General features: G+C 42.2%; 54 protein-coding genes, 1 pseudogene and 1 riboswitch (2 of these 56 running past the window's edge). Of the genes and pseudogenes, 21 read left to right on the forward strand and 34 right to left on the reverse strand.

Annotated features, from left to right (window positions below; all coding sequences use genetic code 11):
* Window positions 1-407, forward strand: the 3' portion of a protein-coding gene (locus tag ABFY09_RS01075) for an alpha/beta fold hydrolase (RefSeq protein WP_347982441.1). 373 nt of this gene lie to the left of the window's left edge; the window shows 407 of its 780 coding nt (coding positions 374-780); its start codon lies beyond the left edge, outside the window; it ends in the stop codon at window positions 405-407.
* On the opposite strand, the gene ABFY09_RS01080 is transcribed toward ABFY09_RS01075, so the two are convergent.
* Both ABFY09_RS01080 and ABFY09_RS01085 read right to left on the reverse strand, forming a co-directional pair.
* Entirely contained in the window at window positions 404-1,306 is a 903-nt protein-coding gene (locus tag ABFY09_RS01080; protein WP_347982442.1) for a hypothetical protein, read from the reverse strand. The two genes, ABFY09_RS01075 and ABFY09_RS01080, sit on opposite strands and share 4 nt — an antisense overlap.
* Window positions 1,307-1,485: 179 nt before the next feature.
* Window positions 1,486-2,352 (reverse strand): prephenate dehydratase, encoded by an 867-nt coding sequence (locus ABFY09_RS01085; protein WP_347982443.1) that lies wholly within the window; start codon window positions 2,350-2,352, stop codon window positions 1,486-1,488.
* Between the two features lie 137 nt (window positions 2,353-2,489).
* On the opposite strand from ABFY09_RS01085, the gene yidD reads away from it, so the two are divergent.
* Entirely contained in the window at window positions 2,490-2,738 is a 249-nt protein-coding gene (gene yidD / locus ABFY09_RS01090) for a membrane protein insertion efficiency factor YidD (RefSeq protein ID WP_347982444.1), read from the forward strand.
* On the opposite strand, the gene ABFY09_RS01095 is transcribed toward yidD, so the two are convergent.
* The 4 genes from ABFY09_RS01095 to ABFY09_RS01110 form a co-directional block, all read right to left on the reverse strand.
* On the reverse strand, window positions 2,735-3,388 hold the full coding sequence (locus ABFY09_RS01095) for a response regulator transcription factor (RefSeq protein ID WP_347982445.1): 654 nt from the start codon (window positions 3,386-3,388) through the stop codon (window positions 2,735-2,737). The genes yidD and ABFY09_RS01095 overlap by 4 nt on opposite strands.
* 27 nt (window positions 3,389-3,415) lie before the next feature.
* Window positions 3,416-5,374, reverse strand: a complete 1,959-nt coding sequence (gene acs / locus ABFY09_RS01100; RefSeq protein ID WP_347982446.1) for an acetate--CoA ligase — start codon at window positions 5,372-5,374, stop codon at window positions 3,416-3,418.
* A gap of 110 nt (window positions 5,375-5,484) precedes the next feature.
* The gene (locus tag ABFY09_RS01105; RefSeq protein ID WP_347982447.1) at window positions 5,485-6,225 is read right to left on the reverse strand and encodes a class I SAM-dependent methyltransferase; all 741 of its coding nucleotides are present in this window, start codon (window positions 6,223-6,225) and stop codon (window positions 5,485-5,487) included.
* Between the two features lie 48 nt (window positions 6,226-6,273).
* Window positions 6,274-6,894, reverse strand: a complete 621-nt coding sequence (locus tag ABFY09_RS01110) for an HAD-IA family hydrolase (protein ID WP_347982448.1) — start codon at window positions 6,892-6,894, stop codon at window positions 6,274-6,276.
* A gap of 274 nt (window positions 6,895-7,168) precedes the next feature.
* Between ABFY09_RS01110 and ABFY09_RS01115 the strand changes: the two genes are divergently transcribed.
* Together ABFY09_RS01115 and ABFY09_RS01120 are read left to right on the forward strand one after the other, a co-directional pair.
* Complete coding sequence (locus tag ABFY09_RS01115) at window positions 7,169-8,197, forward strand: TAXI family TRAP transporter solute-binding subunit (protein WP_347982449.1); 1,029 nt, start codon at window positions 7,169-7,171, stop codon at window positions 8,195-8,197.
* An 84-nt stretch (window positions 8,198-8,281) separates the two neighbouring features.
* Window positions 8,282-10,405 (forward strand): TRAP transporter permease, encoded by a 2,124-nt coding sequence (locus tag ABFY09_RS01120; protein ID WP_347982450.1) that lies wholly within the window; start codon window positions 8,282-8,284, stop codon window positions 10,403-10,405.
* Between the two features lie 99 nt (window positions 10,406-10,504).
* Here ABFY09_RS01120 and ABFY09_RS01125 read toward each other — a convergent pair whose 3' ends face one another.
* Window positions 10,505-11,863: a peptidoglycan DD-metalloendopeptidase family protein gene (locus ABFY09_RS01125; protein WP_347982451.1), complete on the reverse strand. Its 1,359-nt coding sequence runs from the start codon at window positions 11,861-11,863 to the stop codon at window positions 10,505-10,507.
* Window positions 11,864-12,262: 399 nt separating this feature from the next.
* On the opposite strand from ABFY09_RS01125, the gene fdhD reads away from it, so the two are divergent.
* Both fdhD and ABFY09_RS01135 read left to right on the forward strand, forming a co-directional pair.
* Window positions 12,263-13,090 (forward strand): formate dehydrogenase accessory sulfurtransferase FdhD, encoded by an 828-nt coding sequence (fdhD, locus tag ABFY09_RS01130; protein ID WP_347982452.1) that lies wholly within the window; start codon window positions 12,263-12,265, stop codon window positions 13,088-13,090.
* Window positions 13,083-15,422: an FdhF/YdeP family oxidoreductase gene (locus ABFY09_RS01135; RefSeq protein ID WP_347982453.1), complete on the forward strand. Its 2,340-nt coding sequence runs from the start codon at window positions 13,083-13,085 to the stop codon at window positions 15,420-15,422. Before fdhD ends, ABFY09_RS01135 begins: the two co-directional genes overlap by 8 nt.
* A gap of 58 nt (window positions 15,423-15,480) precedes the next feature.
* Here the strand turns inward: ABFY09_RS01135 and ABFY09_RS01140 are convergent, their stop codons facing one another.
* On the reverse strand, window positions 15,481-16,797 hold the full coding sequence (locus ABFY09_RS01140; protein WP_347982454.1) for a methyl-accepting chemotaxis protein: 1,317 nt from the start codon (window positions 16,795-16,797) through the stop codon (window positions 15,481-15,483).
* Window positions 16,798-17,123: 326 nt separating this feature from the next.
* On the opposite strand from ABFY09_RS01140, the gene ABFY09_RS01145 reads away from it, so the two are divergent.
* The 3 genes from ABFY09_RS01145 to ABFY09_RS01155 all read left to right on the forward strand — a co-directional run bounded on the left by ABFY09_RS01145 (window position 17,124) and on the right by ABFY09_RS01155 (window position 20,063).
* Entirely contained in the window at window positions 17,124-18,113 is a 990-nt protein-coding gene (locus ABFY09_RS01145) for a 2-hydroxyacid dehydrogenase (RefSeq protein ID WP_347982455.1), read from the forward strand.
* Window positions 18,114-18,271: 158 nt separating this feature from the next.
* Window positions 18,272-19,126: an inositol monophosphatase gene (locus ABFY09_RS01150; RefSeq protein ID WP_347982456.1), complete on the forward strand. Its 855-nt coding sequence runs from the start codon at window positions 18,272-18,274 to the stop codon at window positions 19,124-19,126.
* A gap of 592 nt (window positions 19,127-19,718) precedes the next feature.
* Complete coding sequence (locus ABFY09_RS01155) at window positions 19,719-20,063, forward strand: metalloregulator ArsR/SmtB family transcription factor (RefSeq protein WP_347982457.1); 345 nt, start codon at window positions 19,719-19,721, stop codon at window positions 20,061-20,063.
* Window positions 20,064-20,165: 102 nt separating this feature from the next.
* On the opposite strand, the gene phnE (ABFY09_RS01160) is transcribed toward ABFY09_RS01155, so the two are convergent.
* From phnE (ABFY09_RS01160) to ABFY09_RS01195, 8 genes are all read right to left on the reverse strand, one after another.
* Window positions 20,166-20,975 (reverse strand): phosphonate ABC transporter, permease protein PhnE, encoded by an 810-nt coding sequence (gene phnE, locus ABFY09_RS01160; RefSeq protein WP_347982458.1) that lies wholly within the window; start codon window positions 20,973-20,975, stop codon window positions 20,166-20,168.
* Complete coding sequence (gene phnE / locus ABFY09_RS01165; RefSeq protein ID WP_347982459.1) at window positions 20,963-21,751, reverse strand: phosphonate ABC transporter, permease protein PhnE; 789 nt, start codon at window positions 21,749-21,751, stop codon at window positions 20,963-20,965. Before phnE (ABFY09_RS01165) ends, phnE (ABFY09_RS01160) begins: the two co-directional genes overlap by 13 nt.
* Complete coding sequence (phnC, locus tag ABFY09_RS01170; protein ID WP_347982460.1) at window positions 21,751-22,548, reverse strand: phosphonate ABC transporter ATP-binding protein; 798 nt, start codon at window positions 22,546-22,548, stop codon at window positions 21,751-21,753. The genes phnE (ABFY09_RS01165) and phnC overlap by 1 nt, the downstream gene beginning before the upstream one ends.
* A gap of 9 nt (window positions 22,549-22,557) precedes the next feature.
* The gene (gene phnD, locus ABFY09_RS01175; protein ID WP_347982461.1) at window positions 22,558-23,499 is read right to left on the reverse strand and encodes a phosphate/phosphite/phosphonate ABC transporter substrate-binding protein; all 942 of its coding nucleotides are present in this window, start codon (window positions 23,497-23,499) and stop codon (window positions 22,558-22,560) included.
* 148 nt (window positions 23,500-23,647) lie between these two features.
* The gene (locus ABFY09_RS01180; protein WP_347982462.1) at window positions 23,648-24,628 is read right to left on the reverse strand and encodes a lipid A deacylase LpxR family protein; all 981 of its coding nucleotides are present in this window, start codon (window positions 24,626-24,628) and stop codon (window positions 23,648-23,650) included.
* Between the two features lie 314 nt (window positions 24,629-24,942).
* Complete coding sequence (locus ABFY09_RS01185) at window positions 24,943-26,118, reverse strand: acetyl-CoA C-acetyltransferase (protein ID WP_347982463.1); 1,176 nt, start codon at window positions 26,116-26,118, stop codon at window positions 24,943-24,945.
* A 61-nt stretch (window positions 26,119-26,179) separates the two neighbouring features.
* Window positions 26,180-26,839 carry a CoA transferase subunit B gene (locus ABFY09_RS01190; RefSeq protein ID WP_347982464.1) on the reverse strand — a complete coding sequence of 220 codons (660 nt, stop codon included), beginning with the start codon at window positions 26,837-26,839 and terminating at the stop codon, window positions 26,180-26,182.
* 14 nt (window positions 26,840-26,853) lie between these two features.
* A complete protein-coding gene (locus tag ABFY09_RS01195) occupies window positions 26,854-27,558 on the reverse strand; it encodes a CoA transferase subunit A (protein ID WP_347982465.1) in 705 nt (234 codons plus the stop codon).
* A gap of 127 nt (window positions 27,559-27,685) precedes the next feature.
* Here ABFY09_RS01195 and ABFY09_RS01200 point away from each other — a divergent pair, with 127 nt between their 5' ends.
* On the forward strand, window positions 27,686-28,582 hold the full coding sequence (locus ABFY09_RS01200; RefSeq protein WP_347982466.1) for a LysR family transcriptional regulator: 897 nt from the start codon (window positions 27,686-27,688) through the stop codon (window positions 28,580-28,582).
* Between the two features lie 71 nt (window positions 28,583-28,653).
* Here the strand turns inward: ABFY09_RS01200 and ABFY09_RS01205 are convergent, their stop codons facing one another.
* The 7 genes from ABFY09_RS01205 to ABFY09_RS01235 form a co-directional block, all read right to left on the reverse strand.
* Window positions 28,654-30,381 carry an ABC transporter ATP-binding protein gene (locus ABFY09_RS01205; protein ID WP_347982467.1) on the reverse strand — a complete coding sequence of 576 codons (1,728 nt, stop codon included), beginning with the start codon at window positions 30,379-30,381 and terminating at the stop codon, window positions 28,654-28,656.
* Window positions 30,381-31,286 (reverse strand): ABC transporter permease, encoded by a 906-nt coding sequence (locus ABFY09_RS01210; RefSeq protein ID WP_347982468.1) that lies wholly within the window; start codon window positions 31,284-31,286, stop codon window positions 30,381-30,383. Before ABFY09_RS01210 ends, ABFY09_RS01205 begins: the two co-directional genes overlap by 1 nt.
* Window positions 31,287-31,299: 13 nt before the next feature.
* Entirely contained in the window at window positions 31,300-32,262 is a 963-nt protein-coding gene (locus tag ABFY09_RS01215) for an ABC transporter permease (RefSeq protein ID WP_347982469.1), read from the reverse strand.
* A 32-nt stretch (window positions 32,263-32,294) separates the two neighbouring features.
* On the reverse strand, window positions 32,295-33,875 hold the full coding sequence (locus tag ABFY09_RS01220) for an ABC transporter substrate-binding protein (protein ID WP_347982470.1): 1,581 nt from the start codon (window positions 33,873-33,875) through the stop codon (window positions 32,295-32,297).
* 150 nt (window positions 33,876-34,025) lie between these two features.
* On the reverse strand, window positions 34,026-34,616 hold the full coding sequence (locus ABFY09_RS01225) for a 3'-5' exonuclease (protein ID WP_347982471.1): 591 nt from the start codon (window positions 34,614-34,616) through the stop codon (window positions 34,026-34,028).
* A 23-nt stretch (window positions 34,617-34,639) separates the two neighbouring features.
* On the reverse strand, window positions 34,640-35,059 hold the full coding sequence (locus ABFY09_RS01230) for a tetratricopeptide repeat protein (protein WP_347982472.1): 420 nt from the start codon (window positions 35,057-35,059) through the stop codon (window positions 34,640-34,642).
* Between the two features lie 173 nt (window positions 35,060-35,232).
* A complete protein-coding gene (locus ABFY09_RS01235; protein WP_347982473.1) occupies window positions 35,233-35,877 on the reverse strand; it encodes a peroxiredoxin-like family protein in 645 nt (214 codons plus the stop codon).
* Window positions 35,878-36,051: 174 nt separating this feature from the next.
* On the opposite strand from ABFY09_RS01235, the gene ABFY09_RS01240 reads away from it, so the two are divergent.
* Window positions 36,052-36,624 carry a TetR/AcrR family transcriptional regulator gene (locus ABFY09_RS01240; RefSeq protein ID WP_347982474.1) on the forward strand — a complete coding sequence of 191 codons (573 nt, stop codon included), beginning with the start codon at window positions 36,052-36,054 and terminating at the stop codon, window positions 36,622-36,624.
* A 43-nt stretch (window positions 36,625-36,667) separates the two neighbouring features.
* Here ABFY09_RS01240 and ABFY09_RS01245 read toward each other — a convergent pair whose 3' ends face one another.
* Entirely contained in the window at window positions 36,668-37,318 is a 651-nt protein-coding gene (locus ABFY09_RS01245; RefSeq protein WP_347982475.1) for a peroxiredoxin-like family protein, read from the reverse strand.
* 176 nt (window positions 37,319-37,494) lie between these two features.
* Here ABFY09_RS01245 and aguA point away from each other — a divergent pair, with 176 nt between their 5' ends.
* Window positions 37,495-38,589, forward strand: a complete 1,095-nt coding sequence (gene aguA, locus ABFY09_RS01250; RefSeq protein ID WP_347982476.1) for an agmatine deiminase — start codon at window positions 37,495-37,497, stop codon at window positions 38,587-38,589.
* Window positions 38,590-38,637: 48 nt separating this feature from the next.
* Here aguA and ABFY09_RS01255 read toward each other — a convergent pair whose 3' ends face one another.
* The 3 genes and pseudogenes from ABFY09_RS01255 to ABFY09_RS01265 form a co-directional block, all read right to left on the reverse strand.
* Window positions 38,638-40,041: an 8-oxoguanine deaminase gene (locus ABFY09_RS01255; RefSeq protein WP_347982477.1), complete on the reverse strand. Its 1,404-nt coding sequence runs from the start codon at window positions 40,039-40,041 to the stop codon at window positions 38,638-38,640.
* A gap of 107 nt (window positions 40,042-40,148) precedes the next feature.
* Window positions 40,149-40,331 (reverse strand): annotated as a pseudogene (locus ABFY09_RS01260) (MFS transporter); the annotation flags it as partial.
* Window positions 40,332-40,382: 51 nt separating this feature from the next.
* Window positions 40,383-41,054 (reverse strand): energy-coupling factor ABC transporter permease, encoded by a 672-nt coding sequence (locus tag ABFY09_RS01265; RefSeq protein ID WP_347982478.1) that lies wholly within the window; start codon window positions 41,052-41,054, stop codon window positions 40,383-40,385.
* Between the two features lie 77 nt (window positions 41,055-41,131).
* Window positions 41,132-41,338: riboswitch (cobalamin riboswitch) on the reverse strand.
* Window positions 41,339-41,537: 199 nt separating this feature from the next.
* Between ABFY09_RS01265 and ABFY09_RS01270 the strand changes: the two genes are divergently transcribed.
* Entirely contained in the window at window positions 41,538-42,986 is a 1,449-nt protein-coding gene (locus tag ABFY09_RS01270) for an EAL domain-containing protein (RefSeq protein ID WP_347982479.1), read from the forward strand.
* A 13-nt stretch (window positions 42,987-42,999) separates the two neighbouring features.
* Here the strand turns inward: ABFY09_RS01270 and yegD are convergent, their stop codons facing one another.
* Window positions 43,000-44,364 carry a molecular chaperone gene (gene yegD, locus ABFY09_RS01275; protein ID WP_347982480.1) on the reverse strand — a complete coding sequence of 455 codons (1,365 nt, stop codon included), beginning with the start codon at window positions 44,362-44,364 and terminating at the stop codon, window positions 43,000-43,002.
* 248 nt (window positions 44,365-44,612) lie between these two features.
* Here yegD and ABFY09_RS01280 point away from each other — a divergent pair, with 248 nt between their 5' ends.
* Both ABFY09_RS01280 and ABFY09_RS01285 read left to right on the forward strand, forming a co-directional pair.
* Complete coding sequence (locus ABFY09_RS01280) at window positions 44,613-46,478, forward strand: DUF294 nucleotidyltransferase-like domain-containing protein (RefSeq protein WP_347982481.1); 1,866 nt, start codon at window positions 44,613-44,615, stop codon at window positions 46,476-46,478.
* 5 nt (window positions 46,479-46,483) lie between these two features.
* On the forward strand, window positions 46,484-47,200 hold the full coding sequence (locus tag ABFY09_RS01285; protein WP_347982482.1) for a 3'-5' exonuclease: 717 nt from the start codon (window positions 46,484-46,486) through the stop codon (window positions 47,198-47,200).
* Window positions 47,201-47,276: 76 nt separating this feature from the next.
* Here ABFY09_RS01285 and ABFY09_RS01290 read toward each other — a convergent pair whose 3' ends face one another.
* The 3 genes from ABFY09_RS01290 to ABFY09_RS01300 form a co-directional block, all read right to left on the reverse strand.
* Window positions 47,277-47,612 (reverse strand): zinc ribbon domain-containing protein YjdM, encoded by a 336-nt coding sequence (locus ABFY09_RS01290; RefSeq protein ID WP_347982483.1) that lies wholly within the window; start codon window positions 47,610-47,612, stop codon window positions 47,277-47,279.
* Window positions 47,613-47,658: 46 nt separating this feature from the next.
* Window positions 47,659-48,237 carry an NnrU family protein gene (locus tag ABFY09_RS01295; protein ID WP_347982484.1) on the reverse strand — a complete coding sequence of 193 codons (579 nt, stop codon included), beginning with the start codon at window positions 48,235-48,237 and terminating at the stop codon, window positions 47,659-47,661.
* Window positions 48,238-48,402: 165 nt separating this feature from the next.
* On the reverse strand, window positions 48,403-49,332 hold the full coding sequence (locus ABFY09_RS01300) for a LysR family transcriptional regulator (RefSeq protein ID WP_347982485.1): 930 nt from the start codon (window positions 49,330-49,332) through the stop codon (window positions 48,403-48,405).
* Between the two features lie 415 nt (window positions 49,333-49,747).
* On the opposite strand from ABFY09_RS01300, the gene ABFY09_RS01305 reads away from it, so the two are divergent.
* The 4 genes from ABFY09_RS01305 to ABFY09_RS01320 all read left to right on the forward strand — a co-directional run bounded on the left by ABFY09_RS01305 (window position 49,748) and on the right by ABFY09_RS01320 (window position 53,525).
* Window positions 49,748-50,728: a TRAP transporter substrate-binding protein gene (locus tag ABFY09_RS01305; protein ID WP_347982486.1), complete on the forward strand. Its 981-nt coding sequence runs from the start codon at window positions 49,748-49,750 to the stop codon at window positions 50,726-50,728.
* A gap of 81 nt (window positions 50,729-50,809) precedes the next feature.
* Entirely contained in the window at window positions 50,810-51,307 is a 498-nt protein-coding gene (locus ABFY09_RS01310) for a TRAP transporter small permease (RefSeq protein WP_347982487.1), read from the forward strand.
* A gap of 38 nt (window positions 51,308-51,345) precedes the next feature.
* Window positions 51,346-52,620 (forward strand): TRAP transporter large permease, encoded by a 1,275-nt coding sequence (locus tag ABFY09_RS01315; protein WP_347982488.1) that lies wholly within the window; start codon window positions 51,346-51,348, stop codon window positions 52,618-52,620.
* 68 nt (window positions 52,621-52,688) lie between these two features.
* On the forward strand, window positions 52,689-53,525 hold the full coding sequence (locus ABFY09_RS01320) for an aspartate dehydrogenase (RefSeq protein ID WP_347982489.1): 837 nt from the start codon (window positions 52,689-52,691) through the stop codon (window positions 53,523-53,525).
* Window positions 53,526-53,632: 107 nt separating this feature from the next.
* On the opposite strand, the gene ABFY09_RS01325 is transcribed toward ABFY09_RS01320, so the two are convergent.
* Complete coding sequence (locus tag ABFY09_RS01325) at window positions 53,633-54,544, reverse strand: LysR family transcriptional regulator (protein WP_347982490.1); 912 nt, start codon at window positions 54,542-54,544, stop codon at window positions 53,633-53,635.
* A gap of 187 nt (window positions 54,545-54,731) precedes the next feature.
* Between ABFY09_RS01325 and ABFY09_RS01330 the strand changes: the two genes are divergently transcribed.
* Together ABFY09_RS01330 and ABFY09_RS01335 are read left to right on the forward strand one after the other, a co-directional pair.
* On the forward strand, window positions 54,732-55,169 hold the full coding sequence (locus ABFY09_RS01330) for a DoxX family protein (RefSeq protein WP_347982491.1): 438 nt from the start codon (window positions 54,732-54,734) through the stop codon (window positions 55,167-55,169).
* A gap of 64 nt (window positions 55,170-55,233) precedes the next feature.
* Window positions 55,234-56,037, forward strand: coding sequence for a class III extradiol ring-cleavage dioxygenase (locus ABFY09_RS01335; RefSeq protein WP_347982492.1), 804 nt, complete (start codon window positions 55,234-55,236; stop codon window positions 56,035-56,037).
* 124 nt (window positions 56,038-56,161) lie between these two features.
* On the opposite strand, the gene ABFY09_RS01340 is transcribed toward ABFY09_RS01335, so the two are convergent.
* Together ABFY09_RS01340 and ABFY09_RS01345 are read right to left on the reverse strand one after the other, a co-directional pair.
* On the reverse strand, window positions 56,162-56,584 hold the full coding sequence (locus ABFY09_RS01340) for a GNAT family N-acetyltransferase (RefSeq protein ID WP_347982493.1): 423 nt from the start codon (window positions 56,582-56,584) through the stop codon (window positions 56,162-56,164).
* 613 nt (window positions 56,585-57,197) lie between these two features.
* A protein-coding gene (locus ABFY09_RS01345; protein ID WP_347982494.1) for a methyl-accepting chemotaxis protein crosses the window boundary here: on the reverse strand, window positions 57,198-57,671 show its 3' end. 1,518 nt of this gene lie beyond the right edge of the window; only the last 474 of its 1,992 coding nucleotides appear in the window; its start codon lies beyond the right edge, outside the window; its stop codon occupies window positions 57,198-57,200.

Consider the following 57,671-nt stretch of genomic DNA (forward strand, 5'->3'; position numbering starts at 1 on the left):
TTTTGAAAGGCTTAAAAGCGGTCCAATCTAGTGACGTAAGCTCCCGTAAAGCCGCTGATGATATTTTAAGTCAGTATGAACCAAGTCTGGCAATTCGACAGTTTTTATTGAAAAACTTGGTTAGAACAGAAGACAAACTGTATCAACTTGCCTTATCCGTCAACAACATTGCCGACAGCTATAGCACAATATTGAAAAAGCCTAAAATAAGCCAAGCGATTAGCACACCTACGTTATTCATCAAAGGCGAACATTCGGACTATATCATTTCGGATTATCAACAAGACATTATGGCAGCCTTTCCGAACGCTTCTTTTAAAATACTGTCCGGAACTGGACATTGGCTTCATGCAGAAAAGCCCATGCCATTTAGTAGCTTAGTGAAGCGCTTTTTACAGCAAGATTAACATTGCGTGTCGGCACAAAGTCCGTATTTGTCTTTTAAATAAGATGCGGACGGCAAAACAACGCCATGAGATCGAATTAGATATGGATTAAACGTCACTCTCAACATGTCTGGATAATCGGCTTCTATCAAAAGTTCACTGTCGTTCCACGCTCGAATCCTTTCCACCAAAGCTGTTAGTTTGGAGCGACTATCGGAATGAATAGCAAAGAGCGAACCAGCTCTAACAAAAGCAAATGAAGAGCCAATCATTATGCGTTGTTTATGGAATAAGAGCTTTAGAATATCTTGCGCGACTCCATCCTGATAAAGCCGTGTATCTACCAAAGATAGAATCACTTCAGACTCTTCCAACAAAAAATTGACCGACTTCAAGACAGATAAACGATCTGTGTCTGTTTTTAAAAAGCGTAATTCAAAACCATACTCTGCGGCTTCTTTTTCCATTTTTTGTCGATCAATAAAAAGTGCATCACTATAAAGTACAGCCAATGGTTTTCGGTCAAACCAAACAGCATTAAGCAACGCAAAATGCTTATCCAAAGGCGCACCAGAAAACACACCACTACTCGGTATTAAGCAGTCTTTTTGAATATTCAAATACTCTTCTTGCCCAATGAAAGTGGCAATCACAATACCTGCGTTAACAGTTGAGCAAATTTGGGAATAACTGTCTCTGCCTATTGTCACCAGAATATCGTCGTTTTGAAGCGCAGCTATATTCTGATCAAAAGCGGAACTTCGAACAGGTTTCGCTTGAAGAGAAGAAGGTAAAAGAGCGGATAGTTGAAACGTCAAAGAACGTACTGAACTTTCAGTAGCATCATGTATGACATACACGGAAGCAAAGACCTTAGCGGACAGCAGCATTACGATGAAAGTTACAAAAATCCTTTTCACTTAATAATCCAGATTAAAAAGTAATATTGGTGAAGGCATAACTGCCTTCGTCGTAATTATTATGTCTTGAAATAAGAGAGCTATTATCTAAACTGAACATATCTGTTTGAACTAATACACTAACAAATAAGCTCATACAAGGCTGAAATGCTGTCACCACAATTTTTGTCTCATCCTACTTACTTCAGCCTATAATCATCCGCAAGATAGGTTCCCAAGATACGAACTTCCTCTGAGAAGAAACCAAGTTCTTCTAAGGCTGCTTGCATAGCAGATGATTGAAAATGCGCTTCAACATCTATATAAAACTGAGTTGCGGTAAAGTTCCCGTTTACCATATAGCTTTCTAGCTTCAACATATTAATTCCTTGCGTCGCAAAACCGCCCATTGCCTTATAAAGCGCAGCTGGAATGTTACGAACTCGAAACATAAAGGAAGTAATGTAAGTTTGACCCTCTTCGAACACAGGCATTTTTTGTTGACGGGAAAAGACTAAGAAGCGAGTCGTATTCCCAACCGTGTCATTGAAGTGAGTTTTCAGGATATTCAAGCCATACAATTCAGCAGCCAACTCAGACGAAATCACAGCAAGCCCAAGTTCTTCATTCTCTGCGATATGCTTTGCAGCACCTGCCGTGTCATACATCGCCTGATTTTTTGCGTTTAGCGCCTTGATGTTTGCATCACATTGCGCCAAAGCTTGAGGGTGACTGCCTATGCGATTTATTTGCTCAAGCGTTACACCATGACAAGCCATTAAACAATGATTCACTGGCTCAAAGTGCTCTTTTACAACATAAAGCTGAGTCCGTTTGAGTTCTCGATAAATCTCTTCAACTCGACCTGCTGTGGAGTTCTCAACAGGGATCATGGCGTAATACGCGTCACCTCGTTCAACCATCTTTAAGGCATCAGCAAAGGTCGCGCAGTGGACACTGGCCCAGTCAGGGAAGGTGTGTTTGCAAGCAAGATGCGAATAAGCACCTGGCTCGCCTTGATAAGCAACGATTTTAGTTGCATCAAGAGTAAGATGTTGCTCTGGCATATTAAAAAGAATTCTGTGATATATTTCTTTTACAGTAACAAATAGGCGTGGCGAGATATATAAAAATGCACAAATTTTGGCATTATATTGTAAGTATCTTCCCCTAAAAGTGGCTAATTAAACAAACGAACTCTGTGATGAAAAGCATATTTATATTATTAGTAAAAGCTTACCAAGTTACCATTAGCCCGTATTTAGGAAGTAACTGCCGTTTTTACCCAAGTTGCTCTCATTACATGATTGAAGCAATTGAAAAAAAAGGCGTAATAAAAGGTGTGTACCTTGGCGTGAAGCGCTTATCAAAATGCCACCCTTGGGGTGAAAGCGGCCTAGACCCAGTTCCACCCTGCAAATGTGATAACGAAAAGCAAAACAAAGAGAGTTAGCTGTCGATCCTTCCAATCTGCAGCTTTAAATCACTGGCAATCAACACAGCTTGTGTTCGATTATTAATTTCCAATTTACGAAAAATCGCTGTGATATGAGCTTTTACCGTCGCCTCAGAAATGGATAGTTCAAAAGCAATTTGCTTGTTCAATAAGCCTTCATGAAGGTAACACAGCACTTTATATTGTTGAGGGGTGAGTTCTGCGACTTTATTTTGCACAGATAAGTCGGGCTTGGGTTGGCTTTCAACGGCTTGCTTCAAGTTCTCAGGTAGCCAAATATCACCCGCTAGAATCGCGTTAATTGCTTGTGCGTAAGTGACAGGTTCACTGGTTTTAGGAATGAACCCCAAAGCACCAGCATCAATCACTTTTGCCACCATGGCACTGTCTTCACTACCAGAAATAATGGCGACAGGCACATCAGGGAAGTCTTTTCGGATTCTAATCAATCCATATAATTCACCACTGCCTGGCATATTTAAATCCAGCAAGAGTAAATCTAAATCATCTGTCTTCTCTAAACATTGAAGTGTGGAGTCTAAATCTTGGGATTCCGCTATCTCAACGCCCTGTATTTCTGCCCGTAGTGCACTACTTAGTGCGCTACGGAACAGAGGATGATCATCCGCGATAATAAGTGATATCACTGCCTACCCTTTTAAATGTATAAAGTGTTACACATTTAAGCGGTTTTCAATCAAATCATCAACCACACTTGGATCGGCTAGCGTACTTGTATCGCCCAACTGATCATGTTCACTCGCTGCAATTTTTCTCAAAATACGGCGCATGATTTTTCCAGAGCGTGTTTTTGGCAAACCTTTACTCGCCCACTGAATCAAATCAGGCGTAGCAATTGGACCAATCTCTTGACGCACAAACTGCTTCAGAGACTTAGTCAGTTCTTCGTCAGGCGTAACATCAGCTACAGCACTGACATACACATAAATGCCCTGCCCTTTAATATCATGAGGGTAACCAACGATCGCCGCTTCAGCAACGGCTGGGTGAGCAACCAATGCACTTTCAATCTCAGCCGTACCAAGACGATGACCTGATACATTCAGCACGTCATCCATACGACCCGTTATCCAATAATGGCCGTCTGCATCTCTTGATGCACCATCACCGGTAAAGTACATACCATCAAAAGTGCTGAAGTAAGTTTGCTCAAAACGTTCGTGATCACCATAAACCGTACGAGCTTGCCCCGGCCAAGAGTCCGTAATGACCAAACCGCCGTCGACTTGCACACCTTGTTCATTAAGCTCAACGCCTTGCGCATCGACCAATGCAGGCTGCACGCCAAATAAAGGTCCAGTACAAGAGCCCGGCTTAGCGTCGCCTTGTACAACACGCGGCGTCATCATGATGCCACCGGTCTCTGTTTGCCACCAAGTATCAACAATTGGGCAAGAAGCATTACCAATTTCAGAATAATACCAAGACCAAGCTTCTGGATTAATTGGCTCGCCAACACTTCCCAAGACACGCAATGAATCACGCTTACTAGAGCGAGTCGCTTCATCGCCTTTTGACATCAAAGCTCGGATCGCAGTCGGTGCTGTGTACAAAAGAGACACATTATATTTATCGACAACACGACCAATTCGGCCAGAATCAGGGTAAGTCGGCACGCCTTCAAACAGAATACTCGTTGTTGCATTGGCTAGAGGCCCGTACACCATATAACTGTGTCCAGTGATCCACCCCACATCAGCAGCACACCAATAAATATCATCTGGTTTTAGGTCAAACACCAATTCATGGGTTAAAGAGGCGTACACCAAATAGCCGCCAGTAGTATGAACAACCCCTTTTGGCTTACCTGTAGAACCTGAAGTGTATAGAATAAACAGAGGATCTTCGGCGTCCATCGGCTCAACAGAGCATTCTGTGTTTTCGTCTTTTGCTTCAACAGCCCAATCTAAGTCTCGGCCATTAAACCAAGGCACATCTTTCTGCGTGTATCGATAAACCAAAACTTTCTCAACAGAAGGACACGCATTGTTATCCAATGCCATATCAACGTTGTGTTTCAGTGGAATAGTATTACCCGCGCGACGGCCTTCATCAGCTGTAATCACCAGTTTCACTTCACAGTCATTTAGACGATCTGCGATAGCGTGAGCAGAAAAGCCACCAAATATAACGGAATGAATCGCACCAATTCGAGCACAAGCCAACATACTGTAAACCGCTTGTGGAATCATGGGCATGTAGATAGCGACGCGATCGCCTTTTTTAACGCCTTGTCGCTTAAGAAGATTTGCTAAACGACCCACTTCATCGTGTAGGTTTTGGTAGGTAACGGCTACTTTATCATCGGTTTCGGCATCGCCTTCACAATAATAAGCAACTTTGTTTGCGTGTTTCGCTAAATGGCGGTCAATACAGTTGTAAGCGACGTTCAGTTCACCATCTTCAAACCACTTAATATTGACATTACCACGTTGAAACGAGGTATTTTTTACCTTGCTGTAAGGTGTAATCCAGTCTAAACGCTTCCCTTCTTCACCCCAAAATTCGTTTGGGTTTTCAATCGATTCTTGATAGCGTTTTTCAAATTCTGCCTGACTTACGTTGGCGTTTTTTGCCGCCTCATTTGAGGTTGCGCTATATAATGACTTCATAACCCGCTCCATTGTTAAATTTGTTATTCGGATGCGAGACCACTATAACTCGCTCTATTTGCGAATCTATTCCACTTTAGTCTTATTAGCTCTTTACTACGCATCAACACTCACCAGACTCTTCCGGCCTTAACAAAAAAGGGCAAACGCACGTCTTGCTTATGATGTGGGTCCGACCAAGCATCACGAATAATAGGTTCTGCATTTAGCAAAAACTCATCCCCATGTTCTTGAATATATGACTGAGAAGCCGACCAAGTACGGATAAAATTCAGTGTTTGAGAAACCGACCAATGGCAATTAAGCTCAAAATTCGGCACGTTCATAAGCTCAAAAGGAAACCGAATATCATTGTATTGATTCCATAACACTCGGCTCTGAGAAGGCCAGTAATTACTAAGGTGTGGTAAGATATTCTCAGAAATCACCTTGTCTTCTACTTCCCCTATTTGCAACCAGTTATATCCCCAACACACAAACAATCCACCAGGCTTAAGCACTCGGCGCAGCTCTTGCCAAAATTGATCCAAATCAAACCAATGTAGGGCATGAGCGACACAGACAAGATCAAAAGAATGATCAGGATAGGCTGAGCTTTCAGCCGAACCAATTTGATAATTTACTTTACGATGAGGCGTTGCCGCATTGACTTGAGAAGCACTAATATCAGAGGCTTCGACCCTTTCAAAATACACTGCGAGATCTAAAGATGCTTGGCCTGTTCCACAAGCACAATCCCACACGACACTGTTTGAAGGCGCTTGTTGAGATAACCAATAATAAAGCTCAGCCGGATACATAGGGCGAGTTTTTGAGTAAATATTAGAAGACTGTCCATCAAACGTGCGCATAAAAACCTCAAAATTAAAGGACGTTACTCCCTGTTAAAATGATCTCTTTTATTGGGATAACACCCCATATTCGTTGAGTACAGAACGAGCTTCCTCAACTCCTTTTACTCGATACGCCTGCATTCCCATGTCATTTGCCGTATCAATATTGACCTGATTATCGTCTATAAAGAGTATCTCTTTTGGTGCGACCCGTAATTGACCTAAGACGTGCTGATAAATGGTTTCATCAGGTTTCGTTGCTCCCACTAAATGGGACGCATAATAGCTATGAAATTTACCAGCCAAGCCCATTTCATCCATTAAACGTGGCCAATGTGCGGCATTCGTATTGGACAAAATCGCTCTATGGTATTCAGGCTTAACCGAATCCACCAGCGACAAAGCACCATCAAACAAGCCTCTTGGCCATGCTTTAAAGGCCGTTTTAAATATTTCTTTATCAACATGACTGCAGACTTCTTTCAGTAAAGCCTCAGCAAAATGATCAAACGACACTCTACCGGAATCAAATGCGGCAACCGCTGGTGATTTCAACCATTTCAACCACACTTCCGCTTCTTCACCTTGGGTATTCAGCATGGCATGCATTTCCGAAACATCGCCCAGGTCAACTAACACATTCCCTAAATCAAACAATACAACGCGAACATTACGATTCTGTTCCATACACCCTTCCTATCAAATTTCGGCCCTAACCTTAAATCATTGATCACCTTTTAGAAAACAATCCAATCAAAAATAAAAAGTGTTATTCACTCGAATTCTCACAAAAAGACACAAAACAAAACAAACATAGACTATGGTCTATCTAGGAAGAAAACATCTCAATGCATACTATAAGCTTGGACTAAATACACAGGAAAAGCATAAAAATAGAAGTACAACAAAATAAATTCAGCAACACTTACCTGCGCACCCCCAACTATAGGAGAAAAATAATATGAAATTGGGATTTGTGTCTAAAGCAATACTGTCCAGTGCAACCGCCGTTGCCCTTACTCTGTCTGCAAGCAACTCATTCGCTGCTGACAATCGAGACTACATTCTAGCGACCGCTTCAACAGGTGGAACCTATTACCCCGTGGGTGTTGCTATTGCGACTTTGAGCAAAGTAAAACTTACCCCTAAATTTGGTTTCTCTGTTTCTGCAATCAGTTCTGCAGGCTCAGGTGAAAACATCAAATTAATCCGAGAAAACCAAGCGCAATTTGCTATTTTGCAAGGTCTTTATGGTGCATGGGCTTGGAATGGCGAAGGCCCATTTGAAAGTTCCGGCAAGCAGACAGACCTACGTTCTGTTTCCATGCTTTGGCAAAACGTAGAACATCTTGTTTTACACACAGACCTCGTAAAAACAGGCACAGTTTCTGATTTAAAAGCCCTTGAAGGAACCAGTAATAAATTCTCAATAGGCAGCAAAAATTCAGGCACAGAAGGCTCTGGCCGCCAACAACTTAAAGGCTTAGACATTGACCCAGATAAATTCAACCTTGCTTACATGGGCTATGGTGCCAGTGCAGATGCGATGCAAAATGGCAATATTGAAGGCATGAACACACCAGCTGGTGTACCAGTTAGCGCCGTTACTCGCCTTTATGCTTCTATGAATGGCAAAGCAAAAGTACTGGATTACACAGACGAGCAAATGAAAGCGGCCAACGGAAGTTATGATTTATGGACGCGCTACGTTATTCCTGCTGATACTTACCCAGGCCAAACGAAAGCAATCAATACCGTTGCTCAACCGAACTTCCTAGCGACTCATAAAAACATGTCAGAAGAGGATGTTTATGAGTTAACTAAGTCCCTTTATGAAAACCTAGCGTACTTAAGCGCAATCCATAAAGCGACCTCTGTTATGTCTATTAAAAAAGCCATTGCTGGACTTCCTGTCCCATTGCATCCTGGTGCAGCACGTTACTACCGAGAACGCGGTATTAATATTCCTGCTCGTCTAATCGCAGAATAAGTCCTACCCATAAAACAACACCGTAGCGCTTACGGTGTTGTTTTTGTGCTAATCGTTTTTTGTACATAATAAGGTCGCTTGTCTATGACTGCTTCATCGCAACCCAATGAGTCTCAAGAAATCAATCTAAGTGATTTTGAAACAACACACCGTTCAGGGCCTTGGTTGAATCGTTTTGTTTTTACCCTTTCTGTTTTATTAGCAGTTGCCCATATTTATATAAATACTTTGGGAACATTGCCCGAGTTATGGGTTTCCGCTTTTCACTTTGCCGGATTTGGTGCCTTATGCGCCTTACTAATACCCGCAAATCCCAAATGGCGAAACAGCAAAATTGCCATGGTATTTGACAGCGTCATTGTATTGGCACTGGTTGCGATGGTGTTCTATATCATCCTATTTGAAGACGCTCTGTATAATCGAGGCGTCACCTTTAACACTGGAGACTGGATTGTTTCCTTCGTCAGTGTGGCTCTGGCGCTTGAGCTTATTCGTCGAACCAGTGGTTGGTTTATCCCCTTTTTGATTCTGATTGCCTTAACCTATGTGGTGGTTTGGGGACAATGGCTTGGAGGCATGTTCACCTTTCCCGGTTTAAGCCTCGAAACACTCATGTATCGCAGCTTCTTTAGCACAGATGGCATGTTTGGCTCTATCTCCCGAATCTCATGGAGCTTCGTCTTCATGTTCATTCTTTTTGGTGCATTTTTAGTCAAATCTGGCGCTGGGGATTTCATCATAGATTTGTCCCGCTCCCTAGCCAGTAAAATGATTGGCGGTCCAGGTTTTGTCGCGGTATTAGGGTCAGGTTTGATGGGTTCTGTTTCTGGTTCTTCTGTAGCCAATACAGTTTCTACTGGTGTCATCACTATCCCCTTAATGCGCAAGGCGGGCTTTCCCGCTCGATTTGCTGCTGGTATAGAAGCGGCCGCATCAACAGGTGGTCAATTAATGCCTCCTGTTATGGGTGCTGGTGCATTTATCATGGCTTCTTATACGCAAGTATCTTATGTCAACATAATCAGTGTCGCGGCGATTCCTGCCTTACTTTATTTTCTCTCTGTTGGTTTCTTTGTTCGTGTGGAAGCAAAACGAAGTAAGGTAATTGCCACCCAAAGCGATGATGAGATTGTGGTTTCAGAAGTCTTAAAAAGTGGATGGCATCATATTCTTCCCCTTGGTGTTCTTGTCACTCTACTTGTTCAAGGGTTTACTCCTACTTATGCAGCTGGCATTAGTATTCTTGCCGTCATTGCAGCTTCTTTTTTATCTAAAAAGCATCGTATGGGGCCTGTTGAAATTTTAGATGCCATGGCTCAAGGCGCTAAAAACATGTCTACAACGGCGGTTTTGCTTGTTGGAATTGGGTTGGTTGTCAATGTTATCAGTACCACTGGCGTAGGAAACACCTTCTCGCTATTGATTACTGATTGGGCCGGTGGAAGCCTTTTCTTCACCATTATCTTAATCGCTATTGCTTCCTTGATTCTTGGAATGGGGTTGCCTGTTACAGCGTCTTATATTGTTTTGGGAACGCTATCTGCACCTGCTTTGTATAACTTGATTGCAGAAAGTCAGCTTATTGAGATGATGACATCGGGCACGCTACCAGAAGCGGCAAATGCTATTTTTATGCTGGTTGATCCTGCGGCTCTTGCGACATTGGTACAAGGCATGCCGATCGAACAAGCTGAAGCATTATTGGCTCAAGTACCAAGTGACTTCAAAGGTATGTTAATGGATCAAGCGTTAGGCGCTCAAACAGTCGCTATGATCTTGGTGACAGCTCACATGATCATCTTTTGGCTCTCTCAAGATAGTAATGTCACGCCGCCTGTTTGCCTAACCGCCTTTGCTGCCGCTGCCATCGCCAAAACGCCACCTATGTTAACAGGCATGACTGCTTGGAAATTGGCCAAAGGCTTGTATATAGTTCCTCTATTGATGGCTTACACTCCATTAATTGGCGGCGATGGTGATGAGTTATTGCGACTTACTTTTTTTGCTATTTTTGGAATGTATGCCTTGGTATCGGCAATGGAAGGGTATTTAGAAGATAAGCTTTCTATTGTCACAAGAGCGCTAATGTTAGCAGCGTCATTTATGATGTTATGGCCAAATTTAGACTTATGGATTCAAGTGGTTGGCTTGGTTCTATTTCTAGTTGTTTTCGTACTGGGAAATATTACTTATAAGAAAAAGGCGTAAGCTCACTTTTGAAGAAAGTGAAACCGTATTTAGTAAAGCAAAACAAGCGCGCAGGATAAGCGCACTTGTTTCTTTCTCTGTGACAAAAAAGTATTGAGTTTAACTTTCCCTAGCCATCATCTTCACCCAACTCGCAACATGCTGTTCATCTTTCGCTTTCGCCTCAGGTGAAATAGATTGAGTCGTTGGAATCTTGGTCGTCATTGGGTTCACTGGATGACCTTTCACATGCAATTCATAATGTAAATGCGCCCCTGTCGAACGTCCTGTGTTGCCAGACAAAGCAATAACTTGCCCTCGCTTAACTTTCTGGCCTTTTTTCACCAACACCTTACTTAAATGCAAAAACCGAGCACCGTAGGGGCCATTGTAATCCAGTACTAGATATTTACCAGCGTACTTATGGGTTGCAACACGGGTCACAACGCCATCACCTGTAGCCAATACTTTCGTACCAATTGGAGTTGCTAAATCTACCCCGTTATGTGGTGCAATATGGCCTGTAATTGGGTGTAATCTATTCGGATTAAAAGGAGAGCTAATTCTGTATTTCTGGGCAGTAGGCCAGCGTCTTAAGGATGGTGTCAGGCTGTTGCCTTCCTCATCATAAAATCGACCATCCGAGTGTAGAAAAGCTCGATAAGTTTCGCCTTTTACCGTCAGCTGCAATGCTTCTAGCTGAGTTGTGCCAACCTGAATACCATCAATACTTCCCGTTTTCAGAACCAGAACAAATGCATCGTTTGCTCTTAAGTCTTTACGAAAATCCACTCGACCTTCTAACACATCATGAATAATGAGTATGTTACTGTCCGACAAACCTATTTTTTTAGCTGACTCATAGAAACTGCCTTCAATTTGGCTGTGTACCACCTGTTGCGAGTAATTCACAGGTGTAATGTGTTCCTCATACGAATAACCACCGCTCTCATGACGCACATAAGACACACCTTTACTGATATCAATACGTCGAGTTAAAGAAACTAAACCGCCAGTTTCATCCAGTGTGAAGGTGTATTTTTCTTTGGGTAATAAAGGTTCAAGCACTAGATATTCTTGATCCGCGTCTAAAATGGCGTACATAGATTTTCTCGATAAACCAAGACGAGAGAAAATACGAGCCAATGAATCACCAGACTTAATCACATAATCAATGGAGGTATAGGTAGAAGCAGGCGTTTCTTCAACAGATGATTGTAGTATAGGAGTCAGTATACTTTGTAATGTCGAGTCGATTATTTCCTGCAATGGGTCAATAAAAACCGAGTCATCGTTGTGTTCACTTACGTTTGATTGCTGGCTGTTTCCATTAGGCAAAACGTATTCGTCAAGGTTATCAGCTGGCACAACTAAGGCTTTATAAACCAGAAAAAAAATGAAGAAGAGACTGGTATTGATGGTTAACCAAACTTTAGGTGCAGAAAAGCTCCAATCGGTAAGGCGTCTTATAAATTGCATAAACTAGCTCGTTAAACAAAAAGTGGCTCAAGAGGAAATAAGCTCCATGTCGATACCATCGACCACACTTATTCCAATAAATAATAAGAAGTAGAACCACACTTTGTAGTATTGGCATTTGCCTTACTACCGTTGGGAAGTAAATAATCCCACTCTATGCTTGATTCCTATAGAGTTTTACAAAACCCGCACAAAACATTATTGACATTAATAATCGGGGTAGAATACGGCATTTCCCCTTTTAAGGAAATACCCACTCTAACGAGAAAGCCACACTTGCCCATTAGCTCCTTATTGAGGAGTTCATAAATGCTACTTATACACTCGAAAAATATTGGACGCCCTCTTTCCTGCTGAGTAGTATAAAGTTTAAGTTCCCTATCAGTAACACACTCATTTATGTCAGACTTTTCCGGTTACCAGATACGTTCATTTCATTATGGAACAGAATCAACAAGCCTAGAATCAGCCATTTTGGTGGAGGAAACCCCTCTCGCCATTAGTGTTGGTGGCATTGCCTACGCCGTCATGATGGTAACGCCTATTCATTTGGAAGAATTTGTCATTGGCTTTGCTTTAAGTAAAGGCATTATTGAAGACTTATCCGACATCCGTGATATCTGTATTGAAGCCGTTAACGTTCAATTGGATATTGATAGTATTTCGATCAATTTAGACATCAGTCCGCGCAGGTTTAATCACTTTAAACAAAAACAAAAAACACATCTTGGAGTAACTGGGTGCGGTTTATGTGGTGTCGAATCCTTAGCTCAAGCCATTCCAGAGTTGTCCAAGTTAGCACCAAGCAAAACCATCGAACCCGACACACTCGCCGCACTAAGACAGCAATTAACAGAACATCAAAAGCTTGGCCAACTCACAGGAGCAATTCATGCGGCTTTACTTCTTTCTCCTGACAACAAACCAATCTGTTGCATGGAAGATATTGGACGCCATAATTCCTTAGATAAGGTTATTGGTTTCGCTAAAAAAAACGCCATAAGCTTACATAATCATAATGTGCTAATGTCGAGTCGATGTAGTACAGAATTGGTGCAAAAAGCAGTCCGTGTTGGATTATCTCAACTCACACATTTAGCATCACCTAGCACCCTTGCCGTCAAACTTGCCAAGCACTATGGGCTTACATTGATTCATTTACCTAAACAAGATGCGCCTCGTATATTCGCGCCTTGTATGCAGTCAGAGGACACAGTCAATGAGTAAAAACTCAACCAATGAGACAAAGAATTTTTACAAACCTTATAAAGGGCCAGCAGGTGGTTGGGGCGCATTAAAAAGCACCACAGAGCATTGGTTTAAAAGTGAGAACACAGTGCGAAATATCCACACGCTTTTAAAAACTAACCAACCGCATGGCTTTGACTGTCCCGGCTGCGCTTGGGGTGAAAAGCATGACCCTGCCAAAATACGTTTTTGTGAAAATGGTGCTAAAGCCGTTAACTGGGAGGCAACATCCCGCAAGGTAGACGCTGCTTTTATGGCAAAACACAGCGTGTCTTGGTTAAACACGCAAAGCGATTACTTTCTTGAATTTCAAGGCCGCCTTACAGAACCACTCAGCTACAACCGAGAAACAGACCATTACGAACCGATTTCTTGGGAGCAAGCCTTTCAAAAAATAGGCGAGACACTTAAAGCTCAATCAAATCCAAACAAGGTCGCTTTTTACACCTCTGGCCGCGCGAGTAATGAAGCCGCGTTCCTCTATCAACTCTTTGCTCGCGCCTACGGAACAAACAACTTTCCAGATTGTTCGAACATGTGCCACGAAGCAAGCGGCTATGGACTAACAAGCAGTATCGGCATAGGCAAAGGCACAGTAGAAATAGACGATTTTGAAAAGGCCGATGCTGTATTTGTTTTTGGGCAAAACCCCGGCACCAACCACCCTCGTATGCTAGAAACACTCAAAGAAGTCGTACAGCGTGGCGGTCAACTGATAAGCTTTAATACCTTGCACGAAAGAGGGTTAGAGCGCTTCCAAAACCCACAAAGCCCAATTGAAATGCTCACAAATGGCTCAAAGCCAACCAGCACAAATTATTTCTGCCCTAAGATTGGCGGTGACATGGCAGTGGTTCGAGGCGTTGTGAAAGTATTAATTGAAATGGAAGAAGTCGCTCAAAAAGAAGGCAAAGCCATTTTTGATCATGACTTCATTAACCAACATACCCTAGGTCTAGAAGACTACCTAGAACAGGTGAAACAAACCTCTTGGTCTAATATTCTTCAACAATCTGGTTTAACCAAAGAAGACATTATTCATACCGCCAATGTCTACGCCAAAGCAGAGAGTGTCATCATCACATGGGCGATGGGTATCACTCAGCATCACCATTCTGTGGCAACCATTCATGAAATAGTAAACTTGCTTGCCTTGCGAGGAAACCTAGGCAAACCAGGAGCTGGCGCCTGCCCAGTGCGAGGACACAGTAACGTACAAGGTGACAGAACCATGGGCATTAATGAGTGCCCTTCTCCAGCCTTCCTAGAAGCATTGGAAAAACGCTTTCAATTTACGCCTCCCAAAGAGCACGGTTTAGCCGTTGTAGACACCATTCGTGCCATGCGAGATGGAAAAATCGGTGTATTTATTGCTCTCGGCGGTAACTTTGCTGCCGCAACGCCTGATACACAAGCAACAGAAAGCGCCCTCAAACAATGTGAACTGACTGTTCAAGTCAGCACCAAGCTCAATCGCTCTCATCTGATTACTGGTAAAGACGCCATTATTTTACCTTGCCTCGGTCGTACCGATATCGACCATCAAGAAAAAGGTCAACAAAAAGTAACAGTAGAAGACTCTTTTAGTATGATCCATGCCTCTGGTGGTGTACTGGAACCTCTAAGCGAGCAGCAAAAATCCGAACCAGCCATTATTGCTGGCATAGCAGAAGCCACCTTAGGGAAGTTCCCAATCAATTGGGCTGAAGCAATCGGTGATTACGGTATTATTCGAGATCATATTGCGGCGGTCGTTCCAGGCTTTCATCATTTTAATCAACGTATATTGGAAGATGGCGGTTTTTATCTTGGCAATAGTGCAAGAAAGAGAAACTGGAAAACGCCATCTGGAAAAGCAATTATTCACAATCATCCATTACCAGAATCCATTCTGCCAAAACGTGCTCAAGATTTGTCTTCCGAGAAAACGCTTGTTTTGCAGACCTTGCGATCACACGATCAATACAACACAACTATCTATGGTATGAATGACAGATATCGAGGCATAAAAGGTGAACGTAATGTCGTCTTTATTAATCCTGCGGATATACAACGCCTAGGCTTCAAAGAAGGCCAAAGTGTAACATTGCGGTCAATCTGGGATGACAAGGTAGAACGAAAAGTACAGGGATTCAAGTTGGTTCCCTACAGCATTCCTGCTGGCAATATTGCTGCGTATTATCCTGAGACCAACCCATTAGTGCCACTCGATAGTCTAGGGGAATTCAGCAATACTCCAACATCAAAAAGTATTGCTATTGAATTAGAAGATTATGAAACAAACAGTAAAATCGATTTACAAGCAACATAAAACCCAAGAAACAAACCGAGCTTAAGCTCGGTTTGTTTCTTTTAGCTTTACTTCCTTATTAAGAAAACTGATTAGAGAATTGACTAACTGCATCCACAACGCGCTGTGCACCATCTTGAATTTCGACAATCACATCACCTGCTTCATTAGATAACGCCAAACCTTGCTCTGCCTGCTGCTTACCTTCATTAATTAAGGCAACCGCTTTCTCTGCTAGCTCTTGATTCTGCATCACCACAGCGACAATCTCTTCCGTCGCTTCACTGGTGCGTGAAGCCAACTGTCTTACTTCATCCGCAACGACAGCAAAGCCTCGCCCTTGCTCACCAGCTCGAGCCGCTTCAATCGCGGCATTCAAAGCCAACAAGTTAGTTTGATCCGCAATTCCTTGAATACTCTGAATGATACTGCCAACTAATTGAGACTGTTTATCTAGCTCAGAAATACCTTCAGCTGCTTGCGCCATCTGGTCAGATAATTGATGCATAACCTTCACAGTTTCTTTTACTACTTCACTGCCTTTTTGAGCGCTGCTGTCTGTTTGTTTGGACGTAGTAAAAGCAATATCAGCCGCTTCAGAAACCGCTATTTCTTGCATGACCTGATCTGTGATAATGGTGGCAAATTTCACAACTTTATAGAAATGACCATGAACATTTGAAATAGGGTTGTATGACGCTTCTAGCCATACTATATTGCCTCGGCTATCAACTCGCTTGAATCGCTCCGCAACAAATTCACCTTTATTCAAACGCTCCCAAAACTGCTTGTAGACTTCAGAAGAAGACTCTTCAGACGTACAAAAAATTCTATGATGCTCACCTTTAATCTGCTCTAAACTGTACCCCATTCCTTGTAGGAAACGGTCATTCGCGGTCAAGATATGCCCCGTCATATCAAACTCAATAACAGCAGTAGACCTTTGCAAGGCCGCAATGATGTTCTCATCTTCTCGCGAGTTACTGATAGTTCTTGTTAAATCATTACAATGTAACGAGAGCTCTTTTACTTGACCTGTTTTACTATCAAAAATCGGCTGAAAAATCCCTCGTAGCCAAAACACACTATCAGCACTTTTCTCAACTTCTATGGCGCCAACCCAATGTTTTTTATCCTTTATAGCATTTACAAATGCCTTGTAATGTCCAGTATTTCGCGCATAAGTGGGTGCTAAATCAGTCAGTTTTTTTCCAACCAACTCTTTTTCTGAAAAGCCTAAATCATCAATAATTTTTTGATTAATATGAAAGATAGTTCCATCTTCCGCCATTCTTATGACCAACATTTCCAGCTTTAAACTTTCTCTCACCTGACTCAGTGAATGTAGCTGTTCCTTAACTGACTCGAGTTCTTTCTTCAAATTTCCATTAAACATCCCAGTCTCCAAAGCGATTCAATATAAAATATAGGCAATAACCAAACAGTAATAGGAACAGTATAGCCCAGACCAAATTTCTTTCCGGTTTTAATACAAGAATTCAGATTAAACATTCTCTCACAAGACCAAATAAAGTCTGTACAAAAGAACTCTTTTTTACAATATTTATAGCACCGTCTACATGCACAGCAACATAAATAAAAAAGTATGTCTTACCATTCTTTTATTGCTCTACATCAAACGACTTACCAAAAGCAAAGCAACGACAACGGTTTTGCGCTATAAATAAACCTTCTCTTTTCCAAAACGACAGGATTACGTTTATGAAAATCGCCGTTTTTTCTTGCAAGCCTTATGACAAGCGCACACTTTCTACTTATACACAAAATACAAATTTATCTATGAGCTATTTTGAAAGTCGCTTAAGTATGGAAACCATCGACTTAGTAAAAGGTTTTGATGCCGTGTCTTGCTTCGTCAACGACGATGTGAACGCAGATGTCATTAAGCGCCTTAAACAACAAGGCGTGAACACCATTGCATTGCGTTGTGCAGGTTTTAACAATGTTGATTTAGAAGCAGCAAAACAAGAAGGTATCAAAGTTTTTCATGTGCCAGATTACAGTCCAACGTCTGTGGCGGAACATGCTGTTGCTCTGATCATGACACTGAACAGAAAAACTCACAGAGCTTATCATCGAGTAAAAGAAGGAAACTTTGCGCTAGAAGGCTTAATGGGATTCAACCTAGAAGGCAGAACAGTCGGTTGCGTTGGAACAGGCCGAATTGGTGCGGCTTTTTGTCGTATCATGAAAGGGTTTGGTTGCAATGTTTTATGTTTCGACCTTTACCCTTCAGATGAACTGATCGGCATGGGTTGCAAATACGTGTCTCTCGACGAACTATACAACCAAAGTGACATCATCAGTTTGCATTGCCCATTGAATGAATCAACACACCACCTAATCGACAATCAAAGTCTGAGCAAGATGAAAGATGGCGTGATGATTATTAACACAAGCCGTGGTGCACTTGTTCATGCTCAAGAAGCCATTGATGCACTTTACAACAAAAAAATTGGTTATTTAGGTCTTGATGTTTATGAGCAAGAGAACGAAATGTTTTTTGAAGACATGTCTTCTCACATCATTCAGGACAGTGTTTTCCAGCTCATGCTGACTTTCCCAAATGTTGTGGTGACTGGCCACCAAGGTTATTTCACCGACGAAGCACTAAGCCATATAGCGGAAACAACCGTTGATAACCTACTGCATGATCAAAATGAAGAAAGCCATCAGCGTAAATTAGCTTAGTCTAACATTGGCATCTAAAGATTTAGGTGCCAATTCTCTTCCTCAGCGATAGCCCCAAGCTCACCTGTTAGTTGAAATGATTTATCAAAAGTGCCAACAAACTGTCACCTTGATCACGTATAATTCATAAAGTTTGAATAAAAAAGGATGGCAAGATAATGAATTTCAACGAAAGCGCTCAAAACCAACTTATAGAAATCGTTCGTTGCGCAGGACAAGAAATTGTCATGACTAACTTTCGACAGTTGAGTTCTGCTGATGTTGAAACCAAAAGCAGCTTTAGCGATCTGGTAACCATTGCAGACAAAGCCTGTGAAGATTTCATTACGCAACAAATACAGCAACACTTCCCTGATTGGGCGATTGTAGGCGAAGAAGCCACCGCTGAAGACACCTCTACAACAGATAAGATCAGCCAGTCAGACATTTGCGTGATTATCGACCCAATCGATGGCACTTGGAATTACGCCCACGGCATTGCTGACTTCGGTATTATTCTCGCCGTCTTAGTAAAAGGAGAAACACGTTTCGGTTTACTTTATGACCCAGTGAATGACGACTGGATCTATGCTAACAAAGGCGAAGGTGCTTTCTTTCAGCGTACTTCTTTGAAAGAAAGAGGCACAGGACAAATTCCAAGCCAAGCACCATTGGCATTAAACATAACAGCCGAAGCAGAACTTGAAAGGCTTGCAGGCATTATGTCGATACACTCTTACATTGGCGAGAAACAAAAAGACTTCGCCATCAAAGCAACCCGCTTTGCTCGAATCAACAATCTGCCTTCTTGTCCTGCCTATCGCCAATTGTCTCTTGGGCATTTTCACTTCAGCCTCACCTACAAAATGCTTCCTTGGGATCATGCAGCAGGCGTGCTTATTTACACAGAAGCTGGCGGTGTTTGCCGACTGTTGAATGGCACAGAATACAATCCAGCCATGTTAGAAGGCGAACTACTTGCCGCTCAATCTGAAGCACAATGGCAAACCATCGCAGAACACTTCAGAAAATAATAAACCTAATAACAAAAAAACCGTTACTCTGATTCAACCAAAGTAACGGTTTTTTTTGGTTCTGAACCTATTTCTAGGACATTTTTTCATCGCTTTAATATGAAGACTCCAGCGTTTCTTAGCTTGTTGCTTTTAATGTCATGCCGTTTGGACCTACACCAATATTGCTAGATTTTTTCGCTGGCTCACCGTATTTTTTAAAGAATGCTAAGTTTTCGAAACTTGCGTCCAAACCTCATAAACAGCCACCTTCGATCTTTGCTGTAAAGCTATCTAAATCAACTCTGATGCCCCCAAAAATACAGACATAATCACTTTAGATTTATTCATAACACACCTCATTTACTTGGGTTGATAAAATTGATGGGGCTATTTTGCGATACTTTTATCTCAGAAGGATTACAAAAATAGAGAAATATACATTCTCCTGCATATATCTTATTTCACATATTTAAACCACTAAAAAATCTCATGTTTTCCTTTGAAACCGATCAGCACCCTTTCCAAACTATCTGTTAAACTAGCCAATATTGATCAGTAAACTACATAGAATAAACACGGTTGGTTTCCCCAAACAAACCTAAGGAAAACAATGGACCCGATTCAATTTTATAAGTGCTTATCCGACGAAACCCGCTTGCGCAGCATGCTACTGATTTATTTAGAAAATGAATTATGCGTATGTGAGCTAATGGCCGCACTAGAAGAAAGCCAGCCTAAAATATCCCGTCACCTCGCACAACTAAGAAACTGTGGCTTATTAACCGATCGACGCCAAGGCCAATGGGTTTACTACAGCCTCAATACAGAATTACCGAAATGGGCGAAAACCGTATTGTCAGAAACCGCCGCAGAAAACACGCACTTCATAGACATTAATCAACAGCGCCTACAAAAAATGGGGGATCGCCCCGAACGAACGGTTGCTTGTTGCTAATCACAAACCAGCGTAAACACCTGCAAAAAAAGAGCCGCCAACGAACACACTGAGTATTCATTGACGGCTCTTTTCATTTTATCTGACAAGCATTCACTGACGTTAAATCAGCAAGCTTCTCACCTTGGCTGAAATGTATTCAGACACCACAACCGTCGCCAAAATCACTAGAATAATCAGCGTCACTTGAGGCCATGCCAACACATTCAACGAGGATGACAAGAACAAGCCTATACCGCCTGCGCCAACTAAGCCCAATATGGTGGATTCTCGAATATTAATGTCCCACCGGAAAATCGTGATGCTTAAAAAAGCAGGCAAAATTTGCGGGATAATCGCGTAAGCAATGGTTTGAAAACGAGACGCACCCGTCGACTCAATCGCCTCTACACTGGTGCTGTTGATCTCTTCAATGCTCTCATACAGCAACTTGGCCACAAACCCGATCGACCTTAAACCGATCGCAATAATACCGGCTAAAATCCCCGGCCCTAAAATCGTCACCAATAACAAAGCCCAAATCAACGAATTGATAGAACGCGATGAGGCAATGATAAACAAGGCAATCGGACGCACGAACTTTGTGGACGGCGTGGTATTTCGTGCCGCTAAGAAAGCAACAGGAAACGCCAAAATCACACCAAGAAGCGTACCTAATGTGGCGATATTCAACGTATCCCAAAGGGCTTTATACAGCTTATTGATGTACAACCATTCTGGTGGAAACATGCGATCGATTAAATCCGCCGCTTGCACAGGTGCGTCATAAACAAAAAACCAAATCGTGTCTTCCGTCATTTCCAACCAGCAAAACACAGTCAGCAATACAATGGAAAACCAAAAACCCCAAACGATCCATGCTTTACGTCTAGTATGACTTTCCCATACTAATTTTTGTTCTAACTCACCCATTTTCTTATCCATCCAGAAAGGTATTCACACGCCAACACAATAAGAATAATTAAAATGAGAATGGCACCAGCAGAATCGTATTCATAGCGATCAATCGAGGTATTCAAGGTCGCGCCTATACCGCCTGCGCCAACAATGCCAATGACCGCCGATTCACGAAAGTTAATATCGAATCGATAAAACGACAAACCAATCATACGCGGCATCACCTGTGGCCAAATCGCGATGTGCATACGCTGTAACCAAGATGCGCCCGTTGAAGCAATGGCTTCCAATTGTTTTTTATCAATTTCTTCAATTTCTTCAGCTAATAACTTACCTAGGAAACCAATTGTCGCGTAGGTCAGCGTTAAGAAACCCGCAAAGGCTCCGAAGCCAAAAAGCGCCACTAAAAAGATGGCCACAATCACTTCTTGCATAGAGCGAGAAACCGCAATAAAAGATCGACAAAACAAATAGATAGGTTTTGGAGAAATGTTACGCGCCGCGCCCATTCCAAATGGAATAGACAGCAGAATTCCAACCACCGTTGACGTCACTGTCATGGTTAAGCTTTCATAAATCCCAGAATAAATGTCCGCCGCTCGACGAGTAAAATTAGGGTTCAAAAAGCCTTCGATAAAACGACCACCGCGCTCCAAACCTTCGTAAACCCGTTGCCAATTCACCTCAATGCTGCCAATACCGACAATCAAATACAGAAAAAAGGCGATCCAAAGCGCGATGCGCCAGCGTTTATCTGGCACAAGATAATGAGGCCTTTGCCAAGTTCGCATTAAGCGGCCTCCTCACTTTCCTGTTCATCATCTTCGTCTTCTGGCTTAACGTCCGTCCAATCTTCGTCGCCATAAATGCGCGTCAGTACGTCTTCTGTTAATTCATCAGGCTTGCCGTCAAACACCACTTCGCCACCTTGCAGACCAATAATGCGATCCACAAACTGCATCGCCAGCGGCACATCGTGAATATTGATAATCGCTGACAAGGCTTTTTCACGGCAAATAGACTGAATCAAACGCATGATTTGACGAGACGTTTTTGGGTCCAAACTTGCTGTTGGCTCATCCACCAATAACAAACGAGGATCTTGCGCCAAGGCTCTGGCAATCCCCACGCGTTGACGCTGGCCACCAGACAATTCATCAGCACGTTTATTAGCGTGATCAATTAAGCCAACACGGTCTAAATACTCAAAAGCATTATCAATGTCTTCTTGTGGATAACGACGTAAGAAAGAACGCCAAAAAGACAAATACCCCAATCGACCAGACAAGACGTTTTCCATCACGCTCAGCCTTTCAACTAGGGCGTATTCTTGGAAAATCATCCCAATGTGACGACGTTGCTCGCGAATTTTGCTGGAAGACAAACTGCTCAAGCTCACATCGTCCAACTGGATATTGCCTTCACTTGGATCGATTAGTCGGTTTACACAACGAATCATGGTGGATTTACCGGCCCCACTCGGGCCGATAAGTCCAACAATTTCACCGTCAGGAACCTCAAAACTAATGTCTTTTAAAACCCAAGGACCAGACTTATAACGCTTTTTTAAGTGTTCAATTTTAAGCACTGAGAGATCCTATCGGCAGTTGTATGAAACGCCGTTTGCGTCATCAATTTTACGAATCACATTCCAGTGTTGCTTAAAGGTAATTGGTAAGAACTGACCTTCTTTCGAGAACTCTTCTTTCAGCTTGCTACCTTCCCATTTGTAAGAGAAAAACGCTTCTTTGATTTTTTCTTGAAGCTCAGGCTTAAGGTTGTAAGCCACGCCGTAGCTTGTTGTTGGGAAAGTTTCAGATTTATAAATGGATTTTATTTGGCTGGCTTTCACAACATCACGATCAACCATTCGATTCAATACAGAGTTTGCAACGGCCGCCGCTGGGTAATCTTTGTTTGCGACACCCAAAATAGAGTTGTCATGCTTACCAGAGAACAGTGGCTCGAAATCACGCTCAGGAATCAAATTAAAATCCGCTTTTAGAATCGCAGAAGGCGCTTTAAAACCAGAGTTAGAGGTTTGAGACGTAAAGGCCAACTTGCTGCCTTTAATGTCTTTAGGAGAATTGATACCAGAATTTGGGTAAGTGATGATTTCCATCTCATAACCAAAAGAACCATCTTCTGCTGCCATCATAGTAAATGGACGATAACCCGCACAAGCAACCGCTAATGGGTTAGAACCTGTGTTGAAACCGGCAATGTGAAGACGACCAGCACGCATTGCTTCGATTTGCGCTGCGTTAGACTGTACAGGGAAGAAACGCACTTTTTTGCCTGTTACGTCTTCCATGTGTTCTAGGAACTCAGACCAAACATCCGCATAAACGGCAGGATCTTCTACTGGCGTATAGGCAAAAATCAACGTACTAGGATCGATTAACTTAGATTCATCAGTTGGGATATCAGCGATTAAATCTTTATCTTTATCCGCGTAACGGCTGTCCAAAGAAAATTCTGCATTAGCTGCACCTGCGGCAAACATTGACGCCAAAAGTACTGGGTATAATAGTTTCATAGTGTCGCTCCTGATTAAGTAATCACGAAACTTTACACCCGCTTTGTGACAGTTTAGTTAAAACATATAAATAAACATATATAAGAAATGATTCTCTTTTAAAACAAAATTTATCTCTGATTTAGACAGCACACAGTTTTTAAAACAACTAAAGCTGCCACGCAAATGTCAGCGTGCCATAGCTATTAAAGTCGTCTAAGCTGTGATCATTACTGCCGTTATATTGCAATGAGAAAGGCGTATTGATAGCAAAGGCGAGGGAGGAATTCCCCCAAGAGTAAGTCACACCTAATGCTAAAATATTAATATTATGGTCATAGTCGATGGATCGGCTATCGCTAAAAGTATTACCGTCAGTGTAAATTTGGTTAAAGTAGTATTTTAGCGCTAACCCGGAATATAAAAACCACCCACCATTTACGGCAATAGGATTCGATGTTCTTGAGTCTGCAAATAAAGCGGTAGCATAAGAATCTTCTAAGTTTTTACCATAACGAAAAACAGCCGCAGTACTAACGCTACTACTTAACGTACCAAGGCCTATATTTCCTCCTAGCAAGATATCCGCATGACCGCTGTCCGATATCCACTCTCGCCATATTCGTCCACGAGAAAGTTCAAATACCAATTCATTATTTAATTGTGTGTCCCAACCTTTCGGTTCTTGTGCAGAAATAATGGAATGGATGGTCTTCTGGCTTTCCTCTCCTAACGCAAATGGGCCGACAATGCCTAGTGTTGTACTGATTCTATCCGCATAACTTGGACCTGCAGAAATATAGGTATTGGTAAAGCTAATCACTGCCGAATAAGGCAAATCTGACTCGGATGGAATGGCTTGAGAAATATCATAAGGCGTCGTTAATGTTTGACCAAAGCTGTACACATTTACAGCTCTATCAATCGAGCGATTTGGCATACTCCACATTAAAGGTTTTACCCAAATATCCGCCTCATGCTGTGAATAGGAGCCATCATAAACATTGTACTTGGATACATAAATTCCATTGGTGTAACCGTTATCTTCGCCAACAAAAAAGTCATTATCCAATGTAGCAGACATCCAACTAACATCACTATAAGCCTGTACACCATACAAAAGAAATACAATGGATACGAAGGCTTTCAAGAGTCTTTCCGCTTTTCTATTATTGTGACTTTTTCTGTCTCTCGTTTTGTTCACTTGATTTCAGCTCGCTGATTTTTCTTATGTTATATAACTAAGGAGATATCATTATAAAATTTACAAAGCGGAGCATAGACCAAGAAATATTGAATAATCATGAACTTATCAAGGATAAATTTTTCTTTCTATCAAAAAACACCATCTAAGAAAAGCCTAGATGATGTTCTGAACTGTGTATTTCCTTCTGAATGAAAAGCAACTGTTAGAAAACAGTAAGAGAGGTATTCGAGTCATGCACTTTTTGATCAATGCATTTTTTAACGCGACACTAGCATGGCTACCCCCATACCGCCGCCGATACACAAAGTAGCAAGCCCTTTTTCAAGATCTTGCCGTTGCATTTCATGAAGCAACGTCACCAAAATTCGACAACCTGATGCTCCGATTGGATGACCTAGAGCAACAGCACCACCATTAACATTGACTTTATTAGCATCCAAACCAAGTTCTTTGTTGACGCACAACGCTTGCACAGCAAAGGCTTCATTGGCTTCAACAAGGTCTAAATCAACTACTTGCCAATTGGCTTTTTTAAGTGCCTTATTGGTTGCCGCGATTGGTCCCGTTCCCATAATGTCAGGATCAACACCAGCAGAACTCGTCGCTTCGATAATGGCTAAAATCGGCAAACCTAAGCGCTTTGCTTCTTCATCCGTTGTCACAACCACCATCGCCGCACCATCATTTAATGTGGATGCATTCCCTGCCGTCACACTGCCTTCTTTGGCAAAAGCGGGACGCAGTTTCGCCAGTGATTCTGCGTTGGTATTCGGACGAATTTGTTCGTCAGCGTCGACAATCACTGGATCGCCTTTGCGTTGAGGAATTGAAACAGGAAGAATTTCTTCGACAAAGCGTCCCGAAGACTGAGCTTGTGCCGCTTTATGTTGTGATCGCTCTGCGAATTGGTCTTGCTCGGCACGGCTAATATTCCAACGATTGGCAATATTTTCTGCAGTCTGTCCCATATGGTAGTTATTAAACGCATCCCATAGACCATCGCTTACCATGGAATCAACCAGCTCCCAGTTGCCCATTTTTTTACCAGAACGGCTGTTTGGTAAAACATGTGCCGCTTGACTCATGCTTTCTTGCCCGCCAGCAACCACCATATTGGCATCGCCATTTAGAACCGCTTGCGCCGCCAGTTGTACGGCTTTTAAGCCCGAACCACATACTTTGTTTATTGTCATAGCAGAAACATGATTCGCCAATCCAGCGTGAATAGCCGTTTGGCGTGCCGGATTTTGCCCACAGCCTGCCGCCAAAACTTGCCCCAAAATGACGTCATCAATGTGCCCTTTCAAAATAGGTTGTTTGGCCAACATACCAGACAAGAGCTGAGTGCCGATTTGCACGGCACTTAACGAAGATAAGGCACCATTAAAGGCACCAATTGGTGTTCTCGCCGCTGCAACGATAACCGCTTTCATATGATCTGCTCCTTAATAAAATTCTGTTTATTCTTCTAATTTCGAATAATAAGGCTTTATCTTAAGCAAAGACCATCTCGGGAACATGGTCTGGAACAATAAGCTTACCTTGCGTCTTTTCAATGATTTCTTCTGTGGAAACACCTGGCGCTCTCTCTTTAAGAACAAAGGCACCATTTTCAATTTCTAACCAAGCAAGGTCTGTCAGCACTTTTCTGATACAGCCCTTACCAGTCAAAGGCAAAGAGCAGCTTTCTAGCAACTTGGACTCACCCGATTTAGAAGCATGTGTCATGGTGACAATGATGTTGTCTGCGCCGGCAACCAAGTCCATTGCTCCACCCATGCCTTTCACTAATTTGTTAGGAATCATCCACGAAGCAATATTGCCGTTTACGTCCACTTCAAATGCACCTAATACGGTTAAATCAACGTGACCACCACGAATCATGGCAAAAGATTCTGCCGACGAAAAAATAGAAGCGCCTTTGACTGCGGTGACAGTTTGCTTACCCGCATTTATCATGTCTGCATCTATGGTGTCTTCTGTTGGAAACTCGCCCATACCAAGCAAACCATTTTCAGATTGCAGCATGACATCCATATTTTCCGGAACGTAATTCGCCACCAAGGTTGGAATACCTATTCCCAGATTAACGTAAAAGCCATCTTGTAATTCTTGAGCAACACGTTGTGCCATTTGTTCTCTTGTTAATGCCATGTCAAACCTCATTATTATTTTGCTGCTTTTACGGTTCTTTGTTCGATACGTTTCTCAAATGTGCCCAACACAACACGATCCACGTAAATACCAGGAGTATGAATCTGCGTTGGATCAAGTTCTCCCACTTCAACAATCTCTTCTACTTCAACAACCGTGATTTTGCCTGCTGTCGCAGCGAGTGGATTGAAGTTTTGTGCGGTATGGCGATATACAACATTGCCGTAACGGTCTGCTTTCCAACCTTTAACAATGGCGAAATCCCCTGTAATAGCTTCTTCGAGTAAGTATTCTCTGCCATTGAATAATTTGGTTTCTTTGCCTTCAGCGACCGGAGTACCAACACCTGTGGCAGTATAAAAAGCAGGAATGCCAGCACCGCCTGCGCGCATTTTTTCGGCTAAGGTGCCTTGGGGAGTGAGCTCGACTTCTAATTCACCATCGAGTAACTGCTTTTCAAATAAAGCGTTTTCGCCGACATAAGACGAAATCATTTTTCGAACTTGTTTGTCTTCTAGCAAGATACCTAACCCAAAGCCGTCAACGCCACAGTTATTCGACACCACTGTCAGACCTTTTGTACCTTTGCGTTGGATCTCTGCTATCAGGTTCTCTGGAATGCCACACAAGCCAAAACCACCAGCTAGAACAATCATATCGTCTTCTAAACCAGCCATGGCTTCTTCGTATGAGGTAACCACTTTGTCAAAACCTGCCATTCCCTTTCTCCTGATTATTATTGTGAAGGAAGTTCAGTTTGACCCAAGAAGATAAATTAATTAAATTTGTTTTATATATTTATTAATAAGTTTTACAAATCAATAAAAGCCAACAAAGTGACTCACAATGAATATTAAACAAGTTCGTGCTTTTCTTGCTGTGGCTCAATCCATGAGCTTCGCAAACGCAGCCAACCAACTGCACCTGTCTCAGCCGGCATTGAGCTTGTCGATCAAAAGTTTAGAAGATAGCCTAGGCGGGAAATTACTTACTCGAACCACTCGCAGCATCGCCCTCACTCCAGAAGGTGAAGCATTAGTGCCGATTGCTAGACGCTTGCTGGCTCAATGGGAAGATGCTGAAGATGAGATGAAACAACGCTTTGCTTTGCAGCTTGGTAAAATCACCATCGCTTCTATGCCTTCATTTGCTGCGTCCTTACTGCCAAAAGCCATTCGCAATTATCATGCCTCGTATCCAGATATTCAGGTCGCTATTGATGATGTGTTATCAGATGTGGTGGTTGAAATGGTGCGAAATAATCAAGTAGAACTGGGGATTTCATTTGAGCCTGTAGGCTTGCTTGAATTGGCGTTTTATCCATTATACGACGATCGTTTTATTGCAATACTACCAAAAGATCACCCTTTAGAAGTGCATGAAAACATCACATGGGAAGCCTTACTAGAATACGATTTCATCACGTTGCAGCGCCCTTCTAGCGTGCGAACCATGATAGAAAAAACACTCAGTGACGCCAACATAGAATTGAATGTCGCCTTTGACGCACATCAGCTTGCAACAGTCGGGCGAATGGTCAGTGATGGAATGGGCGTTGCCGTTGTTCCTGCTCTTTGTCGCCAACAAGCTAAAGAACAAGGCGCTATTTGTCGACCTATCGTAGAACCAGAAATACATCGTCGCGTTGGTGTTATTTGTCAGCCAAGATCCAGCTTATCTATCGCTGCGGCCGCTATGCTGGATATTTTGATAGAAACCTACGCAGGAGAAAATGCACTATAAATAATGCTCTCTCCTGCAAGGTTAAGTAAAAATGTTTGTCAATATACAACTCAAATCAGCACCAGAAAAGATCAAAATCTGGCCGGATTAAAACCCCATTCTTTCGGCATGACAGGGGTTAAAGAAAGCAGTTTTTTGGTGTACTCAGCTTGAGGGCTCTCAAATAAGTCTTCCGTTTTACCTGCCTCTTCAATCACTCCATTACGAAGAACCACCATTTCATTCGCCATTTGTCGCACCACTGAGAGGTTGTGACTGATAAACAAAATGGTCAGCCCAAACTTTGACTGCAGATCTTTTAAAAGGTTAAGAATCTCGGCTTGAATCGACACATCTAAAGCCGAAGTTGGTTCATCACATATCAAGAATCTTGGTCGGGCTAACAAAGCACGGGCCACAGCAATACGCTGACGCTGTCCACCAGAAAATTGATGAGGGTATTTATTAATAGCATCAGGCGCCATGCCGACCAACGCAAGCATAGAAGCCACTAATTCTTGGCGTTTAACGGGGTCTTTTTCTAAGCCATAAAACCAAAGTGGTTCCATTAAAATAGAGCCAATTTTGTGACGTGAGTTGAGGCTTGAATATGGGTCTTGAAACACCATTTGAATCAGTCGGCGTGAAGGATGTTTTCGACTACGAGCCCTTCCTCCTGGCAAGAGTTCATCACCAAGTTTCATGGTTCCACCATTTGGCGAAATCAAACCTGTAATGGTTTTAGCAACTGTCGATTTCCCTGAACCACTCTCACCAACCAACCCCATAATGCTACCGGGTTTGACGTTAAAGCTGACTTTATCGAGCGCAATAAAATCATCTGGTTTGCGCCATATCGACTTACGAGTACCAGCAAAGCGAACATCTAACTCGGAAATAGAAAGACCAATTGAAAACTCTTTATTTTTACCTTCTGGCAGCGTTTTTTCTTCAAGTAACCACTGCTCAGCAAGGTCGCCTGTCGCTGCACCTTTGGCTTCAGCCTCTTTCTCCATTGGCACACGAAATCGATCAATCTTATGATCCATCGGCGGAACAGCGTCCATCAATGCTCGTGTATAAGCATTTTTTGGTCGCCCAAGCACCTGAGGCGTTTCACCGAACTCAACTACTCGCCCCTTACGCATGACAGTGACGCAATCAGCAATTTGTGCAATAACACCAATGTCATGAGTAATCAGAATGAAGCCAATCTTGCGTTTATCAGCCAATGAGCGAATTAGTTCCAACACTTGGCTTTGTACAGCCACATCCAGTGCCGTTGTAGGTTCATCTGCGATAATAAGTTCAGGATTAGTACAAAGAGCTAAAGCGATAACAACCCGTTGACGCATACCACCAGAAAATTGATGTGGCCAAGATTTGACGCGCTCTGCCGCATTCTTGATACCAATCTCTTCTAGTAAATGAATGGCACGAACACGAGCCTCTTCTGCAGTAATATCTTCATGGGCCAAGATAGTTTCGATTAACTGATCTTCCACCGTCATTAGAGGATTTAGACTGGTTTGTGGGTCCTGAAAGATCATTGAAATACGCTTACCACGCAAAGCATGAGCTTGATTGACGTCCAAAGCCCGCAGGTCTGTATCGCCCAACATAATCTTGCCATCAGCGATATAACCCGGCGTTTGCAGTAAACCAATCACGGCCGCGCCGACAGTGGATTTACCAGCGCCACTCTCCCCAACGAGACCATGTATTTCACCTGCTTGAACCTGCAAGTTGATGTTTTCAATAGCCGTCGTATCACCAAATCGTGTCGGGAAGCGTACGGTTAAATTTTCCACTCTGAGCATTAGCGTAACCCCGGATTAAAAACATCACGCATGAAATCACCAAGCGTATTAATAGAGACAACTAATGCCACAAGAAACAAAGTCGGTATCCATAAAATCCACCATTCACCAGACAACATAAACTGCATGCCAATGCGAATTAGCGTGCCTAATGATGGGCTGTCTGCCGCAAGGCCAATTCCCAGAAACGACAAAGTGGCTTCCAACAAAATAGCGGAAGCGAGATCCACCGTCATAATGACCAAAAGCGGCCCTAAAATATTCGGTAAGATATGGATAAACATAATACGAATTGGGCGTTGCCCCATAATAATCGCCGCTTGCACATATTCTTTATTCATCTCTACGAAAGTAGAAGCACGAGCAGTACGAGCAAAATTCACCCAAAGAGACAGAGCAATTGCCAGTGTTAATACCACAACTCGTAAGTCCTGTTGCACTTCTGGTGGTAAAATTCCGCGAGCAATCCCATCAATCAATAAAGCGGTTAGAATAGCAGGTAAGGCAAGCTGAACGTCGGCAATTCGCATAACAATCGCATCAAAACGGCCACCGTAAAACCCCGCCGCAAGACCAAGCCCGACACCTAATACAGTCGCAATTACCATTGCGGACAAACCAATCAATAAAGACAAACGAGCGCCGTATAAAATCGACGAAATCATGTCTCGGCCTTGATCGTCTGTACCCAACATAAACTGCGAGATTCCGCCTTCCTGCCAAACCGGAGGAAGCAGTCCGTCCATCAAACTAAAGGAACTCAGGTCGTAAGGATTTACAGATGCAATCCAAGGCGCAAAGGCAGCACCAATAAAAATCATCATGGCGATAACAGCAGCGACCATAACCGCAGGACTACGAGTAAACAGCCAAAGGCCTTCTGAGCGTTTTATAAACTCTTTCATATTCATCTCCTGCCTACACTCGAAGACGTGGATCAATGGCCACATACAAAAGATCGACTAATAAATTTACCACTACAAAGAAGAAAGCAATGACGACTAAATAAACCCCCATCACAGGAATATCAACAAAGCGAATCGATTCCAGAAATAACAGCCCCATTCCAGGCCATTGAAAAACACTTTCCGTCACAATGGAAAATGCGATGACGCCACCAAACTGCAAACCAATAATAGTAATAACAGGCACCATAGTGTTCGCCAACGCATGTCGAAAATACAGCTGTTTCATTGGCACACCGCGAGCCGTCGCAAAGCGAATATAGTCGGTTCGCATCACATCCATCATTTGTGCTCGAACCAAACGCATCGTCAATGTTAGCTGATAAACACCAAGCGTAATGGCTGGCAAAATAAGTGCTCGCCAACCGTCGATAGAAAATAACGAGCTTTCCCAAAAACCGATATTAACAGTCTCCCCTCGTCCAAACGTCGGCAACCAACCAAGCTGAACACCAAATAAGAAAATCAGCATGATACCAATAACAAAAGTCGGGATTGAGATACCAATCAATGTGGTCATCAGAATTGTCTGAGTAATAACACCTCTTGGCCGAAGCGCCGTATAAACACCAGCAGGAATACCAATAACAAGCGAAATCAACAGGGCAACGATGCCCAATTCAAGCGTCGCTGGAATACGGCTTGTGATCATATCCGCCACAGGTTGACGAGTGCGATACGAAAAACCAAAACCCCCTTGCAGCATGTCCGCAGTAAAACGTCCAAATTGACTGATGAATGGGTCATTAAGACCCAATTCTTCACGTAATCGCTCTTGATCCGCAATAGAGGTTTCAACGCCTGTCATTTGGGTAATTGGGTCACCCACAAAGCGAAATAGAGAAAACGCCAAAAAAGCGACCGCAAGCATCACAAAAACGGATTGAATGAGTCGCTTAGAAATGAAATAAAACATCAATGTTCCATTCGTTTGGATAAATTTAAATTCTATTTAATCGTAACCCAGCGCAGCATAAAGAAATTATCCGCACGTTGAGTTATGTCGATGTTTTCTTTCGTAGCCCAAATTAATGGTTGCGTATAAAGCGGAATATACGCTACTTCCTTTTGCGTTATAGCAACAACTTCATCTACCATAGCTTGGCGTTTAGCAGGATTAATTTCCTGCAATATAGATGGAAGCAATTCATCAATTCGGGCATTTGAGTAATTACCAAAGTTCCAAGAGCCGAGTTTTTTCTCGTTATCTTGAGTGTGTAATAAAAAGCGAATTGGGTGCTCTACATCGAACGTACCCGGAGACCAACCAAGTAAGTACATATCAAAATCATCAGCGCGTAATTGCGTCCAATAATCACGAACTGGCCCTGTGCTCAGTTGAGCTTTTAACCCTACAGCACTGAACATAGAGGCTGCCGCACGACACAAGGCTTCATCATTAATGTAACGGTCATTCGTACATTTCAAGCCGAAGCTGAAACCATTTGGATAACCCGCTTCCGCTAGCAATGCTTTCGCACGTTTTGGATTATATTCAGGGCGTGCTGCATTTTTCTCAGAGTAACCAGAAATACCCGCTGGCACTAATTGTGATGCGGCTTCAATTTTCCCACGGAATAATACTCGATCAATTGATGCCATGTTAATCGCATGAGCCGCGGCTAAACGCACTCGTGAATCTTTAAACGGATTAGCATCATTAACGTCGGATGAATAAAGTAATTTGTCATGTTCGTGACCAAAGCCAAACATAATGACACGAGTTTCTTCACCTTCTAAAACTTTGAAACCTTTACGGCTTTCAACTTGTTTAGCATCTTGTAGTGGAATCGGTTGAATAAAATCAATTTCTCCAGACAACAATGCAGCAATACCTGTCGCTGAGTTACCAATCGGAGTAAAAACAGCTTCCGTCACATTATGAGTCGCTGTGTCCCACCAGTTGTTGTAAGGCTTTAGAGTAGTTTTCACCCCAGGGTCGCGGCTAGACAAGGTGAAAGGTCCGGTGCCATTGGTATGAATCGTGGCGTAGTTTTGCGCATCTTTCGCTGGTAATGCAGCGTTGTTTTGTTCAGCCCAGCCTTTATCCAAAATCATGAAATTCGCAATGGAGTCAGGAAAAAGCGGGTTAGGATTATTGGTCACAAAATCAATTGTATAGTCATCAACCACAATCACGTCAGAAACAGGTGAAAACCATGAACGTACATCTGCTACTTCATTAGACGCTCGTAAATAAGAGAAATACACATCTTCTGCAGTAAAGGCAGCACCATTTTGAAAAGTTACATTTTCGCGTAAATGGAAACGCCAGCCGTTTTTACCTTCCAATGGCTCCCATGATGTCGCCAAAGATGGTTCAATCGACATATTTTCACCACGTCTAACCAGTCCTTCATAGATATTATTCAAAAATGACAAGACTGGTGTGGAATTCACAGCATGAGGATCCATAGTTTGTGGATCTGTATTGGAAGCCCAACGAAAAGTGTCTGCATTTGCACCAGTTGCGGATAAAAGCAAGATGCTGGACAGTATAGCTGTAGGGCGAAAACTGGTTTTTTTCATAGCATTTTCCTAATGGGTAATTTTAATTAATGTGAGAATAAACAGCTTCTTAATTAAAGTCTACATGCAGACTTCATGCCCAAGACACTGAGTTTGAAAGTATTTTATTTTAATCAAAACCTTTTGTATTCTGCGACTATTTAAAAAACATCAGATCGATTGCGCTGCGAGTAATGCTTTCTCAACACAAATAGCAGCATGAGCGTCATTGGCGGCATAAAGGATTTGTGAATTGCTTAATGGGTAAGCACCCCAATTCGATTTTTGTGCTCCTTTTCCTAGTCGAAACTTCAATATCATAGCAACCGCCGCACGAGCTCCAATGGCATTTTTATCACCAATCATTCGCTTTAGAGTGAAGGACAGATCTTGCGTATTTACTATACCAATATCCAACTTACTTCGAAGCTCTTTATTATCGCCTTTTATTCCGAACCCAACTTTCTGAATATCTGAGTTCATCAAAATTTCTGCGGCAGCAGAAACGGCGATGGGAAATCTTGCCGGAAACAAAAACGCCTTCGACTCAGTCGCAATTTGGATAAGCGAAGGTCCGGGACTGACCTGCCCTTTGCGGAAAATTGGTTTGCTTTCCGTATCAAATCCTACACTGCTTTCATTTTCTAATATTTTCAACGCTTGCTTTGCATCTGACTCAGTTTCGACAATGACAATATCTTTCAGAGCAAGGCCTATGTATGAAGGTAAAGCGTTGATTTCATCTTTCGTAGGACGTTCCATAAAATTCCGTTTAACCACTCTATTTAAGCCGTTGTCAGCTTTTTCAGTAGATCATGAATATCTGCTTTTAATTCTTTATCAATAATTTTATTACTGTGAATTTTAGCCTGCTCTAAATATTCAATGGCGCGCTCTTTATTACCCAAATCCACATGCAAGCGTGCTGCTGAAAAGCCAATCGAAGACAAATAATCTTTTGAATTAATCGCTGAAGCTTTTAATAAGGCTTTGTCATAAAGGGAAAGAGCCAATTCTAGATCGTCAGTAAAATCCGCCAGAGTTTCCCACTGAACGGGATGGTCTTTTTCAGTGCCATCATTTTCATCACATACTTTTTTCAATTCGACATAATAAGTGTTGAAACGATTCTGGTCTTTTTTGTGCGCACAGTTCATCAACTCTTTAGCTAAAGAAAGAACCTGTTTATATATTCTTGTATTCATAATGGACTCTAGGTTAAGGCTTTCAGCATTTTGGAGTCCCTATGGTAGTTTTAATGAGCGACTTATAACAGCTTTTCACCTTTTTCAAATCCATAAAAAAACCAGTGTGGAATAAAACTCCACACTGGTTTTTTTAGATAATTCGATTTCGCCTTAATGAAACGCAATAACCATTAAAGCGCGTTAAGAGCCGCAACAACTTCAGCTGGTTCTTGACGAGTTGTATAATCCGCATCTACAAACGCATTGGCAACAGTACCGTCTTGAGCAATCACAAAAGTGGCCGCTAATGGTAAATCGAATTGGCCTTCGCCATTATGTTTTTCAAGCTCGATACCAAAAGACTTGTAAATTGGACGCAATTCTTCAGCCAATGAAAAAACCAAACCAAGGCTTTTTGCATATTCTGCATTAGCATCAGATAGGACTTCAAATTCCAATGCGTTTTTCTCTGCAGTAGACAATGACATGTCTGGTAATTCTGGAGTGATCGCAACAAGAGTAGCGTTTGCTGCTTTAATATTAGCAAGCTGATCTTGATATGCTTTCAATTCTAGGTTGCAGTATGGGCACCAACCGCCACGGTAAAATGTCATCACAACAGGGCCTTTCACCAATAAATCTTCTAGATTTACTGTCTCACCATTTTGGTTTGGTAATGAAAATGCAGATAGTTTTTCAGATACTTTTGGCGCTTTATCAACAATGCCTGTTTCCGCCAGGTCTTTTGTTACCTGCTTCATCAGCTCTTGTACTTCTAATGGTGCTTTTTTAACAAACGCGGCTTTGTATTCTGCAATTTGATCTTGTAATGACATAGTAAACCTCATAACCAATAAAATTAACTTGAATAGTCATTCAAACAGTTTTTGAGTGATCATTCAATTACTTTTTTGAATGATCACTCAAAAGTTTGCAGAATCCATAATTTACTCGTTATACTTGATCATCATTCAGACACAAAAATGTATTAATCGAGAACAGGTAACCCAATGGCTAGAGTGCAGTTTGATAAGTCAAAAGTATTAGAAAGCGCGACCCACGCTTTTTGGCGCTTAGGATATACCGCTACATCTATGCAAACTCTTGTAGAGCAAACAGGGTTAAAACCGGGAAGTATTTACCTAGCTTTTGGAAATAAAGAAGGTCTGTTTAAAGAGTCTCTTGATTATTACGCTGAGCAGTCATTAACAAACTTAGAAGCCATGCTCGCACAATACGACTCTATAGAAGAAGCGCTTCCGCATATTCTCTTAGCGCTTATTGAAGAGTCCAGCCAATCAAAATATTGCAGCTGTTTCTTGGTCAAAAGCCAGCTAGAACTCAGCGATGAACAGGCAGAATTAAAACAGCATGTTTCCCAACGACTTCGCAAAGTGGAGTCTCTTTATTTCGAGGGATTCTTGAAAAACAACAGCGAAGCCGAAGCAAGAGTCAAAGCAGCCAGTGTCATGATGCATATATTCGGAATACGAGTTTACGGCTACCACACAAACTCTAAAGAGCAATTAATGAATGGCATTCGCCTTGGTCTATCTTGGTTAGCATGGGAAACATTGCATTAAAAAAGCATTTAAGAGAATCACACCCTTAAATGCTCTGTTTTCTTTAAGCCAGTTTTTTCAAAGCTTCGATGATGTCTTCAGGCTCTGAACGAGTTCTGTAGTCTACATCTACAAAGCGCCATGCCACTTTTCCATCGCGGTCAATAACGAAGGTTGCCGGAATGGGTAATACGTTACCATTACCGTTATTAATCGCCTCCAGGTCCAGCCCACGGTCAACTTTCATGTGGTTTACTAGATATTCCGGCACTTCCCAAGCCACACCATATTCCACGGCGACTTTTGCACTTTGATCGGACAATACTTGAAAAGCCATTTGGCTGATTTCGTCTTTGCTCAGTGAATCATCTGGCACTTGTGGGCTGATAGCTACCAACTCGGCTCCCAGATCATTGAATTCCCTTAAACGAGCTTGCAGTGCTCGTAATTGCAGGTTGCAATATGGGCACCAGCTACCACGGTAAAAAGTCACAATGACTGGGCCTTTTGCCAATAAATCAGCCAAAGATGTTGCTTCTCCACTTTGATTCGGCAGTTCAAAATTAGGTGCAGTTGCTCCTAATGCAAGAGCATCGGAGCCTTGTTCAAATTGCTTGGCGCGTTCAATGGCTTCATCTACGCCCTTCATAAATTCAGGATTAGCTGCACGACCAGCTGCCACTTTCGCTTCTGTTTGCTCTTTTAAAGTGCTCATTTTGCCTCTCTAAATCAGTTGGTTTCTATGTTTTATATTATTTTATTTATTATGAAGCACATTAACGTCGATTGGGCATAATCATCAATAAATCATTAGGAAATTCACTTTTCTTCAACTATGTTCATGGATACACTTTTGGAAAAATCCAACGCCATGTTAAAACTGGACAAATAATGAGCAAAACATTAGACACAACACCTAAAATCGACGCTTTTCATATGCCCGGCGAACATGAACCTCAAGACCAAGTGTGGATGGCTTGGCCGGTTCGAAGAGACAATTGGCGACATGAGGGTCTATATGCTCAAAAGGAATTTATCAATGTAGCATCGGCTATATCTAAATTCACTCCAGTGACTTTTATTGTTGGGCCTAACGATTTTGAGCAAGCCCGCCAAGCCATTCCTGACAACATCAACCTAATAGAAATACCATCAGATGACAGCTGGATGCGCGATATTGGTGGCACATACGTCATCAACAATAACGGCGAACGCCGTGCGATAAATTGGCAGTTTAATGCGTGGGGGGGAAAACTAGACGGCCTTTATGAGAACTGGGAACTAGACAATGAAGTTGCCAAAAAAATGGTTGAAGTCACAGATGATGATTTTTATAATGCACCGCTCATTCTAGAAGGCGGCTCCATACATGTAGACGGCGAAGGCACGCTTTATACAACCGAAGAATGCTTACTTCACCCGAGCAGGAACCCAAATCTAAGCAAAGCTGAAATCGAAAATTTGCTAAAAGATTATCTCAATGTCGAAACCATTATTTGGCTGAAACAAGGTTTATATAATGATGAAACCAATGGCCATATAGACAATATTTTGCACCTTGTTCGCCCCGGCGTTGTTGCTTTAACCTATTGCGATGATCCAGAAGACCCTCAATACGCCATTAGCCAAGCGGCTTACAAGGCATTAAGTCAAGCAAAAGATGCAAAAGGACGATCTCTGAAAATCGTCAAATTACCTATGCCTGGGCCTCTTTATGTAGCTCATGAAGAAGCTCAAGGTCTTGCACCTAACGACTCTATGGAACGCCAAGTAGGTGAACGATTAGCCGCATCATACGCAAACTTTTTAATCAGTAATCAAGGGGTGATATTTCCCTTACTTGATCCAGTGCATGATGAGGAGGTCAAAGCCATATTGCAAACAGCCTTTCCAGGTCATAATGTTATTGGTATCCCAACTCGTAATATTTTATTGGGCGGTGGCAATATTCACTGCATTACACAGCAGGTTCCTACAAAGTCGTAACGGCAAAAAAAACTAAGTTGAACACTATGTCCAACTTAGGCTCAGGTTTTAGCTTGCAACTAAAGCTTTCGCAAGCGCCTTATGCTTTTCAATCAGGCTATCAATATCCAAGCCAACAATTTTCCCTTCTTGAACTCGCCATTGCCCGCCGATCATCACATGCTCTGCTTTTTCAGCACCACACAATAACAAGGCAGAAATAGGGTCGTGGCTACCTGAAAAGCGCAGTTCGTCCATTTTATAAAACACAATATCCGCTTGTTTGTTCACGGCAATTTCACCAATATCAGAACGGCCAAGAAGGTTAGCCGAACCTTTTGTCGCCCAACCTAATACAAGCTCTGGAGTAATTTTCTCAGCGCCATATTTCAGTCGTTGCAAGTATAACGCCTGTCGCGCCTCATACATCATATTGGAAGCATCATTAGACGCTGATCCGTCAACACCTAAACCAATGGTAACACCCGCTTGACTTAACTCTAAGGTTGGACAAATCCCAGACGCCAAACGCATATTGGAAACCGGACAATGGCAAATACCTGTTCCAGCTGCACCTAACCGTTTGATCTCTTCCTCGTTAAAGTGAATCCCATGAGCTAACCAAGTTCGGTTGTTTAACCAACCGACACTTTCCAGATAATCAACCGTCCGTAAGCCAAACATCTTCAAACAGAAATTTTCCTCATCCAATGTTTCCGCCAGATGCGTGTGTAAGCGAACGCCTTCTTTTTTAGCAAGCACAGCGCTATCCATCATAATTTCACGGGTCACAGAAAAAGGTGAACAAGGCGCCAAAGCAATTTGTACTTGGGCACCCTCTCCTCGCTCATGATATTGATGAATCAAACGCTGACTATCTGCCAAAATAGTGTCACCATTTTGCACTGTGTGTTGTGGGGGCAAGCCGCCTTCGTCTTCACCCAAACTCATCGATCCACGAGTTAGCATGGCTCTCATGCCAAGTTTGCGTACCACTTCCACTTGTACATCAATGGCGTCTTCCATGCCCGTTGGGAAAAGATAATGATGATCCGCCGCTGTTGTGCAGCCTGATAAAAGTAGCTCCGCCATCGCAACTTGAGTGGCCAGTGAAAGGGCTTCAGGGGTTAACTTCGCCCAAACTGGATACAAGGTTTTTAACCAAGGAAAAAGCGGCATATTAACCACAGGTGCCCAAGCTCGTGTCAGGGTTTGATAAAAGTGATGATGAGTATTCACCAAACCAGGTAAAGCCACGAGTTCACGAGCATCAAACACTTCATCGACTGGCTCTAATGGGGACTTTCCCAAGCTAAGAACTTCTTTAATCAATGAGCCTTGAATGACTATGCCACCGCGAGCGTCTGAGTCATTACCCGTAAAACAGGCCAAAGGATGCTTTATCCAGATTCTTTTATTGGAATTTGAAAGGGAGAATTGAGGTGTTTTCTTGGCTGCAGTGTTATCAAACATAAACAGGCTCCTTTGAATAATGATTTAATCAAATAGCCAGCTCAGTTATACCCTGTCTGCTGATCCAGGGAGTATTGTTCGAAATACAAGGCGCTACTTTACAATATTTATTTAAAAGCCTCTACTTGTAGTGTCCGCTTCTTGTCTTTTATTAAACTCATACACGCCACCGCGACAAAAGCCGATACCAGCCAAGAGCCAATGATAACGCCCGTCCAGCCATTCACTTGCCAAAATGGATCAAGATAGAATCCACCTAAGCTCGCACCAAGATAGTAGAACACCATAAAAAAACGGCCAAGTAATCGAATCACTTGGCCGTTTTAAAAGCGTTTTAACACTTAGCTAAACAAGCGTGTTTCAAGCAATGACGACGACTTAAAGCGATTCAAGCTTTTTGCTCCTGCAAGGACAGCAAGATCCAAAACAGGCTCAAGCAATACCACGCTCAAGTAAGCCAAACCAAAGGTCGCAACAGAGCTCATATTCTCTGCACCAAAACCTTGTCCATAAAAGGCCCAGAAAGCCACCCAAGCAATGATGCCACCTTGGAAGGTCAAGGATAATTGCAATGCTTGCTTATAGCTGATGTCTACATAGGCGGTGTTTTCGGCAATCGTACGACGCGCAACCGCGCCCATAGCAAACAAAGGCAATAACAAGGTTGTTAAATTCATGCCGTATTGAGGCAAATCGAAAGGAGCGAAAAGCACGCCCTGCGCCAATAAGCCCAAACTCAAGCCAATCGCAGCGGCGGCTGGGCCGAACATCAAGAATAACGTCGAGCCTAAAATAAAGTGAACTTCTGATACACCAACAGCATGGTGCGGTAAAACTTCAAAGAAAACAAAAACAAGTAAGGTCGTCAGAGCACTGCGCCCAATTAAAGACATAAGACCGTCTTTTTTGATCATTTCGATCGATGCTTTAGCGGAAAGCCCAAGGGCAGCAAAAGCAGTTGCGTAACTTAAAACAATTTTTGCGCCATCAACGACGCCTGGTTCAATATGCATAATGTGTTTCCCGAATAGGATTCATACTCACCCGTACAAATCAAATAAGCGGATATTTCACTCAGCTAAATAAGTGAAATATCCTAATCAATAAAGGCCGGTCTCCGGACTCATAAGTATTCAATATGTGCTTTAAATACTTCATTCCTTCCCATTAAAATAGTGGAATCAAGCTGAAACACACAACTTACACACCGTTGCGGGGGCAGTATAGGCTTTGTTAAGAACGTACCTATTTCCCGTTTCACCAGTAAAAAACTGACACCTTTACAAGAATTGATCTTGAGCAAGCAGCCCATTAGCCAATCGAAGAAGAATACTTTTTAAACGACATTTAAGCAATCCAATCCTCTCTTTCTATGAAGCAGGATTGATATCGCGTCTCATTAAAATAAAAAATAAAAATCGCTAAATTTACATTTCATTAGAACAACAAAAGCGATATTGTTTTATATTTAGACAAATCAATAAGCTGTTTGTATTATGGAAGCGATAATTTCTTTGAAAAAAGCAAAAATCCTCATAATAAGCCTAGTTTGCGCTTTAATGCTTTCGTTATTACTCGGAGAAGTAGAAAACAGACGGTTGTCTTCAAACGAATCCAGTTTGGTAATAGCAAAGAATCAAAAGCAAATTGCCTTCTTAGAAAGCCTTTTCCAATCCATCACACTCACTCTTAATCAAACAGCTGAACTCTATAATGGGATCTGTTCCGACAACTTAAAGATGTTTATGAGGAAGTCTATATTCAATATTGATGGTGTTATAGAACTGGGCATTATTCAGAATGAAAGTAGCCAAGGCATGTTGGTTTGTAACTCTTGGGGAAATAATAACCTTCAGATGAGAAAGCCAAAGAATCATGATGGATTTTTATTTTCTGGCCCTCACACTTCAAACATGTATGAAGAGAAAATATTTGTTATCAAAAAAACGGTGGATGATTATGAGTTCAACGCTTTAATCAAACACCCATCGACCAAAAACCTATTACAGAGTGTCAAACTCTCAACCGATTCTAACAACTTGTCATTAAAACCAATGGAGAAAGAAACTCCTTCTAATTTCATTTCCAATCTGTCCTATGTTTATCAATATAAAGCGGTAGTGAACACCTCTGGTTTATTCTATGCTTCGACCTTTCTTCTTTCTTTTGCTCTCTTTCAATTATTGGTTACCCCATATTTGATATTTACTTTGGATAGATCCAACCTCAAAAGAAGAATCATGCGGGGAGATTTTTTTAATGTATATCAACCCATCATAGACGCAAGTGACGGTAAAGTTTTTTCCTATGAAATTTTCACAAGAGCAAAAGGGCACGATAATGCACTCAGCATTATAAAAAACATAAAGCACTACAATCTTCATGTTGAACACACATTACAACAGCTCGATAAACTGGAAGAAGAAAAAGCACAATTGACTTGTCAAAACTTTCAGGTCAATTTGTCTGCTAAACATCTCGTAGATGATAGATTAATCCATTACCTATCTAAAGTAGCACTTAGCTCTAGGAAAGAAATCATCATTGAAATCACAGAGGATGAAGACCTTTTCAAGCATCGCCTTAAAGTGAAAGAAGCTATGAGAAAGCTCAGGGAACTGGGATATCGCTTTGCACTCGATGACTTTGGTGCGGGCTTTTCAAACTTCTCTTACGTTTTCGAGTTTGAATTTGATCTCATTAAAATTGACAAGAGCGTACTGAAGTTTGAAAACATAGAGTTGCTCCTATCCTTAGTAAGAGTCTTCGACACTTTAAAAATGCCTTGCATCATAGAAGGTGTAGAAGATGACACAGATAAGAAAAAACTAGATCTGATCGACATCAAATACCATCAGGGTTGGTTATACGGAAAACCAGAAAAAGCGCCGCAGGATAACCAAGACTCTGATTTGCAAGACGCTAGTTCAAAAAGCGATAACTAACAAGATCCTAGATTTACCTAAAAATACGATCAGACCAAACCGTTAAACCAGCGGCAACGCTACCAAAGTGATCGCCATCCAAAACAGGCACATCACCAATACGTTTTTGTATTGCATCACGAATAACTGGAGACTTAGCCGAACCACCTGTCATGTAAATCAAATCAGGTTGTTCTCCCGCTTGCTCAATCGCCGATGCCATTAATTTCAACATCTTTTCAAGCGGCGGCTCAATTGATGACGCAAGTCCATCACGACTAATATCTTGTGCTAATCCTGATTCTATGTAATCCATCAGCACCTTATGGTTCATACTATCTGACAAAGCAATCTTGGCTTCTTCAGCATTTCGAACAATATGATAATTGTGTTTTTCTTCTCGCATCCGTAAAAAGCGTTCGATTAACTTAGGCTGTTCGGCATCTAAACGCAGCTGCTCAATTTGATGCTTTGTATCCATGCTGTTGAATGTGGCAATGGCGGATACATCGTTGGTTGTTACCGCGTTCCAATAAAGCTGTGTCGGCATAGGCAAACCGTTTTTCAGCAAAGCATCCATACCAAACAAAGGCATAAGATGCTTGCCAGCAATACGAATATCCAAGTCGTTACCACCCACACGCTCACCCGTATGACCTAAGAAATCCGCATATCTATCTTCTTTATTGAGGTATTCTGGCCCCATTCTGACCATGGCACAGTCGGTTGTACCACCGCCAATATCCACAACCAAAACCGTTTTATTCTCTTCTAGCTTGGTTTCAAAATCCAAACCCGCGGCGATAGGTTCATACAGAAACTCTATCTCCTTGAAGCCCGCTCGTTTTCCTGCGACAGTCAGTATTTCCAATGCTTGTCGATTACTGGCTTCAGAGTCAATGCCTTGGAAATTCACCGGACGGCCAATCACAGTGTGAGTAACCTCATCCCTAAGGTGCTGCTCTGCCCTTTGTTTGATGTTTTGCATCATGGCCGCAACAACATCTTCAAAGAAGTTAATGTGCTCAGTACGCAATCCAGTTGCGCCCAGAAAAGACTTAGGTGACTTTACAAAATAACCGTCTTCCGGCCATTCAAAGTATTCTTCAAACGCTGCTCGACCAAAAAACAAAGTCTGATCACTGTCACTGATGTCTTCTTCACGACGTGCTCTTTGAGCACGAGCAAGAGTCGATTGGCGAGATGAAACAAAGGCTTGGCGAGCACCTTGTTCCTGCATATTTCGCCCTACAAACTCCGTGATCAAATCACGGTCTAGCGCATACAAGGTAGAAGGTAAAAATGTGTGTTGCCCTTCTAAAGGCACGAGTTTAATTATCGCGTCTTGAGATAACCCCAACGCACAATTAGATGTTCCATAATCGAAACCGCAGATCATTCTATTTTTACCTATCATTCAATTCGGATAATACAAGCGACTATCTTCTACACTCCTGATTAAACAATGAGCATAAAAATGGTGCTAAAAAGAACCCAATATAGTAACAGGAAAATGGAAACACCGGATGGGGAAATGAACACAAACTGCAATAATCATTTAGATGATGATTCTGCCATTTAGGTATAGTATATATCATCATACAAATAATATTATGGTCTCGAAACGGCCGTCATCTGGTGCCTTTTATGATTCAATCTCTACTGCCTAATATCCTTGAATTCATACACAACATAGATCCATTCGATAAATTACCTCCCGAATTACAAATGAAAATCGCAGGCTCCGTAAGCATTAGCTACTTGAGTCGTGGCGAAAAGATCGATTTCTACCCAGGTGATCCAAAGCGTTATTTGTACATTATTCGTACTGGTGTCATGGAGCAGCGAAAGCCAAATGGCGTATTACGAGCAAAGCTCGGCCCACAGGACTTATTCGGTTTTACATTTTTAGATGACCATGCCGACGGAGAAGAAAGCTACAGCGCGATTGCCACTGAATCAACTCTGCTCTACTTGATTCCCCATGAAGCACTACAAAAATTACTGGAAGAACACCCAGAATACGCAGAACACTTCGCATCGCAAGCACAAATACGGATTCAAAATGCTCTCAATGTTGTCTGGTCCGACAACGACAAAGGCTTGTTTGTAAAAAAAGTCTCCGAAATCTCCACTACTTTTCCAGCCGTTGTGACATCTGACATGACAATTCAAGAAGTCGCCCATGAAATGCGTAATGTAGTGAGAACCTCCACAGCAGTCATTAAGAATAAAGGTCGAATTGTCGGTGTTATCACAGATCGAGATTTAACAAAACGAGTAATAGCCGAAGGCGTCAGCATTAATAACCCTATTAGTGATGTGATGACAAAATCCCCTCTGACAGTTGGCCCAAATGACTTAGTGTTAACAGCAGCGTCCTTGATGATGCAAAACAACATTCGTAGCCTTCCGGTTGTAAGTGGCCATAAGGTTCACGGTTTGATAACACCTTTTGATATGGTGCAAAAAAACCGTGTTCAAGCAATATTCCTTATCGACACGATGAAGCGCACCAAAACCATTGAGAAACTGACAGAACTGACGTCTGAACGCCAAGCCATTTTTGAAGCTTTGGTCGAAGGTAAAGTACGATCAGAAATTATCGGTCAAGTTATGGCAATGATTTACGACGCTTACAACCGTCGTATTCTACAAATTGCAGAAGAAAAATTTGGTCCAGCACCCTGCAAATACTCGTGGATTGTCGCAGGTTCCCATGCTCGAAATGAAATCCATATTTCATCCGACCAAGACAACGCTTTGATTATCGAAGATTCAGCCACAGAAGAAGACCTTGAGTACTTCAAAGAAATGGCGGATTTTGTTTGCCAGTCTCTCGCAAAATGCGGCTTTACTCTGTGCTCTGGGAACTTTATGGCGTCTAACCCAAAATGGATGCAAAAACTCAGTGTTTGGAAAAAATACTATCAGGGTTGGATTACAACGCCAGACCATAACACCTTATTAAACGCCAGCGTATTTTTGGAAACTCGCAGTATTTATGGGGAAGCATCATTTTGTGACACTCTTCATCAACACCTTCATAAACTCATTAGCCAAAACAAAAACTTCTTGAGCATTCTCATTAACGACGCAACATCTGTGTCTCCACCTTTGGGCATTTTCAACAATTTGGTGTTGGAAAAAGGCGGCGAAAACAGCAACACACTCAATATCAAGAAATACGCCATTACCTTGGTGGTGGATTTGGCGAGAATTTACGGCATTTCCGTTGGCTGTACGTCAACTAATACAGAAGAGCGATTCCGCTTCGCTCATAAAAAGAAAGTCCTCAGCGAAGATGCATTGAAAAACATCATTGGTACTTATCGCTTTATTTGTCAGCTACGTTTCACACACCAATTTGAGGCATTAAGAAATGGTGACGAACCAAACAGTAATATAGACCCCCAATCATTTGGTAGCTTTGAACGCACACATTTAAAAGACGCGTTCCGCATTATTTCTAACCTGCAAGATGCAGCCAGACTTAAATTCAGTGGGGCTTAATTTTTGTGAAGAATTTATTCAACCGCTTTCACCCTATTCATCAGCTCGAAAAAAAACGTGAGGCCTTAGTCGAAGAAGGTAAGCTGCCTACACCCATTGCCGAGTTACTAAGCGAGCCTTACCCTTTGCCAGAAACTAAGCTAAATGAGCTGGAGTTTTTAGTATTCGATTTAGAGACAACAGGCTTAGATCCAAAGAAAGACCGTATTCTCAGTATCGGCCACTTGAAAATCCACAACATGCTGGTAGACATCAGCACATCGGTTCACACCTACATCAAAGCGGAAAAGTACGTCAAACCAGAAGCCGCGGTGATCAACCATATCGTTCCCGAAATGCTCAGTGAAGGGCAATTGTTTGATGAAGCCATGCACGATTTATTTCGCGCGATGAAGGGAAAAATCTTAATCGCTCACGGTACGATTGTGGAAAAAAGTTTTATCGATGCTTATGTGAAACTACGCTATGGATTGGATTCTTTACCGCTACTTTGGCTAGACACTCTCATCTTAGAAAAGTCTTTATTACGGAACAAAAACGACACAGGTACTGGTGATTATCAGCTTGCTGCCGTTCGTGAGCGCCACAACTTACCGCCTTATTTGGCACACAATGCGTTAGCAGATTCCATAGCCACAGGCGAACTCTTCTTGGTTCTGGTGAAGATAATCTACGGTAAATCCGTTCCTCTGCTGAGTAATGTCTATAAGCGCATTTACTGAATAACATCAAAAATAAGGATTAAAGCTACTTAGATTTTAATCCTTATTTTAAACAGCACTAGATTCCTTGCTAGGTTTACGCTTTTTTCACATACTTAGCGGTGATCATCATGTCACCTGCGCCGTCTAGCTTACAATCCAACTGATGATCTTTTTTATCATGAACTCTCTTGATCACGGCCTTAGTGCCAATTTTTAAACCTTGAGAGCTACCTTTCACTTTCAAGTCTTTAATCAGCGTGACTTTGTCTCCTTCGGCTAACAAAGCGCCGTTAGCGTCTTGAACTTTAACAACTTCCTCTTCTGCTAACGCAACAGGATTCCACTCAAAGCCACATTCAGGGCAAACCAAAAGCTCCTGATCTTGATAAACGTATTCAGATTGGCAGCTCATACAAGGCGGTAAAGGCATAATCACACTCTATCTAACAATATATTTTTTAATTAACAAATTGCATTTAGTGAAAAGGCGCAACGCCAATCACTGCTTCATGAAGGAAAATGATAATGGTAAACCAAGAAGCAACAGAAAAAGTCAGCGCAACAAGGTCGAATCGAAGGCTAGCTTCTTCTATTTTCACGCCTGCTTTGCGGTCACGACGACGGAAAGCCGCGTAACTCACGATCGCCCACACCAAGAAACTGCCAAATAGCAGCACATCCGCTAAATTACCGTTACTCAACAAATGCGCAAACGCCCAGACTTTAATAGCAAGGTAGATTGGATAACCTGTCACCTTCTTCATCATGGTTTTCGGAACGATGGAAGCAAACAATAAAAACAACGCCACCAGCATCAATAGACTCGTAACGTGCGCCATGTGTACTGGTGGAAACCACAACCAAACGGGCGCTAAACGAGCCTGGCCATACCCCATAGCAATAAAACCAAGAGACAATAAAGACAACATCCCAAAGCGCAATCGCCAACTCATCAGGCCTGCTTTTGTCACAGCCATTTTTCGCCAATCAGGAACAAACAAACGCACACTGTGTACTGCAAAAAATATCACTAACCCAACTATTAAAATCAACATACAAGGGTGTCCCTTAAATCTTATAAAACAGATAAAACCGAGGTGCTCACTAAAACAAAAACAGCCAACACAATCAATGCATTAGCTATCAATATCCTTATAAATAACATGGTTAAGCGGCTTATCGTCATTCGGATGTTTCCGCTCACCACAGAAGGCTTGACATCACTCTCTTTCTGACAGCACCTTTCGGTCAATAAAGCGGTATTTCTCTTCCGCACAAGCGCTCAGAATAAAGTCCCAAGTCAGCTTTAAATCTTTAAACTGATGCAAATCTTTACTGGTGGATATCCACAGCTCTCTATGCAATAAAAAGTCAGGCAAAACCGGCGACAAGACAGGGTCACCATAAGCTACAAAGTGCGGCAAAATGCCAACACCCAAGCCAGATCGCACTGCTTTTCGCTGAGTATGAATCGTTGTCGACTTATAAATAAACTGCAAGTCAGGCGCGATTTCATTCTGATACTTCAACAAATCCGAAAACACTTGGTCTTCGATGTAACCAATAAAAGAGTGATTCTCAAGGTCGGACTGAGCCTTAATACTTTTATTCATCGACAAGTATTCAGTGGCAGCAAATAAGCCCAAAGTATAATCCGTCAGCTTTTTCTGAATGATATTTGAACCTTTCTGAGGCCCGATTGTAATACTGATATCCACTTCACCACTGGTGATCAAAGTAGCGCCAGCCAATGAAATAAGCTCTATATCAATGTCTTTGCCTTTCACCCACATTGGCAGCCGATCAGACAAATAATAATTACTAAAGCCTTCTGTCACACCAATGCGGATTTTCGAGCGAATTTCTTTGCCGCTACGATAGTTCTCATTCGCCAAACGTAAAGTACGCTCACACTTTTCTGCATAAGGAATTAAATTCTCCCCTGCTTTCGTTAAATGGAATCCTTTACTGTTCTGATAAAACAGTCGAGTATCGATCGCCTTTTCTAATTGCTCAATACGATTTGCGATAGTGACATGAGTACAACCAAGCTTAGTTGCCGCCAAAGACAAGCGCCCATATCGCCACAGCGCTAAAAAATATTTTAGATCATTCCAATTAATTTCCAGTAAATCTAAATTTTCATTCACGATTCGCTCTCCACAAAAAACGAAAAACAAGATGCCATGACAGATATCTCATCATCTAATGCATTCTAACCAAGCACACTTTTGGTGCAAAAAGAATCTTAACAAACAAGCCAAGCTGTAAATTTTATTTCATATAATGAACGTTAGCCTATAGTTCAGAGCAAAATCAGACCTATCTAAAATAGGGCAAAGCCTTTAAAAAGGCACAAAATAAGTGCATTAACTTTAACTGCTCAAAACTTTCCTAGCGAAAGGCTTTTATCTGGCCAACTTCATTGTAATTTTTTTTACAACCCATGTAACCAAAATGCTATTGTTTTTAAACCCTCGCAAGCCTAATTTTTAACTTCGACATAGAACCTCTGAGCATTCATCAGAATCTATACACAATCATATTTTTTGAAATAGGTAACTCATGATGAAAAAACCATTACTCACCACATTGGCACTATTACTAGGATCATCTGCTTTCGCAGCAGATTACAACTTCACGTTTGCTCACGTCCTAATCGACGAAACGCCTAACGGACAAGCCGCCTTAGCATTTGAAAAAGAGGTTGAAGACAAGTCCGATGGTCGTATCAACATCAATGTCCTACCAGCAGCACAATTAGGTGGTGATGTAGAAATCATCGAACAGCTACAAATGAACTTGGTACAAATTGCCATTCCACCAACCGCAACACTAGGTAACTTTGAGCCAAGAGTACAAATTCTAGACTTACCTTTCCTATTACCTTCACAAGAATTAATGATGAAAGTATTAGACGGTCCAGCGGGTCGTAAAATCTTAGACACGTTAGAAGACCATGAAATGCATGCCGTAAACTTCTGGGGGGCAGGTTTCCGCCACATGACAAACAACGTTCGCCCAATTGAGAAGCCAGAAGATCTTAAAGGCATCAAAATGAGAACGATGCAGTCGCCGATCCTTTTAAGTACTTACCGCAACTTTGATGCAAACCCAACGGCCATGGCTTACACAGAGGTTTATAATGGTCTACAGCAAAGCGTTATCGAAGGGCAAGAAAACCCTATTGCGAACATCACCAGTAAGAAGTTTTATGAAGTACAAAAGTACATGACGCTAACTTCTAACGCTTACCACGGTTACGCTGCTATTGTGAATAAACAAGCTTGGGATTCTTTGCCAGAAGATCTACAAGCCGTTATGACAACAGCCTTCAATAACGCTCGTGATTTGTCTCGTAAATTGACTAATGAACTCGAAGCTTCCGCTCTTGAAAACATCAAGAAACACACGAAAGTAACCGAATTGACAAATGAACAAATGGCTGCATTCGTTAAAGCCAGCCAACCAGTTCATGAAGAGTTCCGCGACACCATCACATCAGATCTACTGGATGTTGTATACGCTGAAATAGAGTCGAACTAATGACCAGCGCTGCCTTGGCAATTTAAAGCAAGGCAGCGTATTCAGCCTTCCAAAGGCTAATAAATATGCTCCGAGAAAAATATGTTCGAAAAAATTAATACCTATTTAGACACCATCGAAGGCTTTTTAATCGCCAGTATTCTTGCCACTGCATCGATACTCACGATTACCCAAGTTTTTTTCAGATATGTCCTGAATGACTCAATCTTCTGGGCGGAAGAAGCCATTCTTTATTTGATTATTACGATGAGCTTTCTGTGTACAAGTCTTGGTATTCGTAAAGGCTCTCACATCACAGTAGACGTTTTAAAGTCCTGCATTCCAAAGAGCTTAAAACCAACGTTCAACCTAGTCGCAGCCATTTTAGGAATCATTTTCGCCGCTTCCCTTCTCTATTTTGGTGGCAGCTTATTTTTAACAACCTTAGCGCGCGGGCAACTTTCTCCAGCGTTGCGAGTTCCAATTGCAGCGATTTACGCCTTTATCCCAATTACAGCTTTGCTTCAAATGTTTCGTTATTCAGGAATCATCTATTCCGTATTTAAAAAAGTGCCTGAACAAAACCAGCCACAGAATTGATTTAAACATTTATCACGCTCACCAAAGCCGAGGCTTTCATGATTACATTATTACTTCCGCTGTTTTTAATTCTACTGTTACTTGGCTTGCCAATTTATGGCTCATTGGCTTTTTCTGTCATCGGCTCTATGGAATTGGCCGGTTCTATAAACCCAACCATTGTTCCTATGAGAATGTTCTCAGGTATTAACAACTTCTCATTAATGGCCATCCCTTTTTTCATTTTAGCGGCTGAATTAATGCGAGTTGGCGGCTTGTCTACTCGGCTAATTAAACTGGCTCAAGTCTTAATAGGTTGGGCGCCTGGTGGCCTGGCGTCTGCGGCTGTTTTGTCTTGCCTGTTCTTTGGCTCTATTTCTGGCTCAAGCCCAGCAACAGTGGTTGCCATTGGCAGCATCATGTTTCCCGCTTTAGTAGAAGCAGGTTACAGCAAACGTTTTGCCATCGGGCTACTGACCACCGCTGGCACCTTAGGGCCTATTGTTCCACCCAGTATCGCTTTAATCATTTATGGTTCCGTCACAGCAACCAGCATCGGTCAGCTTTTCGCTGCGGGCATATTACCTGCTCTTTTGCTTGGCGGTCTGTTAATCATCTACTGCATGATTTACTCAAAAAAGAAACAATACGCCAGAACACCGTTTCCTACTTTCAAAGAAATCTCAGTAGCTTTTAAAGGCTCGGCTTGGGGCTTGGGACTTCCCGTTATTCTGCTTGGCGGAATTTACAGCGGCATCTTCACTGCAACAGAATCCGCAGCGGTTGCTTGCCTTTATGGATTATTTGTCGGCATGGTGATTTACAAGCAAGTTAGTGCGAAAGACTTATGGGAAATACTGCAAAGTACAGGCTTAATCTCTGGTTCTTTGTTGCTGATCACAGCGGGCGCTTCTGCTTTTTCATGGTTGCTTACCATTACAGGAACACCTTCAGCATTAGCCAATGCTGTGCTGTCTTTAAGCGATTCTTCTTTTGCGATTACCGCGCTACTAAATCTTATTATGTTGGTTGCTGGCTTCTTCCTTGATAGTGCTTCTGCGATCATCGTTTTAGCGCCATTAATGACGCCAATCGCTTCGCAAGTAGGAATTGACCCTGTGCATTTCGGGATTATCAATTTAGTGAACTACTCCGTCGGCATGATTACGCCACCCGTCGGACTGAACTTATTTGTTGCTGTCAGTATTTCTAAAATGGGACTTTTTGAAATATTCAAAGGCTGTATCCCTTTCTTACTCATTTTACTCGTCGGCCTAATGATCATTACTTATGTACCTTGGCTTAGCTTGGTAATCCCTAGCTACCTTTTTTAGCCGTCATCAAATTTTAAACAGCACCTTATTCCACATGAGGTGCTCTTTACATCAACTCAAGGATTAAAATGAAATCACAAACTCGATTAAAAGTTGGCATTATTGGTTTAGGCGCAATTGGTGGTCATGTAGCCAATTGCATCGAAAAAGGCGAAGCAGGCAACGCGGAACTCGTTGCTTTAGTTTGCCGCGACAAAGAAAAATACCTAACCATTAACAAGGATCAATCCAGTCGTTTCAAATCATTAATCACAGATGATATCGAAACACTTTTTGCCGCAAAGCCAGATATTGTTATTGAAGCCGCAGGCCAAGAATCTCTCAGCCAATACGGCATTACCATACTGGAAAAAGGCATCGACCTTTTAGTATCAAGCATTGGGCTTTTCACCAACGACGACATACTCGCTGCCTTCACACAAACAGCAGAACAATCTGGCGCGCAAATGTTATTGTCCGCAGGTGCATTACCCGCTTTGGATTGGATGTCTGCCTCTTCTTTATCTGAAGTAAGCAATGCCATGATTACTCAAGAAAAACCTGTAATTTCTTGGAAAGGCACACGTGCTGAAGAGTTAATCGATTTAGACTCTATTACTAAGCCGACATGCTTCTTTGAAGGGACGGCTCGTGAAGCTGCCAATATTTTCCCGAAAAGCAGCAACATCAGCGCCATGTTGGCTCTTGCCACCGTTGGACTCGACAATACAAAAGTCCGATTGGTCGCAGACCCTATTAGCCCAATCATGAATACACTTATTGAATTTGATAGTGAAGTAGGTCAACTGCAATTGAACTGCCAAGGCATACCTTCTCCAGAAAACCCAAGCACCAGCACTGGCGTCCCCTTGTCTATCGTGAAATCCATACGCAATTTATCTTCGTCAATTCATTATGGAATTTAGCGTTTTCTAGGAGAAAATTTCCACAGACTGCAAACGAACTTCCGCAAAAAAGGCTGGCATTCGCAAATTCATACCTAAGTGAATGCCTACCTTTCATCTAAAGCAAATCAATAATCATCCCAATATGGCGGATCGCCATAATATGAACCGATGAAATCAAGAAAAGCGCGAAGCTTCGGCGGCAGCAATTTACGATGCGGGTAAACCGCATACAAGCCCATAGAATCCAATGTGCAATCTTCCAAGATCGGAATCAGGCTACCTTCTTTCAATGCCTTTCCCACAATAAACGTAGGCTGCAATATATAACCTTCTCCCGCGATGGCCGCCGTCATCAATATTTCGCCGTTATTCGCCACCAAACCAGATTGATTGTGTTGCGCATGAGCCCGTAGAGCGTTGATTAATGGTTGTTCTGATGGCGCCAAATCCATGTAGCTGTAGCGCAGGAAATCCGAGGCAACCAAATCGTCTGGATGATTTGGGTAACCGTTTTTCTCCAGATACGAAGACGCGGCACACAAAGCCAGTTTGATCGGCGCGATTCTTTTGGCAATCAAAGAAGAATCCTTTAAATGACCGATTCTCAGAGCCACATCAACACCTTCTTCGATCACATCGACCTTGCGATCACTCAATTCCAAATGAACACTCACAAGAGGAAACTGCTTTTTAAAATCCCGTATCAAGGGCGAAAGATGAAGCGTAGAAAAAGACACAGGCGCACTGATGGAGAGCTGACCAGAAACCGTGCTTTGCAATTCACCAAAGTAACTGTCCATATCGTGAATGCTTTCTAAAATACTCACCGCATGTTGCAAACATTGCTCGCCTTCTTCGGTTAAATGAACACGCCGAGTGGTTCGGTTAAACAACCTCACGCCCAATTGCGCTTCAAACTGAGAAACGTACTTACTCACTAATTGGTTCGAGAGCTGCAACTTGTCCGCCGCCTTGGTAAAGCTGCCCTCTTCTGCCACAGTGACAAACGCCTTCATTGTTTCAATACGATCCATCATGGCTCCCATTATGCGCCTGAAATAACCAATTTAATGACAAACCCAATTACAAATAAATTATTAATAATAACTCAACAAATACTCAATTTATCAATTAAATAATAACCAATAATATACATCTCAATCAGATTGAGCCAGACGCTTTGCTCCGTCTTTTCTTATTCGTGAACAACTTAGGAGTCACATAATGAACAAACAGAAGTTACTACAATCAAACGCAGGTTTAAGCGCTTTTATCCTAAGAATCCCCGTTGGTATTGTATTAGCAGCACACGGCGCACAAAAACTCTTCGGTTGGTTTGGCGGTTATGGCCTAGAAGGAACAGGACAATGGATGGCAAGCATTGGGCTTGAGCCGGGTTACTTTATGGCGTTATTAGCGGGCAGCGCAGAATTCTTTGGCGGCTTAGCATTGGTGCTTGGTTTGCTGACTCGTCCAGCGGCCGCAGTCAGCGCCTTCACCATGTTGGTTGCCATCTTTAGCGTTCACATTAGTCATGGGTTATTCATGTCAAACAATGGCTACGAATACGCACTGGTTCTGTTTGCCGCTACACTTGCATTAGCGATTCAAGGCGCTGGCCGTTACTCAGTAGACAACGCGCTTGTGAGCAAAAATACATAAACACGCATTCACATCATCTCTTCCCAGAATCAAGAAGAGATGATGTCACGAACTAGGAAGTAACATGACCTCGAATCGCAACATTGTTTATCTTTCCCATGGCGGCGGCCCAATGCCTTTACTGAACGAGCCAAGCCATGATGAGATGATCCAGACTCTGAAAGCAATCGCCAAAGACGTTGGAAAACCAAGTGCCATCTTAGTAATAAGCGCCCATTGGGAAACCCAAATTCCAACCGTCACATCGGCGCGCTCTCCTGAATTAATCTACGATTATTACGGCTTTCCTGAAGAATCCTATCAAATACAATACCCATGCGCGGGCTCGCCTGAATTGGCGCATGGCATTCTAAACAGCTTACAGAAACACGGTATTGATGCCACACAAGATGAACACCGTGGCTTCGACCATGGTTTGTTTGTGCCGCTTAAAATCATGTACCCAGACGCAGACATTCCATGTGTTCAGCTTTCATTGGCGCAAAGTCTCGACGCGGCATTACACATTCAAATCGGTGTGGCATTACAAACATTGGATTGGGGCAATATATTAATCATTGGCTCAGGTTTTTCATTTCATAATATGAAGGCCTTTTTCTCGAAAGGTTCACACCAAGCCGATGTAAAAAACATAGAATTTGATGATTGGCTAACCGCCATTATGGAAGACAAGAACCTCTCTGAAGAAAACCGAAAACAGGCTCTGATTGATTGGTCATCCGCGCCTTCGGCGAGATTTTGTCACCCTCGCGAAGAACACTTAATCCCGCTTCATGTGTGCTATGGCGCAGCGAATAAAGCCAGCAACCACACCTACAAAGCAAAGATACTGAACAAACAGGCTTCTATGTTTACTTGGCAATACTGAGGTTTTGTTCTTATTTTGGTAGGTGAACAACATGGTCTTCTGTATCGTTTATCAAAGCCATGAAAACATAGCATTGTCGACGTTTTATGATAATTGGAGGCAGATCTTTCCCTAAATATCATGTTTATTCGTAGACAGTTGGTTGCCATATTTGCATAAGAATTTCTGGGTTCGCCACTGGCTGAAAGCCGAATTGTGCGTATAAGCCGTGAGCATCATTAGTTGCTAGCATGAAGCGCCGTAACCCTTGAAGTTCTTGGTGTTGAGATATTGCTTCCATAATCAATTTACTGATGCCAAGTCCTCTGCATTCTTCAAGTACGAAAACATCGCACAGATAAGCAAATGTTGCTTTATCAGTAATAACTCGGGCGAAGCCTACTTGTTCATTATTTTCACCATAAGCGCCGAATACGAGAGAGTTTTTAAGAGACTTTTCAAACACTTCAAATGGGATATTCTTAGCCCAATATGAGTTTGCGATAAATGAATAAACGAGATCGATATCTAAGTCTTCTATGTTTGTAGAAATTTTAAATTCGTTCAATTATTTAGTTCCTTCGAAAGGTATAGTAAAGCTGTCGGTTTTCTCGTTTACAGCCAGTTTAATTAATATAAATCCACAATATTTCACGAAAATTCAAATAATAAGTGCAACACTCATGGTTTAGTCGGTGATAAAAGATCAACTATCAGTAGGTAATATCCTATAAGTTTCCAAACAAAAGAAGCATTTACCATGAGTTACAAGCGGTTGATCGAAGGAAAACGATATCAGATTCCCAGCTATTTTCAGCTTAGCCTCAATCAAAGTAAATACTGCGGCCTTTTAGGTAAGCCGTGGTCAAATTCAATCATTACAACTTCTCCATAAAATACCCTGAATATCTTTTAATCTATAGAGCTTTTCTGCTGTCAAAGAAAGCAATGTGAGTCGGTGGATGAGGGTTTCTAGTAATACATATTGGTACGCTTTCGTGATTACTCCAGAATCAAAGTCCTTTAAAAAAGGAATGCAGCTCTGAGGTAAAGGTAAATCATGAAATGTAAATAGCCTCATTAGACAAAAAATGAGCCTCCTTTTATGTCCTAATTTAAAGAACACCAAATAGAGGCCCATTGCATTGATTGAAACATCACAGACTAGATAACACCTAGCGTTATTTCAACGTATAAGAAGCCACTTCTGTTAATACATTTTGACAATGTTGCTTAGCAAAATTGGCGCCCTGATCTGTTTTCGTTACCATATCTAAAATCTTCTCTGATCGGTCTCTCACATTCTGGATGTTTTGATTTATTTCTTTCGTAACCTGGGATTGCTCCTCTGCAGCCGTGGCGACGCCATCTATTGTTTTGACTAGCGTTTCAATAGACCCAAATAACCCTTGTAGCATAGACACATTTTCATTCACGATATCAGAAGACTCAGAAGCCATCTTCTTACACTGGCTCATGGACTTCAACGCATTGTCTCCTGAACCAATCAGAGATTGAATCATAGAACGGATATCATCCGTTGAACTTTGCGTTCGTTGTGACAGAGTACGCACTTCATCCGCAACCACCGCGAAACCACGCCCTTGCTCACCTGCTCGGGCAGCTTCGATGGCTGCATTCAATGCTAATAAGTT

The organism is Marinomonas sp. 5E14-1, assembly GCF_039939215.1.
Lineage (GTDB): Bacteria > Pseudomonadota > Gammaproteobacteria > Pseudomonadales > Marinomonadaceae > Marinomonas.

Coding starts and splice junctions, on each gene's coding strand:
- ABFY09_RS01155 (WP_347982457.1), top strand. CDS start 19,719: ATGGACCCGATTCAATTTTATAAGTGCTTATCCGACGAAACCCGCTTG.
- ABFY09_RS01140 (WP_347982454.1), bottom strand. CDS start 16,797: ATGTTTAATGGAAATTTGAAGAAAGAACTCGAGTCAGTTAAGGAACAG.
- ABFY09_RS01215 (WP_347982469.1), bottom strand. CDS start 32,262: ATGTTTTATTTCATTTCTAAGCGACTCATTCAATCCGTTTTTGTGATG.
- ABFY09_RS01085 (WP_347982443.1), bottom strand. CDS start 2,352: ATGCCAGAGCAACATCTTACTCTTGATGCAACTAAAATCGTTGCTTAT.
- ABFY09_RS01235 (WP_347982473.1), bottom strand. CDS start 35,877: ATGTCATTACAAGATCAAATTGCAGAATACAAAGCCGCGTTTGTTAAA.
- aguA (WP_347982476.1), top strand. CDS start 37,495: ATGAGCAAAACATTAGACACAACACCTAAAATCGACGCTTTTCATATG.
- ABFY09_RS01265 (WP_347982478.1), bottom strand. CDS start 41,054: ATGCATATTGAACCAGGCGTCGTTGATGGCGCAAAAATTGTTTTAAGT.
- ABFY09_RS01270 (WP_347982479.1), top strand. CDS start 41,538: ATGGAAGCGATAATTTCTTTGAAAAAAGCAAAAATCCTCATAATAAGC.
- ABFY09_RS01115 (WP_347982449.1), top strand. CDS start 7,169: ATGAAATTGGGATTTGTGTCTAAAGCAATACTGTCCAGTGCAACCGCC.
- ABFY09_RS01105 (WP_347982447.1), bottom strand. CDS start 6,225: ATGCGCACGTTTGATGGACAGTCTTCTAATATTTACTCAAAAACTCGC.
- ABFY09_RS01185 (WP_347982463.1), bottom strand. CDS start 26,118: ATGAAAGCGGTTATCGTTGCAGCGGCGAGAACACCAATTGGTGCCTTT.
- ABFY09_RS01330 (WP_347982491.1), top strand. CDS start 54,732: ATGAACAAACAGAAGTTACTACAATCAAACGCAGGTTTAAGCGCTTTT.
- ABFY09_RS01305 (WP_347982486.1), top strand. CDS start 49,748: ATGATGAAAAAACCATTACTCACCACATTGGCACTATTACTAGGATCA.
- ABFY09_RS01150 (WP_347982456.1), top strand. CDS start 18,272: ATGAATTTCAACGAAAGCGCTCAAAACCAACTTATAGAAATCGTTCGT.
- ABFY09_RS01310 (WP_347982487.1), top strand. CDS start 50,810: ATGTTCGAAAAAATTAATACCTATTTAGACACCATCGAAGGCTTTTTA.
- acs (WP_347982446.1), bottom strand. CDS start 5,374: ATGAAGTCATTATATAGCGCAACCTCAAATGAGGCGGCAAAAAACGCC.
- ABFY09_RS01220 (WP_347982470.1), bottom strand. CDS start 33,875: ATGAAAAAAACCAGTTTTCGCCCTACAGCTATACTGTCCAGCATCTTG.
- ABFY09_RS01225 (WP_347982471.1), bottom strand. CDS start 34,616: ATGGAACGTCCTACGAAAGATGAAATCAACGCTTTACCTTCATACATA.
- ABFY09_RS01230 (WP_347982472.1), bottom strand. CDS start 35,059: ATGAATACAAGAATATATAAACAGGTTCTTTCTTTAGCTAAAGAGTTG.
- ABFY09_RS01190 (WP_347982464.1), bottom strand. CDS start 26,839: ATGGCATTAACAAGAGAACAAATGGCACAACGTGTTGCTCAAGAATTA.
- ABFY09_RS01120 (WP_347982450.1), top strand. CDS start 8,282: ATGACTGCTTCATCGCAACCCAATGAGTCTCAAGAAATCAATCTAAGT.
- ABFY09_RS01335 (WP_347982492.1), top strand. CDS start 55,234: ATGACCTCGAATCGCAACATTGTTTATCTTTCCCATGGCGGCGGCCCA.
- fdhD (WP_347982452.1), top strand. CDS start 12,263: ATGTCAGACTTTTCCGGTTACCAGATACGTTCATTTCATTATGGAACA.
- ABFY09_RS01145 (WP_347982455.1), top strand. CDS start 17,124: ATGAAAATCGCCGTTTTTTCTTGCAAGCCTTATGACAAGCGCACACTT.
- ABFY09_RS01110 (WP_347982448.1), bottom strand. CDS start 6,894: ATGGAACAGAATCGTAATGTTCGCGTTGTATTGTTTGATTTAGGGAAT.
- ABFY09_RS01240 (WP_347982474.1), top strand. CDS start 36,052: ATGGCTAGAGTGCAGTTTGATAAGTCAAAAGTATTAGAAAGCGCGACC.
- ABFY09_RS01210 (WP_347982468.1), bottom strand. CDS start 31,286: ATGAAAGAGTTTATAAAACGCTCAGAAGGCCTTTGGCTGTTTACTCGT.
- ABFY09_RS01195 (WP_347982465.1), bottom strand. CDS start 27,558: ATGGCAGGTTTTGACAAAGTGGTTACCTCATACGAAGAAGCCATGGCT.
- ABFY09_RS01255 (WP_347982477.1), bottom strand. CDS start 40,041: ATGTTTGATAACACTGCAGCCAAGAAAACACCTCAATTCTCCCTTTCA.
- ABFY09_RS01325 (WP_347982490.1), bottom strand. CDS start 54,544: ATGATGGATCGTATTGAAACAATGAAGGCGTTTGTCACTGTGGCAGAA.
- ABFY09_RS01320 (WP_347982489.1), top strand. CDS start 52,689: ATGAAATCACAAACTCGATTAAAAGTTGGCATTATTGGTTTAGGCGCA.
- yegD (WP_347982480.1), bottom strand. CDS start 44,364: ATGATCTGCGGTTTCGATTATGGAACATCTAATTGTGCGTTGGGGTTA.
- ABFY09_RS01135 (WP_347982453.1), top strand. CDS start 13,083: ATGAGTAAAAACTCAACCAATGAGACAAAGAATTTTTACAAACCTTAT.
- ABFY09_RS01280 (WP_347982481.1), top strand. CDS start 44,613: ATGATTCAATCTCTACTGCCTAATATCCTTGAATTCATACACAACATA.
- ABFY09_RS01245 (WP_347982475.1), bottom strand. CDS start 37,318: ATGAGCACTTTAAAAGAGCAAACAGAAGCGAAAGTGGCAGCTGGTCGT.
- phnE (WP_347982458.1), bottom strand. CDS start 20,975: ATGGGTGAGTTAGAACAAAAATTAGTATGGGAAAGTCATACTAGACGT.
- ABFY09_RS01125 (WP_347982451.1), bottom strand. CDS start 11,863: ATGCAATTTATAAGACGCCTTACCGATTGGAGCTTTTCTGCACCTAAA.
- ABFY09_RS01295 (WP_347982484.1), bottom strand. CDS start 48,237: ATGTTGATTTTAATAGTTGGGTTAGTGATATTTTTTGCAGTACACAGT.
- phnD (WP_347982461.1), bottom strand. CDS start 23,499: ATGAAACTATTATACCCAGTACTTTTGGCGTCAATGTTTGCCGCAGGT.
- ABFY09_RS01290 (WP_347982483.1), bottom strand. CDS start 47,612: ATGCCTTTACCGCCTTGTATGAGCTGCCAATCTGAATACGTTTATCAA.
- phnE (WP_347982459.1), bottom strand. CDS start 21,751: ATGCGAACTTGGCAAAGGCCTCATTATCTTGTGCCAGATAAACGCTGG.
- ABFY09_RS01315 (WP_347982488.1), top strand. CDS start 51,346: ATGATTACATTATTACTTCCGCTGTTTTTAATTCTACTGTTACTTGGC.
- yidD (WP_347982444.1), top strand. CDS start 2,490: ATGAAAAGCATATTTATATTATTAGTAAAAGCTTACCAAGTTACCATT.
- ABFY09_RS01200 (WP_347982466.1), top strand. CDS start 27,686: ATGAATATTAAACAAGTTCGTGCTTTTCTTGCTGTGGCTCAATCCATG.
- ABFY09_RS01205 (WP_347982467.1), bottom strand. CDS start 30,381: ATGCTCAGAGTGGAAAATTTAACCGTACGCTTCCCGACACGATTTGGT.